This window comes from Plantibacter flavus, assembly GCF_051487245.1.
GTDB lineage: Bacteria > Actinomycetota > Actinomycetes > Actinomycetales > Microbacteriaceae > Plantibacter > Plantibacter flavus_B.
On the sequence record NZ_JAHVDH010000005.1, the window covers coordinates 1 to 56,314 of the forward strand.

Genomic DNA, 56,314 nt, shown 5'->3' on the forward strand with positions numbered 1-56,314 from the left:
TGCAAGATCAACCAACCAGAAAAGGAAGGCATCACCAGCACGAGGTTTTTGGCATTTGACATTGTGCACGCTGTTGAGTTCTCAAGGATCGGATGCTCCTGCCTTTGGCCATCACGACCGCCCTGCAGGGCAACTTCTCTAACTTACCATGTCTTCGGTTCTTGTCAAATCGAACCAGGAGCTGATCGAGCGGACAGAGTCCACCTGATCCTCACCGCCTCGATGACCCGAGATCTGGGAAGTTCCAACCTAGTCTTGAAGCGAGGCAATCTCAAGTGTGAGTCTTGCTCACGACGAGATGCTCAGCTTTTGGCTGGGTATCAGTCCCACTTGAGGCCGGGAAGCTCTTCCGCTTCCCGCACCTTTGGGGTGACGAGTGATTACTTTACGCAGGACGCCAGGTCGTGGCAAATCGCGCCCGCATCCCGGGCGTGTCGCCCGGAAACACGCGGATCATCGGTCTGACGGGTCACTGACGCTCAAGACGGCGGGCTCGGTGGAGCCGGCCGGGAGGACCGAAGCAAGGGCGACAGCGCTCCCGCCCCACGCTGCGAAACCGTACGCGTCGCCCGCCTCCGGAACCGACCAGCTGCGCTCCCCCGTCGTGGCGTCGATCCCGACCAGTTTCCCGTCGAGGGTGAGCAGGAGCGTCCGCTCGCTGTAACCGACGAGACTCCCCGCGGCGTCGCCCTCCTCGTACCGGACCTCTCCGGTCCGCGCGCTGATGCCCGTGTACCCGCCTGCACCATCGCCGAGCATGATCGTGTCGCCGACGGTGTACGTGCCGTCCCAGGTGCTGGTCAGTTGGCTGGTCCATTCGACGTCACCGGTCCGCGGGTCCAACCGACGCACGTGCTGCCCCGACTGGTCGGCGACGACGAGCAGTCCGCTCGCATCCAGCACGACGGGCAGCGCGGACGTCACTGTCCACCGCTCAGCGCCCGTCGAGCCGTCGACACCGCGGATCGTCGTGTCGTTGCCCGAGTAGTCGATCGCGACGAGGTCGCGGCCGAGCTGTTGGTAGTACCAGGTGAGCTCCCCCTCCCAGGGGATCTCCGCACCATCCTCGAGCGAATACACGCTGTCGTCGAAGAAGAGCTTGTCACCGGCCGTCGTCGCGCGCTCCCCCGCGTCGCCGCTCACCTCCCAGATCGGGTCGGTCAGATCCGTCGATCGATATCTCCCGACCGTCCCGGTCCCGTCGATGGTCGAGGAGATCAGGAGGTCGCCGTCGAGGCCGGGGACGAACGCAGCCGGCGCCGCGAAGTCGGCGAAACCGATGCCTTCGACGCTCGAGTGCTCGGAAGAGGTCGACACCACACGGCCGTCCCGCCGACTGACCGACACCATCAGGTCGCCCTGGCTGAGCACGATCGCCGCCGCATCGGGTGGCGACACCACGACGGGTGCGTCGAACCGGTCGAACTCGTCGGACAGCTCGGTGACCCGGCGCTCCCACAGCGTGTGACCGTTCGCGGTGTTCACGAGCGAGATCCTGGTCTCCCCCGGCGCATCCGACACGTCGGCTGCGGCCAGCGGACGATCAGTGGACCACACCAGCAGCGCCGTGCTCGGCCCGGCCGTGTAGCCGTTCAGGTAGATCTCGTCGCCGGCCGGCACTTCGCCGGACAACGGGTGTTCGAGCTCCCACGCCCCGATCACCGGTTTGGTCGGCAGATCGCGGAGGAGCGCGAGACCCTCGATGCGGGGCGGCACCGCGCTGGTGACGACCAGCACGATGGCGATCACCGCGGCGATGACCGCGAGCGCCGCCGCCCCGACGATCACCCAGAACCGTTTCCTCGGGCGTCTCGACATTCGCTGCGGCAGCGAATCCGGGTGCCACTGCGCCTGTGCCATGCCGACGGCAGCCCCTCCGACGATCGTCGGTCCGCCCTGCGGCGATGGAGTCTGCGCATCGGGGTCGGACGCTCCGTCGTTCGGGGCGGGGGCCGCGAAGGCCGGCGCGGCGATCGTGTCAGCTTCGCCCGTCGCGGACGTCAGTTCGGGCTGCTGGGCCGCAGTCGTTCCGGGTGGTTGCGCCGAGGTCAGGACGTCTGCGGTCACGGGCGCATCGTGGGCGGCCGTGCCGGCGTCGGTGCCGGTCGCGTCGATCGGATCGGCATCACCGGTCACCCCGCGCGCTGCGGGCGGCGCCGACGACTCGACACTGCCGACAGCGGTCTCAACCGGTGCAGCGTGGGCGTCCGAGGCGTCGTCCGCCGGAGCATCCTCCTGAGCACGGGCGGTGTCGACATCAGCTTGCGTCGGCGTGGATGCCGTCTGCAGGGGCATCATGCAGCCACACGACGGACACACGCCTTCGCGCGGATCGACGATCTCGGTGCCGCAGGCCTCGCAGAGCTGCACTCGGAGCATCCCCTTCAGGTTCGGAGGGCGGGCGACAGCGTCCGTCGCCCGCCGATCAGGCGGAGGACCCGCCGAGGTCGGTGGTGAGGACGGCACCGGCGAGCGTGCGCTTCCCGCGGCGAAGCACAGCGACTCCACCGGCGAGGAAGCGGCCGTCGAACGTCGATTCCGCGTCGTCGATCTTGACGTTGTTGACCGAGACACCGCCCTGCGCCACGGCACGACGAGCCTCACCGAGGCTCGCGCAGAGCTGCGTGTCGGCGAGCGCCTGGATCACGAGCGTGCCAGGGGCGACCTCGGTGTTCGGCAGCTCCCGCACCGCAGAGCGCAGGGTCTCGGCGTCGAGTGCTTCGAGATCCCCCTGACCGAAGAGCGCAGCCGACGCCGCGATGGCTGCCTCAGTCGCCTCCACGCCATGGACGAGCGAGGTGACCGCGTATGCCAGCGTCTTCTGCGCTTCACGCTTGAACGGCTCCGTCTCGGTCGCCGCAGCGAGGCGCTCGATCTCCTCGCGTTCGAAGAACGTGAAGACCTTCAATCGGGCGATGACATCGGCGTCGTCGGTGTTGACCCAGAACTGGTAGAAGGCGTACGGGCTCGTCATGCTGGCATCGAGCCAGACGGCGTTTCCTTCGCTCTTGCCGAACTTCGTGCCGTCCGAGTTCGTGATCAGTGGCGTCCCGATCGCGTGCACCGTCGCGCGCTCCACCCGGTGGATGAGGTCGGTGCCACTCGTGAGATTGCCCCACTGGTCGCTGCCGCCCGTCTGCAGGACGCATCCGTGCGTCCGGTAGAGCTCGAGGTAGTCCATGCCCTGGAGGATCTGGTAGCTGAACTCCGTGTAGCTGATACCGGCGTCGGAGTTCAGCCTGGCGCTGACGGCGTCCTTCTTCAGCATGGTGCCGACGCGGTAGTGCTTGCCGATTTCACGGAGGAAGTCGATCGCCGACAACGGGGCCGTCCAGTCGAGGTTGTTGACCATGCGTGCTGCGTTGTCGCCCTCGAAGCTCAGGAAGCGCTCGATCTGCGCCCGCAACGAGCCGACCCACTCGGCGACGGTGTCCGGGGTGTTGAGCGTGCGCTCCGCCGTCGGGCGCGGATCACCGATGAGGCCGGTCGACCCGCCGACGAGACCGAGCGGCTTGTGTCCGGCCAGCTGCAGTCGACGCATGACGAGGAGCTGCACGAGGTTTCCGAGATGCAGACTCGGTGCCGTCGGGTCGAAGCCGCAGTAGTACGTGATCGGTTCCCCACCGAGCAGCTCCTTGAGCTCATGCTGGTCGGTCGACACGTGGACGAGCCCGCGCCAGACGAGCTCCTCCCAGACGTCGGCGAAGGCTGGATCGTTGCGCTGGGCGGGAAGAGCGAGGTTCGACACGCCTGCAAGGCTATCAGCGACGGGTGCCGACACGGCTCGGCGACCAGGCTGCGAGGACGGAGGGACTTGCAGGAATATCTATCATATTCGTGAGTTGTGGAAATATCTGCATGTTCGAGGTACTGTCAGTGGGAGCTGCATGTCGAGAGGAGCACCGTGTACGTCCTGACCGTCGACCAGATCGCGAGCCGCTCGAACGTCGACCGTGCCGGCCACGCCGTCGACCTCCTCAACGCACGCTACCGCGACCGACTGCTCCTGGCGGCCGATCGCACGGCCGGCGACGAGTTCCAACTCGCGACCGACGATGCCGGCATCGCGTTGACGATCGCCCTCGACCTCCTCCGCGACAGCGGGTGGAGCGTCGGCCTCGGGCAGGGCGACGTTCGGACACCGCTCCCCACAAGCACCAGGGCAGCGACCGGCGCAGCGTTCTACGCCGCCCGCGACGCCGTGACCCGCGCGAAGAAGGCGCCCCTCCGATTCGCGCTCAGCGCCTCCGACGCACAGCGCGGCGCAGACCTCGAAGCGCTCATCGTCCTCCTCCTGCACCTCAGGGAGCGCCGGACGGCGGGCGGTTGGGAGGTCGCCGACCTCCTGCACGAGGGTCTGACCCAGGCCGAGGCAGCGACACGACTCGGTCTCACCGAGAGTTCGGTGAGTCGGCGGGTCGCCGTCGCCGGCATCCGCGCCGAGGCCGCCGCGACCGAAGCCATCGTGCGTCTCCTCACCGACCTCGACCGACCCGGACGCCACCACCGAGAGGACACGCGATGAACGTCTTCGCGACCACCGCCATCACCTGGCCGACCGTCACCGGGTTCCTCGGGAGCGCCCTCGTGTTCCTGCTCCTCGGTCGATTCCTCGCGAGCCGGCTCGCGGACAGCCTGATGGTCGCGCTCACCGCCCTCATGGCCGTGGCCGCCCTGGCGACGACGCTGCTCCCCGCCGTCCCACCCACCGGACCAGCCCTGCTGCTTCTCGGCACCTTCGTCCTGCTGCTCGCCGTCATCGGCGGAGGCCCCGTGGCGGCGCTCGTGCTGACCTTGGCCACGAAAGGCACAGTCCCTCAGGGTGTGCACGGCGGCATCATGATCGAACGAAAGCCGTCGACCACCTCGCCACAGGTCATCGGACGACCGATCGAGGTGCTCCGCGGCGGGACGACGATCGGCGTCCTCGAGCGACTCGCCCTCGTGGCCGCGCTGTTCGCCGGGTATCCCGAGGCCATCGCGGTCATCGTCGCCGTCAAGGGCGTCGGACGGTTCAGCGAGCTCGACTCGGCCGAGGCCCGGGAACGGTTCATCATCGGTTCACTCGCGAGCCTGCTGTGGGCCGCCGGTGTCGCGGCGATCCTGCTGCTCGCACGTGGCTGAAACGCCGAGCGACGACGTCCCGTCAGCGCCTCACTCGAGTGCGCGCGGTGACCGTCGATACGGCGAGACGGTCGGCTCGCCCGGGAGGGTGAACCGCCACGGGTAGGCGGCACCGCCGCCGATGCCACTCACGCCGGTGCGCGGACCACTCACGATCACTGCCGCGCGCTGCTCCGGGAGCACGAGGGAGAAGGGCGCGATCGAGAGGTCGTCCCCCGACTGCCCGAGAGCGATGCCGAGTGCGACGGTCAATCTGGCCGGGCCGCGCGCGAGATCCCGCGCACGCACCTGAGCACCACGACGCATCGCCGCGAGGTCCTGCCCGGCCACGACTTCGCCGGCGCGCAACAACACCGCCGAAGCCGTCCCGACCGGCGAGCACACGACATTGACGCACACGTGCATGCCGTAGGTGAAGTACGCGTACAGGTGCCCGGGAGGCCCGAACATCGGCGCCGTCCGCGGCGTCCGCCCACGATGCGCATGCGAGCCCGGATCCTCCCCGACACCGAGGTACGCCTCGACCTCGGTCAGGCGCACGGACACCGTGCCCTCCTCGGTCGTGTGCGACAACACCGCGCCCAGCAGCGCAGGAGCGACCTCGAGCGCTGAACCCGCCGTCATCGCACGGAGCATGCCAGCGCTGGTCATCCGGACTGCGAATCGCTACAGGGAGAGCGCGTGCGACAGCTCGCCGACACGCGTCACGAGCGTCGTGAGCTGGTCCTGCACCCGCTCGGGCGCCGTGCCACCGGCTCCGAGGCGACTGCCGATCGATCCGTCGACCGTCAGCACACTCCGGACGTCCGGCGTGAGGTGCGACGACACCCCGAGGAGCGCCGCGTCATCGGGTTCGTGGAGCGCGAGCCCGCGCTCCTCGCAGTACCGGACGAGCTCGCCGCTGATCTCGTGCGCGTCGCGGAACGCCACCCCCTGTTTGACCAACCACTCGGCGACGTCGGTCGCGAGCGAGAACCCCTCCGGCGCGAGTTCACGGAGCCGTGCGGTGTCGAAACGGAGCGTGGCCACCATGCCGGTGAACGCTGGCAACAGGACCTCGAGCTGGCCCACGGAGTCGAAGACCGGCTCCTTGTCCTCCTGGAGGTCGCGGTTGTAGGCGAGCGGCAGAGCCTTGAGCGTCGCGAGCAGACCGGTCAGGTTGCCGATCAGACGGCCGGACTTCCCGCGCGCGAGCTCGGCGATGTCGGGGTTCTTCTTCTGCGGCATGATGCTCGAACCCGTCGAGTACGCGTCGTCCAGCGTGACGAACCCGAACTCACGAGTGTTCCAGACGATGATCTCCTCGGCGAAACGGGAGAGGTTGATGCCGATGAGCGAGGTGATGAAGGCGAACTCTGCCACGACGTCGCGGCTCGCGGTCGCGTCGATCGAGTTCTCCGTCGGACGGTCGAGGCCGAGTTCGTGCGCGACGAGCACGGGATCCAGACCGAGCGAGCTGCCGGCGAGTGCACCCGAGCCGTACGGTGAGGCGCTCGCGCGAGCGAGCCAGTCACGGAGGCGTTCCAGGTCGCGGGTGAGCGGCCAGGCGTGCGCCAGGAGCTGGTGGGCGAGCAGGACCGGCTGTGCGTGCTGGAGGTGGGTCCGACCGGGCATCGCCGCACCCGGGTGCGCTTCGGCCTGGGACACGATCGCGTCGATCAGGTGCACGACGTCACGCGCGATCACCCGGCCGTGGTCGATGAGGTACAGACGGACGAGCGTCGCGATCTGGTCGTTCCGGCTGCGCCCGGCGCGCAGCTTGCCGCCCAGCTCCTTGCCGGCACGCTCCACGAGCCCTCGCTCGAGCGCCGAGTGGACGTCCTCATCGCTCTCGGCGGCGACGAACACCCCGCTCGCGACGTCCGCGTCGAGCACGTCGAGCGCTTCGAGCATCCCTGCCAGTTCCGTGTCGTCGAGGTACCCGGCGGAGGCCAGTGCCTTTGCGTGCGCCCGCGAACCGGCGATGTCGTACGCCGCGAGGACCCAGTCGAACTGCGTCGACTTACTCAACCGCGCGAGCTCCGGGGACGGTCCGCTCGCGAATCGACCACCCCAGAGGGCTCCGGATTCGCCGGCTCGGTTCTGCTGATCTGCCACGGTACTCTCCTGTGCTGCTGATGCCCGGCGCGATGCCGAGACTGTCGAACGGGATCGGCCGGAGCCGAGGGGTGTCTTCAGGCCGTGGCCCGCTCGGTGTCCTGCTGCTCGAGCAACCAGACGAGCAGGGCCTTCTGCGCGTGCAGACGGTTCTCCGCCTCGTCCCAGATGATGCTCTGGGCACCGTCGATGACCTCTGCCTCGACCTCGAAGCCACGATCGGCCGGCAGGCAGTGCATGAACACGGCATCGCTCGCGGCGAGCCCCATGAGGCGACGGTCCACCCGGTAGGCGCCGAAGATCGCGACGCGTGAGGCCTTCTCCGACTCCTTGCCCATCGACACCCAGGTGTCGGTGATCATGACGTCTGCGCCGTCGGCAGCGAGATCCGGATCCGCCGTGACGAGCACGGAACCACCCGTCGACGCTGCGATCCGCTCAGCATCGGCCACGACGGCGGCGGCTGGAGCGAACTCGGCCGGCGCCGCGATCCGCACGTGCATCCCGGCGGTCGCGCCGGCGAGCAGGTACGAGTGCGCCATGTTGCTCGCGCCGTCGCCGAAGAACGACAGCGTGAGCCCGGCGAGCTCGCCCTTGTGCTCCCGGATGGTGAGGAGGTCGGCGAGGAGCTGACACGGGTGGAAGTCATCGGACAGGGCGTTGACGACGGGCACGGTGGTGCCGTCGGAGATCTCCTCGAGTCCGGACTGCGCGTAGGTGCGCCAGACGATCGCGGCGACCTGGCGTTCGAGCACCCGCGCGGTGTCAGCGGCGGTCTCCTTGCCACCCAACTGGCTGTTCGCGGTGGAGATGATGAGCGGCGAACCGCCGAGGTCGGCGATGCCGACAGCGAAGGAGACGCGGGTGCGCGTGGAGGACTTGTCGAAGATCACCGCGACGGTCTGAGGACCGGCGAGCGGTTTGCGCGACCAGCGGTCGCGCTTCAGCTCGGCAGCGAGATCGAGGATCTGCGCCTGTTCAGCGGGAGAGAGGTCGTCGTCGCGAAGGAAGTGACGGGTCATGTGTGGTCCTGTTCGTGTGAGGTCGGCGGCCGGTCACGCCTGGACGGCGTCGAGCGCGGCCCGGAAGAGCGTGGAGAACTCCTCGATCTCGGCGTCGCCGATGATGAGGGGTGGAGCGATTCGGATGCTGGTGGCGTTCGGGGCGTTGATGATGAGCCCCCGTTCGAAGGCCGCCGTGGAGAGTTCGGCCGCGACGGGCGCGGTGAGCCCGATGCCGATGAGGAGACCGTGTCCTCGGACCTCCTCGACGAGGGGCGAGTCGAGCTCGGCGATGAGCGTGCGCAACTGCGCACCACGGACAGCGGCGTTCTCCACGAGGCCGGCACGCTCGATCTCCTCGAGCACGGCGTTCGCGGTCGCGGTCGCGAGCGGATTCCCACCGAACGTGCTGCCGTGCTGCCCGGGCCCGAAGAGGTCCGACGCCGCGCCGAACGTGATCAGGGCACCGATCGGCATCCCGCCACCGATCCCCTTCGCGACCGTGATCGCGTCCGGCACGATACCGGCCCGCTGGAACGCGAACCATTCGCCGGTACGACCGGCTCCCGTCTGGATCTCGTCGATGATGAGCAGGACGCCGTGTGCCTCGGTGAGCTCTCGAGCCCGCTCGAGGAAGCCGTCCGGGAGGTCGACGACGCCGGCCTCGCCCTTGATGGGTTCGAGGATGAGCGCCGCCACACGCTCGTCGATCGTCGCCTCGAGTGCCTCGATGGTGCTGTCGATGTGCTCGACGCCACCAGGCAGCGGGTGGAAGCCCTCCTGCAGCGCGGGCTTCCCAGTGAGTGCGAGCGCACCGAACGTCCGGCCGTGGAACGAGTTCTCGAGCGTGATGACGCGGGTGCGCGAGCCACCGCTGTTGTTGAGGCGAGCCAGCTTGAACGCCGCCTCGTTTGCCTCGGCACCCGAGTTCGCGAAGTAGACCCGGCCATCCACCTCGGCTCCGGCGAGCCGCTTCAACCGTGCCGCCAGCTCGAGTTGCGGCGGGCTGGAGAAGTAGTTCGACACATGCGCGATCGTGTTCGCCTGGCGGGTGATCGCGCCGACGAAAGCCGGGTGCGCGTGGCCGAGCGCGTTGACCGCGATACCCGCGAGGAAGTCGAGATAGCGGGTGCCTTCGGCGTCCCAGACATGGCAGCCCTCGCCGCGGGTGAGCATCGCGATCGGGGTATTGAACGTGCGCATCATGTCGCGTTCGACGCGCGACTTCCAGTCGGTCATGAGTCCTCCGGGACGACCTCGGTGCCGGAACCGTTCTGGGTGAACACCTCGAGCAGGATGGAGTGGGGCACGCGCCCGTCGATGATGGCCGCCTTCGCGACGCCGCCGTCGACGGCGTCGAGGCAGGCTGTCATCTTCGGGATCATGCCCGATTCGAGCGACGGCAGCATCGCGCGCAATTCGGTGGTGCTGATCTGCGAGACGAGCGAGTCGCGGTTCGGCCAGTCGCTGTACAGCCCGGCGACGTCGGTGAGGATGACGAGCTTGGCGGCGCCGAGCGCGACGGCGAGCGCAGCCGCTGCCGCATCGGCGTTCACGTTGAGCGTCTGACCCGGGTGGTCGAGGTCCGGCGCGATCGAGGAGACGACCGGGATGTGACCGGACTCGAGGTATGCCTCCACCGAGGCGGGGTCGACGCTCACGACGTCACCGACGAGGCCGATGTCGACCGTCTCTCCGTCGACCTCGATGCTCCGGCGGCGACCGCCGAACAGTCCGGCGTCCTCCCCCGAGAGGCCAGCGGCGAGCGGACCGTGCTCGTTGATACGGCCGACGAGCTCCGGGTTGACCTGGCCCGTGAGGACCATGCGCACGACGTTCATCGCCTCGGGTGTGGTGACCCGGTAGCCGCCGCGGAACTCGCTGTGGATGTCGAGGCGATCGAGCATCGCAGAGATCTGCGGGCCGCCGCCGTGCACGACGACGGGCTTCAAGCCGGCGTACCTGAGGTAGACCATGTCCTCGGCGAACGCCTGAGCGAGCTCCTCGCTCACCATCGCGTTGCCGCCGAACTTCACGACGATGATCTGATCGCGGAACGCCTTCAACCAGGGCAGCGACTCGATGAGGGTGGCGGCCTTGGTGGCCGCCTCCTCCGGGGAGTTGTCTCGATACTCGGTCATCGTCAGCTCGCGTAGGCGCTGTTCTCATGCACGTAGTCGTGCGTGAGGTCGTTGGTCCAGATGGTCGCGCCGGTGGATCCCGCGTGCAGGTCGATCAGCACGTGCACGGCGCGCGGCGTCAGGTCGACGAGCTCGCGTGGCTGGTCGGGCTCCCCGGCAGTGCACACCTGGACCCCGTTCATTGCGACGTCGATGCCGTAGGGGTCGAACGCGGCGTTCGTCGTGCCGACGGCGGCGAGCACTCGACCCCAGTTCGGGTCGTTGCCGAAGATCGCGGCCTTGAAGAGGTTGCTGCGTGAGACCGCACGGGCGACCTCGACCGCGTCGTCCTCTGACGCCGCTCCGACGACCTCGATCGCGACGTCGTGGGCGGCGCCCTCAGCGTCGGCCTGCAGCTGCAGGGTCAGGTCGCGGCACACCGCGGTGAGCGCCTCGGTGAACTCGCCGTGATCAGGGGTGACTCCGCTCGACCCGGACGCCAGGAGGGACACCGTGTCGTTGGTCGACATGCAGCCGTCGGAGTCGAGGCGGTCGAACGTGACCCGCGTCGCTGCTCGCAGGGCCGTGTCGAGCGCTGCGGGCTCGAGGACCGCGTCTGTCGTGATGACGACGAGCATGGTCGCGAGGCCCGGCGCCAGCATGCCAGCACCCTTCGCCATCCCCCCGACGGTCCACCCCGCAGCCGCACGCTGCACGGCCTGCTTCGGCTTGGTGTCCGTCGTCATGATCGCGGTCGCCGCTGCAAGACCCGCAGCCTCGCTGGAGCCGTCGTCCTGCACCCCGCGGGTGGCGTCCCAGACACCCGCGGTGAGCTTGTCGAGATCGAGCTGCTCACCGATGAGACCGGTGGAGCAGACCAGCACGTCGTTCGCAGAGATCGCAAGCCGCTCGGCGACGGCCTCAGCGGTCGCATGGGTCGTCTGGAAACCGCGCGTGCCGGTGTAGCAGTTGGCGCCGCCGGAGTTGAGCACGATGGCCGAGACGATGCCGTCCTGCATCACCTGCTCGCTCCAGAGGATCGGGTTCGCCTTGCACCGGTTGCTCGTGAAGACGGTCGCCGCGTGCTGGAGCGGTCCGACGTTGTGGACGACGGCGAGGTCGAGCCCGCCTGAGGCCTTGAGGCCACAGGCCACACCGGCCGCCTGGAATCCTGCTGCTGCTGTCACACTCACGGTGCCACTCCATTCATGCTGAGTCCGGTCGTCTCGGGGAGCCCGAGCGCGATGTTCGCCGATTGGACCGCCGCACCGGCGGTCCCCTTGACCAGGTTGTCGACGGCGGTCACGACGACCACCCGCCCTGCCGCCTCGTCGACCGCGAGGCCGATGAGCGCCGTGTTCGCGCCGAGGACGTCCGCCGTCCGCGGGAACGACCCCTCCGGGAGCAGCTGGACGAACGGCTCGTCGTCGTACGCCGCCACCCAGGCCGCCCGGACCTCGGCCGCCGTGGTACCGGGCACGATGCGTGCCGTGGAGGTGGCGAGGATGCCGCGGGACATGGGCACGATGACCGGAGTGAAGGAGATCGTCGCCCGATCAGCGCCAGCAGCCCTGAGGCTCTGGGTGATCTCCGGGATGTGTCGGTGCGTGCCGCCGACGGCGTAGGGGTTGGCGGTGCCGAGGATCTCGGCGGCGAGGAGGTTGACCTTGAGGCTCTTGCCGGCACCCGACGGGCCGACGGCGAGCACCGACACGAGGTCCAACGGCTCGATCACACCGGCGGCGATCCCCGGAGCGAGCGACAGTGCGACCGTGCTCGCGTTGCAGCCGGGTGCCGCGATCCGCTTCGCGCCGACGAGTGCGTCTCGGCCGCGACCCGTCCGCGTCTGCAGCTCAGGCACACCGTAGGCCCAGGCGCCGAAGTAGTCACCACCGTAGAACGCCGCCCAGTCGCCCTCGTCGACCAGCCGGTGATCAGCACCGCAGTCGACGACGAGCGTCTCTGGCGGCAGTGCGGCGGTGACGTCACCGGACTTCCCGTGCGGGAGGGCCAGGAACACGATGTCGTGACCGGCGAGCACTTCGGGCGTGGTCGCGCTGAGGGTGAGGTGCCGCAACGACCGCAGGTGTGGCTGGAGCTCGATGAGCGGCTGGCCGGCGTTCGCGTGGGCCGTCACCGTCCGGACGTCGAAGTGTGGGTGGTCGGCGAGCAGCCGCAGCAGCTCGCCTCCTGCGTAGCCGGACGCTCCGGCTACCGCTACAGAGAAGGACATGGCTCTACCTTATTGAGTGGACTCTCGATGGACACGAGGCGGCGACTCCGGGCTGGCCGCACCGTCCGTTGGACGGGTGCGTGCACGGGTCGCCTATCGTCGCTCTGCGGTAGCGCGTGCGGACACGGGACGGCGGAGGGCGCGGAGCGTGATCGCCCGCGAAGAACCCTGTGCCTGGAAACGTGCCATGTCGAGATCGTACTACGACTGGGAGGAAGCCGACGAATCCTCACCCAGCCCCGAACGCTGCGCGATGAGCGCCGCCTGGACGCGTGAGCGTGCCTCGAGCTTCACGAGGATCCGTGACACGTGCGTCCGGGCGGTCGCCTCCGAGAGCCCGAGGGCTTCGGCGATTCCGGCGTTGCTCAACCCGGCGCCGAGCTGCACGAGCACGTCGCGTTCCCGCGGCGTCAGCGACGAGAGCCCGGGATGGGGTGGTTCGGGTTCCGGGCTGGGAGTCGGTCGGGCCGCGGCGAGCCGGTCGAGCACCCGTCGCGTGACCTCGGGGGCGAGCACCGCCTCGCCATCGTGCACACGTCGGATCGCGTCGACGAGACCGGCCGCGGAGACCGTCTTCACGAGGAACGCACTCGCACCGGCGGCGAGGGCGTCGTCGACGTACCGGTCGATCGCGAAGGTGGTGAGCACGATCACCTGCGGAGGCGGGGTCGCCGCCGCGAGGATCGACGGGATCGCGTCGATGCCCGAAGCCCTCGGCATCTGCACGTCGAGCAGGACGACGTCGGGTCGGTGCGTGGCGGTCGCAGTGACCACCGTGGCACCGTCGGCGACCTCGCCGACGACGACGATGTCGACCGGCTCGTCGAGCAGCGCACGGAGCCCCGCGCGCACGGCGGCATGGTCGTCGGCGATGAGCACCCGGATCATGACGCCACCCGCTCGCCGGTCGGCGCATGCAGCACGGTCCGCCACGAGGCGCCGTCCGGCCCTGCGGTGAGATCCCCTCCGACGAGCCTGGCGCGTTCAGCGAGCCCGACGAGTCCCACCCCGCCGGACCCGGCGAGCGCCGTGGGACCCGTGGCGGGCGCGAGCGGATTGACGATCGACACGGAGAGGAGGCCTGCTCCCACGCTGACCACGACCTCGGTGCGTGCACCCGGTGCATGCTTTGCGACGTTCGTCAGCGCTTCGACGAGTGCACGCAACCCCACGACGGAGATCTGCGGCGGGACGACGGCGAGCGCTGCGTCATCGTCGGCCGACAGGACGACCTCGAGGCCGTTCGCCTCGGCGACGGCGACGGCTCGGTCGATCTCGTCGGCGGTGAGTCTCGTCGGGGCTTCGGTGACCCCTGCGGTGGCGGGATCCCCGCGGAGGACGTCGATCATGGTGCGCATGTCGGTGAGGGCGTCGAGGCTGCTCGACCGGACGAGCTCGAGGCTCCGACGGAGGGGCACCGGGTCGGTCATGTCCTGCCGTTCGAGAGCGGCGGTGGACTGCATGGCGATGGCCGAGAGGTGGCCGGCGATCACGTCGTGCAGTTCGCGACTGAGTTCGAGGCGTTCGCGGGTGACAGCATCCTGACGGAGCGCCATTGAGGCGTGTTCGACGGCGTCTGCGCGTTCGCGTTCACGCTGGGCCTCGAGCCGCGGGTACCGGACCATGCGACCGATCCAGATGGAGCTGGCGAGCAGCACCGGCACGGTGATGAGCGAGCCGAGGAACAGGCCTTCTGACAGGTGGTCGAGGGCTTCGACACCGGCGGTCGCCCAGGTCACGCCGAGCACTGCCACCGAGGCCAGCGAGACTGCCGTGCCGATGACCGCGACGACGTCGACGACTCGAGAGGCGGCGTAGAGTGCGGCGGCGTAGGCGAGGTCGGAGAGCACGATGAGGACCCCGAGGCCGCTCACGCCGGTGACGAGAACCTCGACCACGACGACGAGTGCCCCCACCGCGAGCATCGTCAGCGGCCGGCGTCGGCGTCCCAGGTGCGCCACGAGGATCGCCGCGAGGAAGGCGAACGACGCCCAGAGCGGCGGGACGGTCACCGTCGTTCGCCACGGGATCACGAACCCGATGAGCCCGAGGATGACGCCGACCACCGCACACAGGGTCGTGATCAGCGGGAGACGGTGACGACTCACCCAGCGGCGTGGACGGTCGAGAGCGGTCATGCACCCATCTCACCAGCTACCGACCTCCGGCGCGAGCGTCGGACGACGGACCGAGGCATACGCAGTTCCGCTGACCCTGGCGGCCTGAAGATCCGCGACCCGCCGGATGCGAGGGACGACGTCGGCGAGGAGCATCGAAGCATGGACACCTTCACCGAACTCTTCGGCACCAGCCCGCTCATCTGGGCGATCCTCGGCGCGGAGGCCGCATTCTGGATCCTCCTGTTCGGCGGACTCGCCGTCCGCTACCTGCTCCGGAACCGCCGACTCAGCACGATCATGCTCATCGGCGTGCCGGTCGTCGACCTCCTGCTCCTCACCTTCACGGCGGTCGACCTCGCGGGCGGCGTCGAACCGAACTTCAGCCACCTCATCGCGACGATCTACCTCGGTTTCACGATCGCGTTCGGGCACTCGTTGATCACGAAGACGGATGCCTGGTTCGCACACCGGTTCGCCGACGGACCAGCTCCCGCCAAGAAGCCGAAGTCAGGGCCGGCGTACGTCCGCGCAGCCTGGCTCGAATGGCGACGCGTCGCGCTCGCCGTGGGTATCGCTGTGGTCGGCCTGCTCGCGATGCAGGTCATGGTGGGCTGGGCCGTTCCGTCGTCCTTCGCCGAGGCCAACGAGGACGTGATCTGGAGCATGGCACTGCGCCTCCTCCTCATCGCCGGAATCTGGTTGGTCGCGGGTCCCGTGTACGCGACAGTGTTCAAGAGCACCCCTGCCACTGACACCACGCAGCGGGTATCTCCCGCGAGTGACACGCTTTCGAATCATCGTTAGAGGTGTTTTATCTCATATCCGAGATAGAGTGATGGCATGGTAGACACTTCGACCTTCACCCGGACCGACCCTGCGGCCCCTCTCCGCCAGGTCGGCGCCCTCATCAGAGGCGCCCGCCAAGGACGCAAGCTCACCCAGGCGCAACTCGCCGAACGGGTGGGCACCAGCCAGAGCGCGATCAACCGCATCGAGCAGGGCAGCCAGAACATCAGCATCGACCTCCTCAGCCGCATCAGCACGGCACTCGAGAGCGAGATCGTGACGTTCGGCGAGCAGAAGAAGAACTCGCACCTCCGGGTGCAGGGTGGCCGGCAACTCCACGGCAGCATCGAGGTCCGATCCAGCAAGAACGCGTCGGTCGCGCTCCTCTGCGCCGCGTTGATGAACCGCGGCCGGACGACGCTGCACGGCATCGCCCGCATCGTCGAGGTCGACCGCATCATCGACGTGTTGCGCAGCCTCGGGGTCTCCGTCGTCTGGTCATCCGACGGGCAGGACGTCGAGATCCACGTGCCCGCCGACCTCTCGCTCACGAGCATCGACGAAGACGCCGGGCGCCGTACTCGCAGCGTCCTCATGTTCCTCGGCCCGCTGCTCGGACGCTACAACAGCTTCTCCCTCCCCTACGCCGGTGGTTGCGACCTCGGCACCCGGACGGTCGAGCCCCATCTCATCGCACTTCGTCCCTTCGGCCTCTCGATCGAAGCGACCGCCGGTTGGTACCAGGCGACCGTCTCCCCCGACGTCCCGAAAGAGCTCAGCGTCGTCCTCACCGAGCGCGGCGACACGGTCACGGAGAACGCGATCATGGCCGCCGCCGTGCGCGACGGCGTGACGGTCATCCGCAACGCCAGCCCCAACTACATGGTCCAGGACCTGTGCTTCTACCTGGAACTGCTCGGCATCACCATCGAGGGCATCGGCAGCACCACCCTGCGGATCACCGGGCGGAGTGTCATCGACCAGGACGTGGACTACTGGCCGAGCGAGGACCCGGTCGAAGCCATGAGCCTCCTCACCGCCGGCATCGTCACTGATTCCGAGATCACCGTGACACGGGTGCCGATCGAGTTCATGGAGATCGAGCTCGCGACCCTCGGAGAGATGGGACTGCGCCACACCCGCTCAGCCGAGTACCCGGCGGCAAACGGCCGGACGAGGCTCGTCGACATCACCGTGCACCCGTCCAAGCTGCACGCACCCATCGACAAGATCCACCCGATGCCGTTCCCCGGCCTCAACATCGACAACCTGCCGTTCTTCGCCGTCATCGCGGCGTGTGCCGAGGGAGACACCCTCATCCACGACTGGGTGTACGAGGGCCGGGCCATCCATCTCACCGACCTCACCCGGCTCGGCGCGAACGTCCGGCTCCGCGATCCGCACCGGATCGACGTCTCCGGCCCGACCCACTGGTCGGGGGCGGAGGTCAGCTGCCCGCCGGCGCTCCGCCCGGCGGTCGTCATCCTCCTCGCGATGCTCGCGGCGAAGGGCACCAGCGAGCTGCGCAACGTCGACATCATCGCGCGCGGGTACGAGCAGCTCCAGGAACGGCTCATCTCGCTCGGCGCCTCCATCGAGACCTTCCGCGACTGACCGTCGCACACGACGACGGCCCTGCAGATCATCGATCCGCAGGGCCGTCGTCATGCGCCAGTGGTGCGCGCTCCGCTCAGTCGCGGACGCTCGCTCCGAACCGTTCGGCAGCGGCAGCGGCACCGGCGAGCTTCGCATCGCTCGCCTCGGCAGCGGTCAGCGTGCGGTCGGGGGCGCGGAAGCGCAGCGCGAACGTGAGGCTCTTGCTCCCCTCGGGGACGCCCTGACCGCGGTAGTCGTCGACGAGACGCACCTGCTCGAGCAACGTACCGGCACCAACCCGCACGGCGTCGAGCACGTCGCCCGCCGGTACGTCGACGGGGACGAGCAGCGAGAGGTCCTGGGTGGCGGCGGGGAAGGTCCCGATGCCGACGGCCTCGGGCACGGCGTCGCCCAGAGCGATCACCCGTTCGAGGTCGAGCTCGGCGACGGCGACCACCCGAGGGAGGTTCGCCGACTCCGCGACGGCCGGGTGCAGCTCTCCTGCGTAGCCGACGAGGACGTCATCGACGTGCAGCATCGCCGTCCGCCCCGGGTGGAGGGCCTGGTGACTCCCCTGCGACACGGTGATCTCGACCCCGGTCGCGACAGCGACCGCCTGGACCGCTTCGAGCGCGTCCGCGATGCCGGCGGTGACAGCAGGCTGCCCAGGCTGCTTCACGACACTGTTGCCGAGGGCGAGGAACGCGAGATGCTGCGGCTGGGCCGGAACGCCGGCCTCCAGCTCCTCGAGCTCGGCATCGCTCGGACGCACGGCACCCGCGGGGAGCACCGCCTGCCCGAACGCACCGTGACGCGAGGGGCGGAACACCGCGCCGACCTCGAAGACGGAGAGGTCGGTGAGTCCACGCGAGACGTTGCGGTGCGCGACCTCCAGGAGACCGGGGAGCAGCGAGGTGCGGAGGAATCCGGAACGCGCGTCGAGCGGGTTCGCGAGCTTGACGGCGGGGACGCCGCCCGCCTGCGGGGAACCGAACAGGTCGTTGTCCGCCGCCGAGACGAACGGGTAGGCGAGGACCTCTGTCGCACCCGTGTACGCGAGGGCGTCGGACGCCCCACGACGCAGACGCTGCGAACGGGTGAGCCCGCGGCCAGGAGGCGCCACCGGCAGGACGGACGGGATCCGGTCGTACCCGAGGATCCGGGCGACCTCCTCCGCGAGGTCCTCCTTGCCGGTGATGTCATGACGCCAGCTCGGCGGGGTGACGAGCAGACCGTTCTCCGACTCCGCGATCGTCGCGCCGATCTCGGCGAGTGCCGAACGGCTCTCGGCGTCGCCGAACTCCACACCGACGAGCCCGTTGATGTAGCCGGACGGCAGCAGGATCGGCTGGCGGTCCTCCGCTGCGGTGAACGTCGAGCCGAGCGTGTCGGGGGTGCCCCCGGCGAGATCGACGAGGAGCTGGGCGACCCGGCCTGCGGCGGCGACCGCGACCCGGGGGTCAACACCGCGCTCGAATCGCTTGGACGCCTCACTCGGGAGCTTGTGTCGACGGGCGCTCCGCGCGATCGACACCTGGTCGAAGTTGGCTGCTTCGATGAGCACGTTGCGCGTGGCGGCCGTGATCTCGGTGTCGAGGCCGCCCATGACGCCGGCGAGGCCGATCGGACCGGACTCGTCCGTGATCAGGAGGTCCTCACCGTGCAGCTTCCGCTCTTGACCGTCGAGGGTGACGAAGGTCTCGCCCTGCTCCGCACGCCGGACCACGATGCCGCCCGACAGCTTGTCGAGGTCGTAGCCGTGGAGCGGCTGACCGAGCTCGAGCATGACGTAGTTGGTGATGTCGACGACGAGCGAGATCGAACGGATGCCGGCGAGCTTCAGACGGGACACCATCCACGGCGGCGTCGGACGACTCGGATCGACGTCGCGGACGACCCGCGTCACGAAGACGCTCGAGCCGATGCGGCCGCGGATCGGGGCCTGGTCGTCCACCGCGACCGAGAAGCCGTCGAGGGCGCCCGTGTAAGCCTCGGGGACGTTGGAGGCGGGGTCGCGGAACGCAACGCCCGTCGCGTGCGAATACTCACGGGCGACTCCGCGGATCGAGAACGCGTATCCGCGGTCCGGCGTGACGTTCAGTTCGACCGCCACGTCGTCGAGGCCGAGGAGCGCGATCGCGTCCGTGCCGACCGGAGCCTCGACGCCGATCGTGGACAGTCGCAGGATGCCGTCGTGGTCGTCACCGAGGCCGAGCTCGCGTGCGGAGGCGATCATTCCGTCGGAGACGTGGCCGTAGGTCTTCCGTGCCGCGATGGGGAACGGACCGGGCAGCACCGCACCGGGCAGCGTGACCACGACGTGGTCGCCGACGAAGAAGTTGCCCGCACCGCACACGATGCCTCGGACGGCGTCGTCCGCGTCGCCCTCCGCCACGCGCACCTGGCACCATCGGATCGTCTTGCCGTTCGACTGGGGCTCCTCGACGAAGGAGAGCACCTCGCCGACCACGATGGGTCCGCTCAACTCGAAGGTGTGGACGTCCTCCTCCTCGAGGCCGACGCGGACGAGGGCCGCGTGGACGTCCTCGGGCGTCGTTCCCGGGGCGAGCTCGACGAACTCTCCCAGCCAGCTCAATGGAACACGCACGACTACACCACCATCCCGAACTGCTGGGAGAAGCGGACGTCGCCCTCCACCATCTCTCTCATGTCCTGCACGCCGTCGCGCAGCATCAGGCCGCGCTCGACGCCCATCCCGAAGGCGAACCCGGAGTAGACGTCCGGGTCGATCCCCGCCGAACGCAGGACGTTCGGGTTGATCATGCCGCAGCCGCCCCACTCGATCCAGCGCGGCCCATCCTTGAAGGTGGGGTGCCAGAAGTCGAGCTCGGCGCTCGGCTCGGTGAAGGGGAAGTAGCTGGGCCGCAGACGCACCTTCGCGTCTTCGCCGAACACGCTCTTCACGAAGTGGTCGAGCGTCCCACGCAGGTGCGCCATGGTGAGTCCCTTGTCGACGGCGAGGCCCTCGAACTGCATGAAGACAGGAGTGTGCGTCGCGTCGAGCTCATCGGTGCGGTAGACGCGGCCCGGAGCGAGGACGTAGATCGGCACGTCGCGCTCGAGCATGGAACGCACCTGCACTGGCGAGGTGTGCGTGCGCAACACCAGGTGGGATTCGAGCGGCTCCACGAAGAAGGTGTCCTGCATGGCCCGGGCCGGGTGGTCCGCATCGAAGTTGAGCGCGTCGAAGTTGAACCACTCGCTCTCCACCTCCGGGCCCTCCGCGATCTCCCAGCCCATGGCGACGAAGATGTCGGAGACCCGGTCCTGCAGGAGCGTCAACGGGTGGCGCGCACCTGGCGTGCGTCGCAGCGGGACCGCGGTCACGTCGACGGCCTCGGCTGCGAGCCGCGCCTCGGTCTCTGCCGCGAGGATCTCAGCCTCGCGAGCGGCGAATGCCTGATTCACCCGGCCGCGTGCCTGACCGACGAGTTTGCCGAGAGCGGCCTTCTGGTCGTTCGGCACGCTGCGGAGCGATCCGTTGAGCGCGGCGAGGGCACTCGCCTCGCCGGCGTGGGCTGATCGGACCGCTTTGAGAGCGACCGAGTCGGTGGCTGCGGCGATGGCTTCGAGAGCCGCTTCGACCGCGGCGTTCACCGCTGATTCGGAGATTGGGGATGCGTCGGACACGAGAGCCAAGTCTACCCAGGTGACCGCCGGTCTCGGGCGACCGCCTGCGAGGCGGACTCAGGGGCCGTTGGTCAGCTGCGTGCCCGACTGCACGCCGAGGATCTGCGTCGTCGTCACCTCGGGGAGGGCCTGCTCCTTCGGAGAACGCGGCGAACGACGGGTTCGCACCTCCACGATCTTCGCGATACCCGACAGGATCAGGCAGAGCACGATGTAGATCGAGCCCATCACGATGATAGAGGGGATGATCGGGCTGCCGTACAGCGCCTGCGACCCGAACTGCTTCGCCAGGTACAGCAGCTCCTGGTAGGTGATGAGGAAACCGAGCGCGGTGTCCTTCAGGGCCACCACCAGCTGGGCGATGATGACGGGCAGCATCGCGCGGATCGCCTGCGGGAACAGGATGAGCCGGAGCACGGCCGACTTGCGCAGTCCGATCGCGTACGCGGCCTCGCCCTGCCCCTTCGGCAGGGACTCGATCCCCGCGCGGAAGATCTCCGAGAAGACCGCGCCGTTGTAGAGCGTCAGCGCCACCGCGACCGCGACGAACGGCGTGACGAACGTGAGGCCGAGCGGCGGCAACCCGTAGTACATGAGCATCATGAGGATCAGCACCGGGACGGCACGGAAGAACTCGATGAAGATCGTGAACGGGACGCTGATGATCCGGTGGTCGGACAGCCGACCGACCGCGAGCACGAGACCGAGCACGACACTGCAGACGGCGGCGACCGCGAAGGCGGACAGCGTCGCGCCGGTCGCCTGCAGGATCTGCTCCCACACGCGAGGGAAGGTGAAGAGTTTCCACTTGGCGGCGGAGAACTGGCCGGTCTCGATGAAGCGGAAGACGATGAAGGCGAGGATGCCCGCGACGACGATGACGGTGGCGACACCGATCCACCGGTATCGGACGATGGCCTTCGGGCCCGGGGTGTCGAACAGGACGGAGCTCATCGCGCGATCCTCCACTTCTTCTCGAAGGCCCGTTGGGCGAGGGACAGCAAGGATACGAGGGCGACGAAGATGAGGGCGACCCAGAGGAGACCGACGAGCAACGGCTCACCGCGCTCCGACAGGGACGCACGGATCGCGCCCGCCTCGGCGACGGAGAAACCGGCCGCCACGGTGGTGTTCTTGAGCAGCGCGATCAACACGCTGAACAGCGGTGGCAGCACCGCGCGGAAGGCCTGCGGGAGGATGACGAGCGTCATCGTCTGACCGAACGGCAGACCGATCGCGCGTGCCGCCTCGGCCTGGCCGATCGGCACCGTGTTGACGCCGGAGCGCAGCACCTCCGCGACGTAGGTCGCGGTGTAGAGGCTCAAGCCGATGATCGCGAGCGTCGTGTAGCTGACCTCGGGCAGACCGAGCTTCGGGTAACCGAAGGCGAAGAAGAAGAGGATGAGTGTCAGCGGGGTGTTCCGCACCGTGTTCACGTAGACGGTGCCGAAGAGGCGCATCGCGGGAACCGGGGACACCCGCATGGCACCGACGATGGTGCCGAGGATGAGGGCGAAGAACGCCGACACCACGAAGAGGAGGAGGGTGTTGCGGAACCCCGTGACGAAGAGGTCGAGGTTGTCGAGCAGGACATTCATGTCGAGCACGCCTTTCCGGAGGGGACGCCCGAGGCGGACGCCTGGGCAGAGTCGACGGGACAGCTCCCCCGGGCGGCCGCTGTCGACGGCCGCCCGGGGCGCTGCTTAGTAGTCGTTGACTGCCGGCTGCGACACCTTCGTGCCGGAGAGGCCCAGGGTCGCGTCGTAGATCGCAGTCCAGGTGTCCCCACCGTCCGTGAACATCGTGTTGATGAAGTGGCGGAGCGCGTCGTCGCCCTTCTTCAGGCCGACGCCGTACAGCTCGGTGCTGAACGGTTCTCCGACGACCTTCAGCTCGTCGGGGAACTGTGCGGCATAGCCGATGAGGATGGCCTGGTCGGTCGTGACCGCATCCGCTTTACCGTCGTTCAAGGCTTCGACGCACTGCGAGTACGTGTCGAACTCCACCGTCTTGGTGTCGGGGAAGTTGTCCTTGATGTTCTGGATGGGCGTGGACCCGGTCGCCGAACACACCGTCTTGCCCGCGAGGTCGTCCTCGCTCTTGATGTCCGTGTTGTCGGAGGCGACGAGCAGACCCTGGCCGGTCTCGAAGTACGGGCCGGCGAAGTCGATCTGCTCCTTGCGCTTGTCCGTGATCGAGTAGGTGCCGACGTAGTAGTCGATGTCGCCGTTCACGATGGCCGACTCGCGGTTCGCGCTCGGGATCGCCTTGAACTCGATCTTGTCGGCGTCGAAGCCGAGCGACGCCGCGATCCAGGTCGCGATCTCGATGTCGAAGCCGGAACGCTCTCCGGTGGCCGCGTCGAGGTAGCCGAGACCCGGCTGGTCCTCCTTGACGCCGATACGGACCTTGTCCGCCTTCACCATCGCGTCGTAGGTGGGGCTGCCCTCGAGTGTGACGTCGGTCGCGACCTCGAAGAGCGCGCCGCTGTCAGCCGCTCCCTCGGTCGATCCGGTGCCGGCGTCTCCGCCGCTGCAACCGCTGAGCGCGAGCGCTGCTGCTGCGACTCCCGCGGTGATGAACATGAGCCTCTTGCGCATGTTTTCCTTCCTTCCTTGGTGCCCGGGACGGGCCGATCGGTTGGTCAGTGCCGGATTCGTGCGCGGGACGCGCGAACCCCGGTCAGTGGGTGAGGAGCTTGGACAGGAAGTCCTTCGCGCGCTCGGATTGGGGGTTCGTGAAGAACGACTCGGGGTCGGTGTCCTCGAGGATCTCGCCGTCGGCCATGAAGACGACGCGGTCCGCCGCCTTCCGCGCGAAGCCCATCTCGTGGGTGACGACGACCATGGTCATGCCTTCGCTGGCCAGCTGCACCATGACGTCGAGGACCTCGTTGATCATCTCGGGGTCGAGGGCCGAGGTGGGCTCGTCGAACAGCATCACCTTCGGCTTCATCGCGAGCGCTCGGGCGATGGCGACGCGCTGCTGCTGCCCGCCGGACAGCTGCGCAGGCAGCTTGTCCGCCTGGACACCGATGCCGACCCGCTCGAGGAGCACTTTCGCCGCGGCGTCGGCGTCACTCTTCTTCTGCTTCCGAACCTTGATCGGTCCGAGGGTGACGTTCTCACGAATGGTCTTGTGGGCGAACAGATTGAAGGATTGGAACACCATGCCGACGTCTGCGCGCAGCTCTGCGAGCTGCTTGCCTTCCTCGGGCAGCCGCTTGCCGTCGATCCGGATCTCACCAGAGGTGATGGTCTCGAGGCGGTTGATCGTCCTGCACAACGTCGACTTCCCGGAGCCGGACGGCCCGATGACGACGACGACCTCACCCTTGTTGACGGTGAGGTTGATGTTCTTGAGCGCGTGGAAGTCGCCGTAGTGCTTCTCGACGTTCTCGACGACGACGAGCGGCTCGCCGATGCCCGCCTGAATCGGATTGCTCGTCGTTTCAAAGGCCCCGGCGGGGCCGGTCTGCCCGGCTGCCGCGGGGACGGATGAATCAGAGTTCGGGGACGCTGTCGGCTCCATGTACCCAAACTAGGTGACACCGTGTTTCAAGCGCATGACGGAAGCGCTACGGTTACCGTTTCGTAACCTCGACGTGCGCGACCGGAAACACTCAGGCGTGCTGGGCGAAAGCGCTCTCGAACAGGCAGACCGACGCCGCCGTGGCGAGGTTCATGCTCTCCGCACGTCCGTAGATCGGAACCGTAAGAGCGCGGTCGACAAGCTCCAGGTGCTCGTCTTCGAGGCCTCGGGCCTCATTGCCGAACAGCCACACCGTCGGCTGGGCCAAGACGCCCTCCGAACGGGCGACGAGGAGGTCGTCGCCCTTGATGTCGGCGGCGAGGACCTGGAGGCCAGCCGCACGAGCACGGTCGAGTACCGCGGGGAGTTCCACGCCGACCGCGACGGGCAGGTGGAACAGCGAGCCGGTCGTGGAGCGAACCACCTTGGGGTTGTACAGGTCGACGGTGCGACCGCTGAGGACGACGGCGTCTGCGCCAGCAGCGTCTGCGGCGCGGATGATCGTGCCGAGGTTGCCCGGATCGCGGACCTCTTCGAGGATGACGACGAGCTTCGGCTCACCCGCGAAGATCTCCTTGATGGACGTGGGGAACTGCTGGGCCACGGCGATGAACCCCTGCGGGGTCACGGTGTCGGCCATCGACTCGAGGACCTGCTCGGTCACGAACTCGACCTCGAGTCCCGCGTCCGTCGCGGCAGAGCCGATCTCGGTGTACCGCTCGAGGGCCGTCGGCGTCGCGTACAGTTCGAGGATCAGATCCGGACGGAACTGGAGGGCTTCAGAGACGGCCTGGGGTCCTTCGAGGAGGAAGAGGCCGGTCTCCTGCCTCGCCGGTCGTTTGGCGAGTTTGGCGACGGAACGGACGCGCGGTGACCGCGGATTGTCAAGCACGATCCCATCCTACGGCTCACGGGTCCGGACGGACGAAACGGCCCGATCCCAGATGGGATCGGGCCGTTCGAGACACAGCGGGTTCCGGTTACGCGGAGACCTTCGGTGCGGAGGTGTCAGCAGGAAGCGCAGCCTTGGCCGACTTCACGAGCGCCGCGAAGGTGGCGGGTTCGTGCACGGCGAGCTCGGCGAGCATGCGGCGGTCGACCTCGATCCCGGCGAGACCGAGACCCTGGATGAAGCGGTTGTACGTCATGCCGTTGGCACGCGAGGCCGCGTTGATGCGCTGGATCCAGAGGCGACGGAAGTCACCCTTGCGCGCACGACGGTCGCGGTACGAGTAGACGAGGGAGTGAGTGACCTGCTCCTTGGCCTTGCGGTACAGACGCGAACGCTGACCGCGGTAACCCTCGGCGCGCTCGAGAATGACGCGACGCTTCTTGTGAGCGTTGACCGCCCTTTTGACTCTTGCCATGTTCCTAGTTCCTTACGGGTAAACGGTCTAGCGACCGAGCAGCTTCTTCATGACCTTGGCGTCGGCGGGGGCCAGCACCTGGTCCTGGTTCAGGCGACGGGTACGACGGCTGGACTTGCTCTCCAGGTTGTGTCGCATACCGGCCTGCTGCTTCATCAGCTTGCCGCTGCCGGTGACCTTGAATCGCTTCTTGGCTCCGGAGTGGGTCTTCTGCTTCGGCATGGGATTCCTCGTTTCTTATCGGTTCTCATCGGCGGATGGCTCCGCCGGAGCAGCCTCGGTGGGCGCGTCGGCGTCAGCCGGTCGTGCCTTCGACGCCGCACGTTGTGCGTTGGCTTCGGCTTTCGCCTCGGACTTGTTCTTGAGGGGACCGACGACCATCACCATGTTGCGACCGTCGACCATGGGAGTGGACTCGACGGTGCCCCATTCGGACACGTCCTCGGCGAACTTCTGGAGCAGACGGACGCCCTGCTCTGGACGGGACTGCTCGCGGCCGCGGAACTGGATCATGGCTTTCACCTTGTCGCCGGCCTTGAGGAAGCCCTCAGCGCGCTTGCGCTTGGTCTCGTAGTCGTGCTGGTCGATCTTGAGGCGGAACCGGACCTCTTTGAGGATCGTGTTCGCCTGGTTGCGCCGGGCCTCTTTGGCCTTCTGCGCAGCCTCGTACTTGAACTTGCCGTAGTCCATGATCTTCGCTACGGGCGGCTTGGAATTGGGTGCGACCTCGACGAGGTCGAGATCTGCTTCCTGCGCGAGGCGAAGGGCGACCTCGATTTTGACGACGCCGACCTGTTCTCCGCCGGGTCCGACGAGTCGGACCTCCGGAACGCGGATTCGGTCATTGGTACGGGGATCGCTGATGCGGAGCTCCTCTGACTGGGTGGGCTGCCACACGCGCAGATGGAATACCTGCGACGCGACGAAATCGGTTCACCACACACCCGTACCCTCCGCCACATGTGAGAACACCGTGTCGGAGTGCACCACGCCCTTGCTACCCGCAGCCGTGAGGCGTCGGGCGGAGCGTGACAACCCGGTAACCTTATGAAGCGGTCAAGCGCGGGTGGGAGAATCTCCTCTTTCGTACCGAGACATGTCTCGGAGCACCGCACGAGTCTAACAGAGGATCGACGTGAACAACACCACCAGCCCATACGACGACGACGAGCAGACGAACCAGGCCACGCGGGACATCGCCGAGGTCCCAGCGGTCGAGGTCATCACCACTGCAGCCGTGCACCTCATGAGTGCTGCGGCCGTCAAGTGCGGCCTCGCCGACGACCCGGACTCCCAGCTCGACCTCGACGAAGCTCGGAAACTGATCAACGCCCTCGCCGGCCTCATCACCGCCGGCGCGCCCGAGATCAGCGACATGCACGCCCGTTCCCTGCGAGACGGCCTCCGCTCACTGCAACTCGCCTTCCGTGAAGCCTCGACCATCGAGGACGAGATCGGCAAGGGACCCGGCGAGAAGTGGACCGGCCCCGTCACCTGAGCCGGATCGCCGCTGCGCTCCGCTCGAGGGTCAGTCGGCGGGGCGGAGCGAGACCGCGAGGGAGTCGACGCGCGTCGCGATGACCTCGTCGGCCGCCCAACGCTGAGCGAGTCGGCCGAGGACGGCGTCGAGTTCCTGCTGCGTGAGTCCCTCGAGGAGCCCCAGCTCCACCACCAGCTCCGAACCCGCGAGCTTCGCCTCGGGGTCCCCGGCGCGCAGACGGACCGTCACAACGGCGAGCTCGGAGGCGATCGACGCCTCGAACGCCCGGGCGACGTCGGGATCGGCGAAGCTCGGGGTCCACGGCTGGGCTTGCGCGATCGCCCACAGTGCCGGCCGCCGGACGGCGAATTCGGTCTCCGATGTGGGGTCCAGCACGACGACGTCGGTCTGTTCACTCGCTGCAGCGAGAGCGACCCTGACACCGTCCGCGGGGATCGGGCGAGCGGTGCGGTTCCACGCGGACATCGCCGTCACCGAGCTGAACACCGGGAGCACGGTCCGGCCGTCCGGGCCTGTGACGGTGACGATCGAGAGCTCTTGCGACTTGTCGATCACCTGGCCGCGCTCGTTCTCCCCCGCCTCACCGAGACGGGCGACGAGTGGGATGAGCAGCCGCGACCCGCGGAAGGCGTCCACGACCTCGGACTCGCCGACCTCGTGCGCACGGAATCGACGGAGTGATTCGATCAGGAGCTCGGGCGCACTCCCGTCGTCGCTCGAACTCGCATTCGGCTGGAAGCTGCGTCCCGCCCACGGCTGACCCGCTGAGTCCGTGCCACCGCCATGCCGATGGCCGTGCGCACCGGACCCGGCGTGGTCGTCAGCTGCCGGCGACATCCAGCGCCTCGGCCAGAGTGAACTCGCCGTTGTAGAGCGCCTTGCCGATGATGGCGCCTTCAAGGCCGAGCGGGACGAGCTCGCGCAGGGCGACGAGGTCGTCGAGGCTGGAGATGCCACCCGACGCGACCACGGGGCGGTCGGTGCGTTCCATCACCTGGCGGAGCAGGTCGAGGTTCGGGCCCTGCAGGGTGCCGTCCTTCGTGACGTCGGTGACGACGTACCGCGCGCAACCGGCCTCCTCGAGGCGGTCGAGGACCGTCCAGAGGTCGCCGGCATCCTGGGTCCAACCACGCGCCGCAAGGGTCGTGCCGCGCACGTCGAGACCGACGGCGATCGCATCGCCGTACTGCGCGATGACATTCGCCGCCCACTCGGGGTTCTCCAGAGCAGCCGTGCCGAGGTTCACGCGCTTCACCCCGGTCTCGAGCGCCTGCTCGAGCGAGGCGTCGTCACGGATACCGCCGGACAGTTCGATGTTGACGCCGCGCGTCTTCGCGATGACCTTCTTGATGACGGAACGGTTGTCGCCACGCCCGAACGCGGCATCGAGGTCGACGAGATGGATCCATTCGGCCCCCTGCCCCGCCCAGTCGATCGCGGCGTCGACCGGTTCTCCATAATTGGTCTCGGAGCCCGCCTCACCTCGGGTGAGACGCACCGCCTTCCCGTCGACGATGTCGATGGCGGGCAGCAGCACCAGGCCGGGCGTCGTGTTGAACTCGTTCATGGATCACAGTCTCTTCGGGAGCCGCAGGCTCGTCGGGTGCGGTCGCGGTGCGTGGCCCGCGGCACAAGCACCTGATCCTAGTCGGCTAGAGGGTGCCGAGCCAGTTGGTCAGCAGCCGGATGCCCGCGGTGCCGGATTTCTCCGGGTGGAACTGGGTCGCCGACAGCGGGCCGTTCTCGACCGCCGCGAGGAACGGTACCCCGTGCGTCGCCCAGGTGAGTCGCGGTGCCGGGAAGGGCGGCATGACCTCCAGCGTCCAGTCCTGGGCCGCATAGGAGTGGACGAAGTAGAAGCGCTCCTCCGCCAAGCCGTCGAACAGCACTGAGCCGGCGTCCGGCGTGACGGTGTTCCACCCCATGTGCGGCAGCACCGGGGCGTCGAGCTCGGTGACGACGCCCGGCCACTCGCCGAGCCCCTCGGCCTCGGAACCGCGCTCGACACCGCGCTCGAACAGCACCTGCATACCCACGCAGATCCCGAGGACGGGACGGCCTCCCGCGAGGCGACGATCGATCACCTCGTCGCCGTGCGAGGAGCGGAGCGCGCCGATGACCGCGTCGAACGCACCGACACCCGGCACGACGAGCCCGTCGGCGGCCTGAGCCGCCTTGCGATCGCCGGTCAGGACGACGTCGGCACCGGCGAGCTCGAGCGCCTTGACAGCCGAGTGGACGTTGCCGGAGCCGTAGTCGAGGACGACGACCGACGGACGTGCGGTCACAGTGAGCCCTTCGTGGAGGGGATGCCCTGCACGAGCGGGTCGAGCGCCTTCGCCTGACGGAACGCCCGGGCGAACGCCTTGAACTCGGCCTCGGCGATGTGGTGCGGGTCGCGCCCGCCGAGCACGGTCACGTGCACCGTGAGACCGGCGTTGAAGGTGATCGCCTCGAAGACGTGGCGCACCATCGAACCGGTGAAGTGCCCTCCGATGAGGTGGAACTCGAAGCCTGCAGGCTCACCGGAGTGCACGAGGTACGGGCGGCCGGAGATGTCGACGACGGCCTGGACGAGCGCCTCATCGAGCGGGACGAGTGCATCGCCGTACCGCGAGATGCCGGACTTGTCGCCGAGAGCCTGCTTGATCGCCAGCCCGAGCGCGATGCCGATGTCCTCCACCGTGTGGTGGACGTCGATCTCGACGTCGCCCTTGGCTCGAACGGTGAGGTCGGTCAGCGAGTGCTTCGCGAACGCCGTGAGCAGGTGGTCGTAGAACGGGACGGAGGTCTCGATGCTGCTCGTGCCGGTGCCGTCGAGGTTCAGCTCCAGCTCGATGCTGGACTCGCTGGTCTCGCGCCGGATGCTGGCCGTGCGCTGCTGGGTGGTCATGCCAACATCCTATCCAGCGAGCACCTGGCACCACGTCATAGAGGAGCGGTCGGTGCCGGCTGCGCCTATCGTTGAATGGTCATGACCTCTCCACTCAGCACCACGACGACCGCTGCTCTCGACCAGGCCGAGATCGCCGCGCTCCGCGCCCGATTCCCGATCCTCTCCAGAGAGATGAACGGGCACGCGCTCGTCTACCTCGACTCCGGCGCCACCGCTCAGCGTCCGCTCGAGGTCATCGAGGCCGAACGGGCCTATGCGAGCGAGAGCAACGCGGCGGTCCATCGCGGGGCGCACCTGCTCGCCGCAGAGGCGACCGAACTGTTCGAGGACGCCCGCACGACGGTCGCCGGGTTCATCGGCGCCGACGAACGCGAGCTGGTCTGGACGTCGGGGGCGACGGCAGCACTGAACCTCATCGCCGGCTCGTTCGGCAACGCCAGTGCTGGGCTCGGCGGAGGCGCCGCAGCGCCGTTCCGCCTCGGGCCCGGCGACGAGATCGTCGTCACGGAACTCGAACACCACGCGAACCTGATCCCCTGGCAGCAGTTGGCGGCGCGGACCGGGGCGACCCTCCGACACCTCCCGGTCGACGACGACGGCGTGCTCCTGCTGGACGCGGCCAGCGATGTCATCGGCGAGCGCACGAAGGTGCTCGCCTTCGCGCACGTCTCGAACGTGACGGGCGCCATCGCACCCGTCGCCGACCTGGTCGCCCTCGCGGCACGGTTCGGGGCACTCACCGTCCTGGACGCATGCCAGTCGGTACCCCACCTGCCGGTGGACGTCCGCACGCTCGGCGTCGACTTCCTGGTGTTCTCCGGCCATAAGATGCTCGGCCCGAACGGCATCGGCGCACTCTGGGGACGCCGCGCACTCCTCGACGCGATGCCCCCCTTCCTCACCGGCGGCTCCATGATCACGACGGTCACACTGGACGGCGCAGAGTTCCTCCCCGCACCGCAGCGGTTCGAGGCCGGGACACAGCCGGTCTCGCAGGCCATCGCGCTCGCCACCGCCGTCGGCTTCCTGGAGGACGTGGGCATGGACCGCATCCACGCCACGGAGGCCGCATACGGCGAACGCCTCGCGAACGGCCTCGCGAGCATCGACGGCGTGCGCCTCATCGGCCCCCGACCGGGCACACCGCGCGCGGGCCTCGCGAGCTTCGACCTCGACGGCGTGCACGCACACGACGTCGGGCAGTTCTTCGACGACCGCGGGATCGCGGTGCGCGTCGGTCACCACTGCGCGCAACCGCTGCACCGTCGACTCGGCCTGACCGCGTCGACGCGCGCGAGCAGCTACCTGTACACGAGCGACGCCGACATCGACGCGTTCCTCGAAGCCGCCGCCCTCGTGGGTCCGTTCTTCGGCGGTTCCCGATGAGCGGCCTGGAGAGCCTGTACCAGGAGCTCATCCTCGACCACGCCCGCGAACGGCACGGCTTCGGACTCCAGGCGTCGCCGGCAGCCGAGTCCCATCAGCTGAACCCGACCTGCGGCGACGAGGTCACCCTTCAACTGCATCTCGACGCCGACAGCGAGCGCATCCGTGCCGTCGCGTGGGAGGGTCACGGCTGCTCGATCTCGCAGGCGTCGACCTCGTGCCTGAGCGACCTCGCCGCCGGTCTGACGGTCGCAGAACTCCAGCAGCTCGCCGACGAGTTCCGCGAAGTGATCCGGTCGCGCGGCGCCCTCCAGTTCGATGAGGACCGGTTCGGCGACGCCGCCGCGTTCAGTGGTGTCTCGCGATACATCGCGCGGGTCAAGTGCGCGATGCTCCCCTGGGTCGCCGCCGAGGAGGCGATCACCCGCCTCCCGTGACCTGCGCCGGATGGGCGGTCAGGCGGGGCTGATCTCCGCCAGCGCTTCGAGGAAGACCGTGGTCTCCCGCTCGGTACCTGCTGTCACCCTGAGGTGGTTCGGGATGCCGACATCGCGGATGAGGACACCACGTTCGAACAGTGCCTGGAACGCCGCCTGCGGGTCGGCGACACCACCGAACAGGACGAAGTTGGCGCCACTGCGCTTCGGGCTGTAGCCGAGGCGCTCGAGCTCCACCACGAGACGGTCGCGCTGGCCTCGGATGTCGTCCACCATCGCGAGCATCTCCGGCGCGTGCCGCAGCGCCGCTGTGGCCGCCGCCTGCGTCAGCGCACTGAGGTGGTACGGCAGACGAACGAGCCGCAGGGCGTCGACGACCGCCGGGTCGGCAGCGAGGTAGCCGAGCCGGACTCCGGCGAAGGCGAACGCCTTGCTCATCGTCCGCGAGACGATGAGCCTCGGCCGGCCCTCGAGCAGTGTCAGCGCACTCGCCTCATCGTCGGGAGCGAACTCCGCATAGGCCTCGTCGACGACGACCATGCCACGTGAGGCGTCGTAGACCGCGGCGACCGTCTCGAGCGACAAGGGCGTCCCGGTCGGATTGTTCGGTGAGCAGAGGAACACGAGGTCCGGGTCGGCTTCGGCCACCTGACGCGCCGCCGTCTCGGGCGAGAGCTCGAAGTCGGCGTCTCGCGACGCCGGGATCCAGCGGGTGCCGACACCTCCGGCGAGGAGGGGGTACATCGAGTACGTCGGCGTGAAGCCGAGCAGGGACCGGCCGGGCCCACCGAACGCCTGGAGGATGTGCTGCAGGACCTCGTTCGACCCGTTGCCGGCCCAGATCTGTTCAGGGCCGATTCCGTGTCCCAGGTAGCCCGCGAGTGCCGCGCGCAACTCGGTGAACTCGCGGTCGGGGTACCGGTTGACCGAGAGGACCGCGGATGCGAGCGATGCGACGATGTCGTGCGCGACCGCCTCCGGAATCGGGTGGGTGTTCTCGTTGACGTTGAGTGCCACGGGAACGTGCGCCTGCGGTGCTCCGTAGGGCTTCAGGCCCTGCAGATCGTCGCGGATGGGGAGGTCGTCGAGTGCAGTCACCCCACAATCGTAGCCAGTCCCGCACGGACCGCCTCACTCCACCTGGCGTTCACGGCGCAGCTGCTCGTGGCGCGGGCTGTCCGGGTTCAACAGCGAGTGACGGCGCCCGTAGGCGAAGTAGACGATGAGGCCGATCACGAGCCAGACTCCGAAGCGCAGCCACGTCTCCCAGTGCAGTTGCAGGATCAAGAAGCCGGAGGCGAGGACGCCGAACGCGGGCACGACGGGCATCCAGGGCAGCCGGAAGCTCCGCGGCTCGTCTGGTTTGGTGTAGCGGAAGACGATGACGGAGACGCAGACCACGATGAAGGCCGCGAGGATACCGATGTTGGTGAGGTCGGCCACCTGCTTGATCGGCAGGATCCCCGCGAAGACCGCTGCGGCCGCTCCCGCGATCCACGTGACCCGTTGCGGCACACCGCGACGATCGGTCCGCGAGAACCACCGAGGCAGCAGACCGTCCCGGCTCATCGAGAACCAGACCCGCGTGACACCGAGCAGGAAGGTGAGCATGACCGTGAGGATCGACAGGACGGCGAAGACGGAGATGATCGTCGCGACGACCGGGAGACCGACGCTCTGGAACGCGGAGGCGAACCCGGCGGTGGGGTCGATGTCCGTGTAGTTCTGCATTCCCGTGAGCACGAGCGTCGCGGCCACGTACAGGAGCATCGCGATGATGAGCGAGAGGATGATCGCCTTCGGCATGTGCTTCTTGCCGTCTTTCGCCTCCTCGGCAGCCGTGCTCATGGCGTCGTAACCGAAGACCGCGAAGAAGACCGTCGCCGCACCGGCGAACACGGGACCGAAGCCGCTCGGCAGGAAGGGGTCGTAGTTCTCGCCGTTGATGAAGAACACGCCGAGCCCGATGATGAACAGGATGAGCAGGACCTTGATCCCGACGGCCACGAGTTCGAACCGTCCGAAGGCCTTCGTGCCGCGACTCAGGATGAACGTCACCACGAGGCAGACGAGGATGGCGGGCAGGTTGATCAGACCGCCACGGCCTTCGTCGGCCGTCGAGGTCATCCAATCCGGCATGGTGATGCCGATGCCCGAGAGGAAGGCGTCGAAGTAGCCGGAGATCCCGATGGCGACGACGGCGACGATGGCGATGTATTCCAGAAGCAGATCCCAGCCGATGAACCATCCGATGATCTCACCGAGTGCGACATAGCCGTACGTGTAAGCCGATCCGGCGCGCGGGATCATTCCGGCGAACTCGGCGTATGACAGCGCCGCAGCGGCCGAAGCCAGCCCCGCGATCAGGAAGGAGAACAGGACGGCCGGGCCGACCGCGGGCGACGTCTCGCTGCCGTGTGCGACGAGACCGGCGAGCGAGAAGATCCCGACGCCGATGATGCCGCCGACACCGATGGCCGTGAGCTGCCAGAGACCGAGACTCTTGAAGAGTTTGGATCCGGAGACCTCATCGTCGATCTCAGTGATCGGCTTCTTCCGCAGCAGCGAACGCCGCTGATCGTCTGTTCCCATGGTCGCCTCCGACGATTGCGTGAGGCCTCATCGCCTCACGGATCCGACAGTAGCCGAGACGGCACCGGATCGGGCGCGACGAATGTGGGTTACTCGGCCGCGTAGCGCTGCGGGATCGCCAGGCGCTGACCGGGTTCGACACCGGCGGTGCTCAACTGGTTGAGGTTCATGATCTCGGCGATAACGTCGCGCGGATCCGCGTCGGGGGCGATGGACTCGGCGAGCTGCCACAGCGACTCCCCCGGATCGACCGTGACGTAGGTGAAGGAGACCCCGCCCGACGCGTTGTTCGCCGCGGCACCGCCAGCGGACAGGCCGACGACCGCCACGGCGATGACGAGCGGAATGGCAGCGAGCGTCGTGAAGACGACGCGCCCACGACGAGTGAGACGAAGTCGGCCGCTCGGACGCGCGGATACCTCCACGGCCCGCTGTGCGCGGGTGGGAATCGTCGCGTGGGACCCGATCAGTGCTGCGCTCATGTCAACCCTCCAAGGTGTGCTCATCGTGGTGATGAGGATTCGTACCCGACCCTCGGCCGGGAGAGCCGGGTACGAAACTATGTTCCGAATATATCTTCGATTGTTCGAATTCTCAACCCTGTGTTCGTACCTGTAGCGATCGGGATCGGCGACACGCTCGAACAGATGTTTGTCTGGACGAGCCGGTGCGGATACAGTTTCGAGTGTTGGAAGCAGTACACCACCACCCACCGACATCGGTCTGGCGACAGCCGATCAGGGCAGGAGCGAAGATGGCAGCGAACACGACGGGCGACGGCGCCCGGGAGCGCCCGGTCGGCGGCACGAGGCGGCGCAAGAGCCTGAGCGACAAGCAGCTCGCCATCCTCGACGTCATCCAGCGCTCGGTCTCCCAGCGCGGCTACCCGCCGAGCATGCGCGAGATCGGCGACGCCGTCGGCCTCGCCTCACTGTCGAGCGTCACGCACCAGCTCGGCCAGCTCGAACTGAGCGGCTACCTCCGCCGCGACCCGAACCGTCCTCGGGCGATCGAGGTCCTCATCGACCTGCCGAGCGCTGTCGAGGGGAGCGACCCCGACACCGCTCCCCCGGTCGGCGACGCGGCCATGGTCCCGCTGGTCGGCCGGATCGCCGCCGGTATCCCGATCACCGCGGAGCAGCAGGTCGAGGAGATCTTCCCGCTCCCCCGCCAACTCGTCGGCAAGGGAAGCCTGTTCATGCTCAAGGTCGTCGGGGACTCGATGATCGACGCAGCCATCTGCGACGGCGACTGGGTCGTCGTCCGCGAGCAGAAGACCGCGGAGAACGGCGAGATCGTCGCAGCCATGCTCGACGAGGAGGCGACGGTCAAGGTCTTCCGGCAGCGCGACGGCCACACCTGGCTCCTGCCTCGGAACTCAGCGTTCGAGCCCATCCTCGGCGATCACGCAGAGGTGCTCGGCAAAGTCGTCGCCGTCCTGCGCGCCGTCTGAGCGGCCCTCCACCCGCAGCGAGGGCCGAGTCCACCGCGATCGCAACCCGACAGCACGTCGGCGATGGGAATCTGCGTCGTGCGTCATCGGAGGACACGTTCCCACGCTCGCCGCCTCGACCTACGCTGGAGGCATGGATGACCCGACGAGCGACGGAGCGTGCAGGCGTGCCCTGCGCACCGCGCTCGTGACGGCGCTCCTCGGTCTCGGGTGCGCCCTGACCGCCTGCGGCACCACGCCCGGCGGAACGGCTCCGCAACTCACGCTGGAGCTGCGGCAGAACCGGGACCAGTACGCCATCCACGCGGCGATCGTCCGCGTGACGAACCCTGGCGATGCGGACGTCGTCGTCTCCCGGGTCGCGCTCGGCGGCTCGGCGTTCGACGGCGGAACCGACCGAGAGCGGACGTCGACCATCCCGGCCGGTCAGACGAAGGATCTCGCGGTCGACCTCCCACCGGCCGACTGCGATACGGCGGAGGATGCGCTGCAGGCCGACGTCGTGCTCACCCTCAGCTCTGGGGCCACGGTCCGGTACACCGATCTCGCGGATCCGACGGCGGCACTCCCCCGGGTCCACGCTGCCGACTGCACAGAGGGCCGCGTCGCACAGATCGCCGTGGTGACTGCCGAACCCGTGGTGCGCCTCGAGGGCACGGGGCCGACGACGGTCGCGATCCTCACCCTCACGGTGACACCGACAGGCGGGCCGGGCACGCTCGAACTCGTCCGCCTGCGCTCGACCGTGATGCTCCAGCCGGCTCCTGGCTCCGATGGAACCGCTGCCGCCGAGGACTGGCCGCTCGACGTCCAGGTCGATGCGTCGTCCGACCCGCGGTCATTCGAACTCCGCGTCGTGCCGACCCGCTGCGATCCGCACGCCCTGGCTGAAGACAAGGTCGGGACACTGTTCCCCCTCGTCGTCCGGATCGACGGCGGCGCAGAGACGAGCCTCACGTTGCCGTTGCCGCCAGGAACCGCGGACGCCCTGAAGGACGCCGTCCGCGAGCGATGCGCGTGAGGCGAAGGTCGCCCGGGACTCAGGAGGTGAGAGCCGGCGGCTGCGCCACATCTGCGAACGGTACAAGGGCGGCCGCGAGCTCATCGCCGACGAGCGCATGGACGATCGTGCCCCGCTCGTCGTACGAGGTCGACAGCACCTTGCCGCGTTCGTGCAGGAGGGTGACGAGGTCGCCTCGGTCGAACGGGACGACCACGTGGACCTCGTGGCTCGGTGCCGGGATGAGCGCCTCGATCCGCTCCATGAGCTCGTCGATGCCCGCACCGGTCCGTGCCGAGACGAACACCGCGTCCGGCTCGAGGCCCCGGAGGACCAGCAGCTGACCGTCGTCCACGAGATCGGCCTTGTTGAAGACGACCAGTTCAGGGATGTGACGCGCGCCGACCTCGCCGATGACGTCTCGGACCGTGGCGATCTGCCCTGCGGGATCCGGGTGGGCCGCATCGACGACGTGCACGATGACGTCGCTGTCGGCGACCTCCTCGAGCGTCGAGCGGAACGCCTCGACGAGCTGGTGCGGCAGGTTGCGCACGAAACCGACCGTGTCGGCGAGGGTGTACTCCCGCCCGTCGGAGGTGACGTTCCGGCGAACCGTGGCATCGAGCGTCGCGAACAGGGAGTTCTCGACGAGTACTCCGGCCTTCGTGATCCGGTTGAGGAGGCTCGACTTGCCGGCGTTGGTGTACCCGGCGATCGCGACCGACGGCACGGTGTTCCGACGACGGTTCGCGCGCTTCGCTTCCCGCGCCGGCTTCATCGCGGTGATGGATTTGCGCAGCTTCGCCATCCGCGTGTGGATCCGACGCCGGTCGAGTTCGATCTTCGTCTCACCAGGGCCACGCGACCCCATGCCGGCGCCCGCGCCGCCGACCTGGCCACCGGCCTGACGGCTCATCGACTCACCCCAACCGCGGAGCCTCGGGAGCAGGTACTCGAGCTGCGCCAGTTCGACCTGGGCCTTGCCCTCGCGGCTCTTCGCGTGCTGGCTGAAGATGTCGAGGATGACCGCGGTACGGTCGATGACCTTGACCCCGACCGCATCCTCCAGGGCGCGACGCTGACTGGGGGCGAGCTCGGTGTCGGCGACGACCGTATCAGCCCCGAGCGCCTGGACGATCGACTTGAGCTCCTGGGCCTTGCCTCGACCCAGGTAGGTGCTGGGGTCGGGGTGCGGCTTGCGCTGCAGCAGACCGTCGAGCACGACGGCGCCGGCGGTCTCGGCCAGAGCGGCCAGCTCGCGCAGCGAGTTCTCGGCGTCGTGCAGTGCCCCCTGCGGATACACGCCGATGATCACGACGTTCTCCAAGCGGAGCTGCCGGTACTCGACCTCGGTGACGTCTTCGAGCTCGGTCGAGAGTCCGGCGACCCGGCGCAGTGCCTGGCGGTCCTCGCGGTCGAACTGTTCACCATCGTCAGACGTGCCCCCGGCGGTGGCGGCGGACTGCAGTGCGGCGGCCCCGCTCCCGAAGAGCGTGTAGCCGGACGACCGAGCGGCTGCGCTCGACAGCACGCGGGCGACCACGTCGTCGTCCGAGCTGGGGAGCGCGTCCGGCAGCCCGTCGAGGTCGATGTCGACGGCGTCGTCGGCTGCGTGATCCTGTGGCGTGTCCGCTGGTGGTCTACTCATCGCGTTAACCCTACTTCCTCCCGGTCCGGTACCGTTCCTGTATGTCGAATGAGCACTACTTCACCGCCGAACCCGGGAGCGAGTTGCAGCTCAAACCGATCACCGCCCGACTGGGCGGCGTCGAGCGCTCGCTCGTGTCGGCCGGCGGCATCTTCAGCCCGGGTCACCTCGACCAGGGCACCCAGGTCCTCCTCGCGAACACCCCGCCGCCGCCGCCGACGGGCGACCTGCTCGACATCGGCTGCGGCTGGGGGCCGATCGCGCTCTCCCTCGCTCTCGCCTCACCCGACGCGACGGTTTGGGCGGTCGACGTCAACCAGCGCGCACTCGAACTCACCCGGCTGAACGCCGCTCGACTCGGCCTCACGAACATCCGGGCCGTCCTGCCCGAGGACGTCCCCGACGAGGTCCGGTTCGCGACGATCTGGTCCAATCCACCGATCCGGGTCGGCAAGGACGAGCTGCACCGGCTGCTCATGCACTGGCTGCCGCGACTCGAGGACGAGGGCGACGCCTGGCTCGTGGTCCAGAAGAACCTCGGCTCCGACTCTTTGCAGCGATGGCTGCAGGAGCAACTGCCCGCGGCGTTCCACGTCGGTCGCGCTGCCATGGGCAAGGGTTTCCGCGTCCTCCACACGAGACGCCGCGAACACCGCTGACGCGCCGGGTGGTTCGAGGGCGTCCGTGGAATCGACGTCGACTCAGGCGAGGGTGATACTGCCCGAGTAGACGAGGGTGGCCGGTCCTGCGAGGACGACGTGTTCGCCGTCGGGCTCCTCCAGCATGCTCACTCCGAGCACACCCCCGGGTACTTCGACACGCCAGTCGTTCGGCGCAGCATCGCCCGCCCAGAATCGGAACGCGAGCGCCGCAGCAGCCGTGCCGGTCCCGCAGCTCAGGGTCTCCCCACTCCCGCGCTCGTGCACGCGCATGCGGATGTTCGCGACACCGTCGGCGAAGAGCGGATCACCGGGCACCACGAGCTCGACGTTCGCCCCGTGCGGCGGCTCGGGGTCGAGCTGCGGGATGTACTCGAGTTCTGCGCCGTCGAGTTCGGCTGCGTCGGCGACGGCGACCACGATGTGCGGGTTCCCGACATCGATGCCGATGCCTGGCCTGGCGACCGGGAGGCCCTTCACCCGGACGAGGGTCTCCCGCTCGTCGAGTGTCCAGCGTCCGAGGTCGACCGCATAGCCGAGGGCGTCGAATCCGACCTGACGCACGCCGGCACGCGTCCCGATGGGCAGGCGGTCACCCGGTGCGAGGGTCACGAGGCCCGTCTCCAGGAGGAAGTGGAGGAACACCCGGATGCCGTTGCCACACATCTCGGCGACGGAACCGTCGGCGTTGTGGTAATCCATGAACCACTCGGCGTCGGGGTCCTCCGCCAGGGCTGCCGCACCTGCGTCGACGTTCGCCGAGCGCACCGCCCGGATGACGCCGTCCGCGCCGATGCCGAAGTGACGGTCGCAGAGGGCCGCGATCTGCGCGGGCTCGAGCGGCTGCAGACCGTCGGGATCGGAGAACAGGACGAAATCGTTGCCCGTTCCGTGGCCCTTGGTGAAGGAGAGAGTCGACGCCATCAGCCCAGTCTACGGGCGCGCCGCGCGCACCAACGCGCACGCCTGAGCGCTCCCACCCTCGACCCAGCTGATGGCCGGGTACCGCTTGAACCAGCTGACCTGGCGGCGGGCGTACCGCCGGGTGAGTCGCTGGGTCTCGCCGATCGCCTCGGACTCCGAGGACGCACCGCGGAGCTGAGCGGTCGCCTGCGCGTAGCCGATGGCCCGACTCGCGGTCACGCCGCGTTCGAGGCCGTGCGCCAGCAACCGCTCCGTCTCTTCGACGATGCCGTCGCGCCACATCTGTTCGACCCGACGGTCGAGCCGCTCGACGAGTTCCGCGCGGGGCGTGGAGACGCCGATCACCTCGAGTGGACGCCACGGCTGCGGCGCCGCAGGCAGCGCGGCCCCGTGCCCCTGCTCTGCGAGGGCGTGCACCTCCAACGCGCGGATCACGCGGCGCGCGTTCGCAGCGTCGATCCGCGCGGCGGTCGCCGGGTCCAGGTGGCGGAGCCGTTCGACGAGCGCGGCGAGCCCTTCGGACTCGAGTTCAGCCTCGAGACGCTCGCGGAGCGCCTGATCCCTGCCGGGGAACCGGAAGTCGTGGATGACGCTCGACACGTAGAGTCCAGAGCCGCCGACGATGATCGGCGTGACGCCCCGCGTCAACAGGTCGTCGATGATCGCACGCGCCGTCGGCTGATACCAGGCGACCGAAGCCTCCTCGGTGACGTCCAGGACGTCGAACAGATGGTGGGGGATCCCCCGTCGTTCCGCGAGCGGAAGCTTGGCCGTGCCGATGTCCATCCCGCGGTAGAACTGCATTGCATCGGCGTTCACGACCTCCGCCGGGCGCCCGGAGGCGATCAGTGCCTCCGCGAGGTCCAGTGAGAGTGCCGACTTGCCCGTCCCGGTCGCGCCGACGACCGCGAAGAGCCTCGTCACCGTCGTTCGCCGTCGCTCGGATCGTAGATGGGCGACGTCGTGACCCCGGCACTCGGGGCACCGATCCGAATCATCGGGAGACCGAGTGAGACCCGACCCGGTTCACCTCCGGCCGGAGCGCCCGAAGGCACGCCGCAGGACTCCGCCTGCGCCCGGTCCCAAGCGTCGCCGGCTCGCGTGCGGCGGATGCGGAGCGGAGTTCCCGACGGTGCGTCGGCGATGAGGTGGAACGACGCCGCCTCTGTGATGACGACCGTCACCACATCGCCCGGGCGCGGGATGTCAGACCCCTCCGGCACCTCGAAGTGCACGAGGCGCGAGTCCTCGGCACGCCCGCTCAAACGGTGCGTGGACGCGTTCTTCTTGCCCTCGCCGACGGCGACGAGCACCTCCACCTCACGACCGATCTGACGTTCGTTCTCCTCATGGCTGATGCGGTCCTGCAGCGCGATGAGCCGCTCGTAGCGTTCCTGCACGATCGCCTTCGGAACCTGATCCGGCATCGTCGCCGCCGGCGTGCCCACGCGGATCGAATACTGGAAGGTGAACGCGCTCGCGAAGCGTGCGGCCTCGACCACACGCAGTGTCTCCTGGAAGTCCTCTTCGGTCTCACCGGGGAAGCCCACGATGATGTCCGTGGAGATCGCGGCGTGCGGGATCCGCGCGCGCACGCGGTCGAGGATGCCGAGGAACCGTTCGGAGCGGTAGGAGCGACGCATGGCCTTCAGAATGCGGTCCGAGCCCGATTGGAGCGGCATGTGCAGCTGAGGCATGACGTTGTGCGTCTCGGCCATCGCGTCGATCACGTCGTCGGTGAACGCAGCCGGGTGCGGGCTCGTGAAACGGACGCGTTCGAGTCCCTCGATCTCGCCCGCAGCGCGCAGCAGCTTGCCGAAAGCCTGGCGGTCGCCGAACTCGACCCCGTAGGAGTTCACGTTCTGGCCGAGCAGGGTCACCTCGATGGCACCGTCCTCGACGAGGGCCCGCAGCTCACCGAGGATCTCCCCCGGACGACGGTCCTTCTCCTTGCCCCGCAGCGACGGCACGATGCAGAAGGTGCAGGTGTTGTTGCAGCCGACCGAGATCGATACCCACCCGCTGTAGCTCGAGTCGCGCTTCGTCGGCAGGGTGGACGGGAAGGTGTCGAGCGACTCGAGGATCTCCAGCTGAGCCTCGTCGTTGTGCCGAGCACGCTCGAGCAGACTGGGCAGCGACCCCATGTTGTGCGTCCCGAACACGACGTCGACCCAGGGCGCCTTCTGGAGGATGACGTCTTTGTCCTTCTGCGCGAGACACCCCCCGACGGCGATCTGCATGCCCGCACGGTGCTTCTTGACCGATGCAAGGTGGCCGAGGTTCCCGTAGAGCTTGTTGTCGGCGTTCTCCCTGACAGCACAGGTGTTGATGACGACGATGTCTGCCTGGTCGCCGTCTGCCTTGACGTAACCGGCGGCCTCGAGCGAGCCGCTCAGACGTTCCGAATCGTGCACGTTCATCTGGCAGCCGTAGGTTCGGACCTCGTAGCTGCGGGCCCGACCTGACTCATCGATCGCTGCCGTCGAAGGGGTGATGACCGTTGGCCTCTCGGCGATGCTGCTCATAGGGACAGTCTACGCGCGGCGCTCTGGGCGACCCTTCGGCGGGCCACCAGGCTCACCGGAAGCTGACGCCCGACCGGCGCGAGCCCGCGAGTGCCCGCGAGCACACCTCCCGGATGATGGCGGAGCCGTACCCGCGTCGTGCGAGGTAGGCCGTCAGCCGTCGCTCGGCGGTCGCCTGGTCGAGTGAGCGCAGCTGTCCGGCACGCTTCTCGGCGACGACCATCGCCCGACGGAGTTCATCGTCGTCGTCGATCGCCTCGAGCGCCTCCGCGGCCACGGCTTGGTCGATCCTCCTGGCGGACAGTTCGCGAGCAATGACGGCCCGCGACTGCCCCTTCCGTGTGTGCAACGACTCCACCAGGTGACGGGCGAGTGCCGCATCGTCGAGGTATCCGCGCCGCTGAAGCTCCTCCACCACGTGTTCGACCTCGTGCGGCTCCGCATCGTGACCGCGGAGCAGTTCGGCGATCTCCCACTCCGAGCAGCCGCGGCGGGCGAGCCGTCGGACGGCGAGGAGGTCGAGCTCTGCCAATCGAACTTCAGGCGCGACCGCGTCCGGTGCCACCTCGTCGGGCTCGCCTCCGGCGTCCGTGGACGCGGTCCCTGGCTTCGGGGGTGCCGTCCAGGCGATCCGGGCACGAGCTGCGGCTTGGACGGCTGCAGCATCGGCCCCGGCCGCCCTGACCGAGCCGGAAACCGGCACGGCGTCATCGGGCGCCCGGTCCGCGACCGGCCGGAGCTGCGCGACCGGCCGGACCTCTGACACGTCCGCGGACGCGAGGAGCGGGGCGGCAGCGTCGGGGACGCCGGCAAACCAACCGTCGGCCTCTTCAGCCGGGACCGCGCTCTCGTGACGCGCGAAGAGCGAGGTCACCGGGGCAAGCGAATCCGACGACTCATCCGAAGGTTCGGCGGGAGGGAAGGAGACGACCACGATGACCTCGCTGTTCGATGGGTTGGCGCGGGATGGTGCTGGCGATTACGCCGAGCGACGGGCCGGAGCCTTGGCTGCGCCGGTGGACGACAGCTCGGGAGCACCACCTGAGGCGGCCTCGAGGGCAGCCGCCTCAGCGGCGGCGATCTCGGCGGCAGCCGCGTCGGCCGCCTTCTTCGTGGCGGCACCCTCGGCGCCGACACCGAGCTTGCCGAGGATCCGGCGCTCGATCTCAGCTGCGATGTCGGGGTTCTTCAGCAGGAAGTTCCGCGCGTTCTCCTTGCCCTGACCGAGCTGGTCGCCCTCATAGGTGTACCAGGCGCCCGACTTCTTGACGATCATGTGTTCGACACCGAAGTCGATGAGCGAGCCCTCGCGCGAGATACCGACGCCGTAGAGGATGTCGAACTCGGCCTGCCGGAACGGCGGAGCCATCTTGTTCTTGACGACCTTCACCCGTGTGCGGTTACCGACCGCCTCCGTACCGTCCTTGAGTGTCTCGATCCGACGGATGTCGAGTCGGACGGACGCGTAGAACTTGAGCGCCTTGCCACCGGCGGTGGTCTCGGGGCTGCCGAACATGACACCGATCTTCTCGCGCAACTGGTTGATGAAGATCATGGTGGTGTTGGTCTGGTTCAGTCCACCCGTCAGCTTGCGCAGCGCCTGCGACATGAGGCGGGCCTGCAGACCGACGTGCGAGTCACCCATGTCGCCCTCGATCTCGGCACGAGGCACGAGGGCCGCAACGGAGTCGATGACGATCAGGTCGATCGAGCCGGAGCGCACGAGCATGTCGGCGATCTCGAGCGCCTGCTCACCGGTGTCGGGCTGGGAGACCAGCAGGGAGTCGATGTCGACGCCGAGCTTCTTCGCGTACTCGGGGTCGAGGGCGTGCTCCGCATCGATGAAGGCCGCGATACCGCCGGCGCGCTGGGCGTTGGCGATCGCATGCAGCGTGAGCGTCGTCTTACCGGAGGATTCCGGACCGTAGATCTCGACGATACGGCCACGCGGGAGGCCTCCGATACCGAGCGCGACGTCGAGGGCGATCGAACCGGTGGGGACGACCTCGACCGGTGCGCGCTCATCGCTGCCGAGGCGCATCACCGAGCCCTTGCCGAACTGACGGTCGATCTGGGCGAGGGCGGTTTCGAGCGACTTCTCGCGTTCAGCTGGACTGGGCATGGTGTGCTTCTCTCTGCTCGGTGTCGGTTGCCTATAGGCTGTCGCCGCATGTCGCGGGCCCGGCTCCTGCTGAAGCTGGAGGCCCACACGGTGACAAGGCGTCGATCATTCGTGATGTCTCCGACGCTACGGGCCTCCACCGACATGCATCGGCGAGCGACCCGGATTGTGCAGAACGCGCTCACGAGTGATCCTGTGGAGGACACTAGCACCGATAGAACGGATGTTCGATACGAACGCTCCGGCGTGTCGAAGACCTCTTCGGTCGAGACGCGGCGCGGCGTCAGGAACCGGGCTGCAGCCGTCCCACCCCGTGGCGACGATCCTCCGGCACATCGGTCGCGGCGCACAGCGCCACCCAGACCTCTCGGGGGGAGACCCCGGAGCGGAGCGCCTCCTCGGCTGTCTGGGAACCGAACTCCGTGAGCCCCAGGTCACCCGTGAGTACCGCCCCGTACGCGGATCCGAATTCGTCGGCGACGGCCGTCCTGAACTCGCTCAGCTTCATTCCTGCACCTGTTCTTTCGCGATGGGAGCGCGGAAACGCCCCGGGAGAGGGATCCCGGGGCGTTGCATCGCAGTGTGGAGTCGGTCAGCGGGCGACGAGCTCGTCCAGCTCGTTGACCAGCTCGTCCGGAACGGTGTCCGGGATGTTCGGGGAGAGGCCTTCGATGACCGCGAGGCGGTCACCCACCTCTCGCATGATCACGGAGATCGGGGTGTCGAGGGCGTCTGCGACCGAAGCGAGGATCTCGCTCGAAGCTTCCTTCTGGCCGCGCTCGACCTCGCTGAGATAGCCGAGTGCGACGCTCGCCTTGCTGGCGACCTGCCGCAGCGTGCGGCCCTTCTGCAAACGGAAGTCCCTCAGGACGTCTCCGATTTCTTGACGTACGAGAACCACGTGACCCTCCCTCTGTGCTCTACGACGGTGTGCCGTACAGCGTTCTGCTTGTTCAACGCGGATTCACGTCGTACCAGCTGATCGCCGCCTCGTTCACGGATGGCCTACGTTACAACCATCGTGCCGAAACTCTAACCAGAATCACTGGACTTTTCTTGTGAATCACTGATCTGTAACGCGATGGAAACCGGGACTATTCCAGGCACACGGGCTGCATTCAGTCGAGGTTCCGCAGCTCCTCGAGGAGCGCATCGAGCGTCCGCTCGACCGTCTGGCGACGGATGCCCTGCCGGTCGCCCTCGAGCTCCAGCGGCACGACCCGGCCGCCCGAGCGCATCACGATCGCGACGAAGACCGTTCCGACCCGCTGTCCGTCCTGGGGGTCCGGTCCGGCGACACCGGTCGTCGCGATACCGACGTCGGCGGGCAGGCCGTCGATCGCGAGCACCCGGCGCACACCGTCGGCCATCTGCAGGGCGACCTCGGGGTGGACCGCTCCGCGCAGGGCGAGGAGTCCGGCGTCGACCTCGAGCACGGAGTGCTTGATCCGCGTGTCGTAGGCGACGACTCCCCCGCTGACCGCTGCCGACGCCCCTGGGACATCGACGAGGGTCGACGTCAGGAGGCCGCCGGTCAGCGATTCGGCGACGGCGACCGTGAGTCGTCTGGACACGAGCGCTGCGATCGCCTCGGCGGCTCGGGGATCGGGCTGTTCCGGCGAACGCTCGTTCATCGCGTCGCCGAACGATCGGCCCGCGCTCCCCGGACGGCGGTGATCACGTAGTCGATGCCGCTTGCGATCGTCAGCAGGACGGCGATCGTCATGAACGCCCCGTTGACCCAGTACACCCACGGTCCGAGGAGCACCCAGAAGGGCGCGAGGGCCAGTGAGATCGCGATGGCCTGGGCGAGTGTCTTGAGCTTGCCCATCCATGCCGCGGCGACGACGTGGTCGGAGATGACGATGAACCGGTGGACGGTGATGCCGACTTCCCGGACCAGGACCACGATGGTGACCCACCACGGGAGCTCGCCCAGGATCGAGAGGGCGACGAGGGCACCGCCGGTGAGGATCTTGTCGGCGAGGGGATCGAGGATCTTGCCGAGGTCGGTGACGAGTCCGCGACTGCGAGCGATGTGACCGTCGATGCCGTCACTCGCGATCGCCACGACGAACAGCAGCGCCGCCCACCAGCGCAGTGCGCCGTCGGCCCCGTCGTCTGCCAGGACCATCCACATGAACACCGGAGCGAGGACGATCCGCGCCACGGTGATCGCGTTCGGCAGGTTCCAGTTCGAGGTGCGCAGCCCACCGGCCGCGGCGTCCGGTACCGACATGTCCTACTCCCGCCCGGTGAGACTCCAGGCGTCTTCTTCAGAACCGCCCTCGACCTCAGGATAGTCCTGGAACTGCGCCTCGACCGGATCGCTGCCGTAGCGGTCCTCGGTGACGGACGGCGCGGCGTCGTGCTGAGCCGCAGGCGCGGCCTGGGCCGGCTGAGGCGGTTGCGGCGCGGAACCGTCGTCCTCACCACGGAGACGTGCAAGCACGCCCGGCAACTGCTCGGCCGTCACGAGGACGTCGCGAGCCTTCGAGCCCTCGGACGGGCCGACGATCTCCCGCGATTCCATGAGGTCCATGAGGCGCCCCGCCTTCGCGAAGCCGACGCGCAGCTTCCGCTGCAGCATGGAGGTCGACCCGAACTGCGTCGACACGACGAGCTCGGCGGCAGCGAGCAGCAGCTCGAGGTCGTCGCCGATGTCCGCGTCGATCTCCTTGCGCTCCGCGACCGCCTGAACGTCCTTGCGGTACTCGGGGCGCGCCTGGTTCGTGACGTGCTCGACGACCCGCTGGATCTCGCCCTCACCGACCCAGGCACCCTGGACGCGCAGGGACTTGTTCGCCCCCATCGGCAGGAAGAGCGCATCGCCCTGTCCGATGAGCTTGTCGGCGCCAGGCTGGTCGAGGATGACCCGGGAGTCCGTGACGCTCGTGACCGCGAACGCCAGACGCGACGGCACGTTCGCCTTGATGAGGCCGGTCACGACGTCGACCGACGGACGCTGCGTCGCGAGCACCAGGTGGATACCGGAGGCACGGGCGAGCTGGGTGATGCGGACGATCGAGTCCTCGACGTCACGCGGGGCGACCATCATGAGGTCGGCGAGCTCGTCGACGACGACGAGCAGGTACGGGTACGGCTTGAGGACACGTTCGCTGCCCTGCGGGAGCACGATCTCCTCGGCGATGACGGCCTTGTTGAAGTCGTCGATGTGCCGGTAGCCGAAACTCGCGAGGTCGTCGTACCGCATGTCCATCTCCTTCACGACCCACTGGAGCGCTTCCGCTGCCTTCTTGGGGTTCGTGATGATGGGCGTGATGAGGTGCGGGACACCGGCGTATGGCGCGAGCTCGACGCGCTTGGGGTCGATGAGGACCATGCGCACCTCGCTCGGCTTCGCGCGCATGAGCAAGGAGGTGATCATGGAGTTCACGAACACGGATTTACCGGAGCCGGTGGACCCTGCCACGAGGAGGTGGGGCATCTTCGCGAGGTTCGCGACGACGTATCCGCCGCCGACGTCTTTCCCGACACCGATGGTCATCGGGTGGTTGCTGTTCGTCGCCGCCGTCGAGCGCAGGATGTCGCCCAGGGTGACGATCTCGCGGTCGGTGTTCGGGATCTCGATACCGATGGCGCTCTTGCCGGGGATGGGCGACAGGATGCGGACCTCGTTCGAGGCGACCGCGTAGGAGAGGTTCTTGCTCAACGCCGTGACGCGTTCGACCTTGACGCCGGGACCGAGCTCGATCTCGTACTGCGTCACCGTCGGCCCACGAGAGAAACCGGTGACCTTGGCGTCGACGCCGAACTGGTCGAGCACGCTCGTGATGGCGGCCACGGCCTCGTCGTTCGCGGCGCTGTGGGTCTTCGCCGGTTCGCCAGCGGCCAGGGTCGAGGCGGACGGAAGCCGGTACGGGGTCTCCGCCTGCCCCTGGGCCAGAGGACGAGCAGAGAAGTCGATCTGGTCGGGCGCGCCGAGGAGCGCGGGATCGAGGTCGTCGATGACCTCGGTCGCGCCGGGGATGCTGTCGTCGTGGAGCCCGGTCTGCGGCTTGATCTCACCGGTGTTGAACCGCTTGACCGCGCTCTCGGCCGCCTCGAGGTCGCCCAGCAGCTCCGTGCCGAACGCATCGTGGACGGGAGCGGGCGCAGCGGCTGCCGCTGGACGGGCGACCGGCTCGAGCGGCGAGTCGAACCCGCCGGTCGGCTTCCCGAGGCCCAGGAGTTCGGTCATGTTGTCGCCCATGAGTGGATCCTCGAAACTCGGGTCCTCCTCGCGGCGACTCGTATTGCGGCGCCACCACGGCAGCGCGGCCGGTTCCTCCGGCTCGTCGTCGAGGTCGTCCAACCGCTTCGTCTTGGTGTCCTTGGCTTCGGCCCGCTCGGCTGCCTCGGCGGCGTCCTCGCCGAACATCCAGGCGGAGAACTGACGCACGCGGGCCCCGATGCGGTTCGGCGGAGTCTTCGTGACGATGAAGAGGCTCAGGAGGATGAGCAGGGAGACGACGACCGTCGCGCCGATCGTCGTGATGATCGCGGCGAGTGGCGCCCCGAGGATCCAGCCGAGCAGACCGCCGGCCTGCGCGAGCGCCGGGAGGCCCTGGCTCGGGTTCGGTTGCCCGCCGTGCAGGTGACAGAGCGCCGAGATGCTGATGAGCAGGAGCCCGAGTCCGATGCTGATCCGGCCGTTGTCGTCGACCGAGGCGGGATGCCGGAACAACCAGACGGCGAAGACGACCATGATGACCGGGAGCACGAAGGCGAGGCGACCGAACAGCCCGCCGAACGACCAGGCGTCGAAGGTCTGAGCGACCGGATCGGCTGCACCGAACCACTCGACGACCGCGCCGACCACCGCGAGCAGGAACAGGAGGAACGGGAAGCCGTCGCGACGGTCCTCCTTCGCGATCCGCTCAGGGCCGAGTGCTCGAACCGCGCCGCCGACACCGTGCGCGAGGCCGAGCCACATCGAGGTGAGCACACTGCGCTGCTCCTCGGCGGCCGGATAGGCGACGGTCTTCTGCTGCTTCGTGTTCGCAGAGCTCGCCTTGGCGTTCGCCTTGGTGGTGCTGGTGCGCGACGATGAGCCGCTGCGCGACGATGTGCTGCGCGAGCGGCTGGTCGAGTTGGGACTTCCGGCCATGCGTTCACGGTACTCGTCGCCACCGACGTTGCCCCGCAAGCTGGCGGGGTGTCCACGATCCGCAGGCGGGGTGTCGTCAGCGCAGGTTCCGCACCATCGTGTCGCGCGATCCGTGCTGTTCGAGGGTGGCGAAGCCCTCGGTGCGGTAGAGGGCCGTCGCATGGTTGGCACGCTCGACACTGAGGCTCAACCGTTGGTGACCACCGGCCCGTGCCTGCTCGACCGCGGCCCGCAACAACTGCCGTCCGACGCCTTGCGCTCGATGGAGGGCGCTCACCCCGAGGATCAGTTCGGGAACCCCTGCGGCGACGAAGCCGAACCCCTGCGCGTTGGCGGGGAACAGACGGTACCAGCATGCTCCGACGGGGGCACCGTCGGCGTCCAGCGCCAGGCAGCCACCGTCTCCGGGACGCAACCACCCCCGGACGTACCGCACGTGCTGCGGGTCGGCGAGCACGGCCGCTCTGGGCCGCGGTGCGCGGGCGTTCCAGTTCGCCGCCTCGACCATCATGTCGGTGAGGACGCGTACATCTCCGGCCGCGGCGTCGCGGATCGAGTAGACCGCCATGACCGGATGGTACGGCACCGGTGTTTCGGTGACGTTACGCCGGCGGGAGACTGACCGAAGCGATCAGTACCGGATCGCGTCGATCACCTTCACCCGCACGGCGACGAGCGCCGGGAGGAGACCGGCGATCGCGCCGACGGCGGTCGCGCTCACGAGCCCCAGGACGGCCGCGTCGATCGGGAACGGCGGAAAATCGCTCACGAGGCCCTGACCGATGAATTGCTCGACCATGGGACTCTTCACGACCGCGACCGCGAGCATGACGCCGATCACTCCAGCGATGAAGGTCGCCACGACGCTCTCCATCATCACCGCGAAGAAGACCCGCGGAGCCGTCGCTCCGAAGCTGCGTCGGATGCCGATCTCACGGATGCGCTGCCGCACGGTGACGAGCGAGAGGTTGATGAGTCCGAGCGCACCGAGCAGGAGGATGAGGCCGGCGACCGCGCCGACCACGATCTTCAGGGACAGCAACGGGTCCTCCCCCGATTGCCCGAAGTCGCTGCGGGAGACGTCGACGCCGTACGCGTCGCCGAGTTCGGCCCGCAGATCGGACTGGATCCGCTGGGTGAAGGCCTCGGCATCGGCGTCCGGCACCCAGAACTCGAACTGCGGGAGCTGTCCAGGCTGACCCATCGACTGATCGCCGCCTGCCGCTTGGCCGATGATCGCCGCTCCGGAGGGGAGGATCTGCAGCGCCGGCTCCGTGTCCCATTCGTTGCTCGCGTACACACCGATCACGACGGCGGTCACGTCGGACTCCCCGTGCACGGTCACCGTCGGGTGCGTCTCGAGGGGTGGCGAACCGAGCCGCTGCCAGAACGCAGGGTTGACCACGATGGCGGGCGCCAGGCGCTCCGCGTCGCCGTCCTGGAACCAGGAACCCTCATCGAGCCGGATCCGGTGCATCTCGCCGTAGGCGACGTCCACGATCGTGGACTGCACCGGCACGGTACCGTCGACGAACTGGACGTTCTGCTGCCCGAAGCCGGACTGCGAGACGTAGTCGATGCTGTAGCGCGCGGCGAGGTCGTGCACGGCGGCGATGTACGTCTGGGCATCCGGTTGCTCGGTGCCGGTGCCGTAGGCCGAGGCCATGAGCGTGGCGGGTCGGCCTCCGAACCGTTCCTGCGACTCGGTCTGAGCTTGCGCCGCGAGCGAGGACATGCCGACCATGCTCGTGAGCGCGCACACCGCGACGCCCACCCCGATGAGCGAGAGGATGACGCGGCCACGGTGGATGCGCAGTTCCTGCGCCGCTTCGACGACGGCGCCGACGATCGAGGTCAGGACCCTAGACATCAGCCGCCTCCAGTTCGTGGTCCGGGCTCAGGACACCGTGATCGAGCCGGTGGTGCGTCGTGGCGAGAGCCGCGATGGCGCGGTCGTGCGTGATCGTGACGAGCGCAGCGCCCGTCGACGTCGCGACCTCGTCGAGCAGGGACATCACGGACGTGCCGGTCTCGACGTCGAGAGCGCCGGTGGGTTCGTCGGCAAGGATCAGGCGTGGCCCGCGGACGAGCGAGCGCGCGATCGCCACACGCTGCTGCTCACCACCGGAGAGCTTCGTGGGCATCGCGTCGAGGCGGTCGCCGAGGCCGACCCGCTCGAGCATCGCCGCTGCGAGCTCACGACGGCGCCAGAACGACCGTCCACTGGCGTACAGCAACGGTGTCGTCACGTTCTCGAGCGCGGTCCGGCCCGGGAGGAGGTTGAACTGCTGGAACACGAAGCCGATCTGCGCGCCGCGGAGCCGGTCTCTGGCTCCCGAGCTCAGTCGTTCCGCCGGCCGCCCGTCGAACACGAGGGAGCCTGACGTCGGCTTGTCGAGCAGCCCGAGCAGGTTGAGGAGGGTCGACTTGCCGGAGCCGGAGCGCCCGACGATCGAGACACGATCACCCTCGTGGACCTCCAGATCGACGCCGTCGAGGATGGTGAGCGGCGGAGCGTCCGGGATCTGCACGACGCGCGTCACGCCCGTGAGTTGGAGCAGACTCACCCGACGAACCCTTCGCACACCGTGCTGCCGTCGGGCATGGTCGTGCAGCCGTCACCGGTCGGCGCAACGGCACCCGGGACGAACTGGAGGACCGAGTCGCCTTCGGCGAGGCCGTCGACGATCTGGACCTGCTGGCCGTCGTTCAGCCCGAGGGTCACCGGCCGCTCCTCCGATCCGTCGGCTCCGACGACCCACACCGTTCCGGTGCCGGCCGAGCCCTTGACGGCGGTGGTCGGCAGCACGAGCACGTTCTCAGCCGTTCCACCGGCGAGGTCGATCGTCGCCGCGAGACCGGCGAACACCCGCACGTCACCGGGGACGGCGCAGGTGACGGAGGTCCCGGCGGTGCCGGCGCCCTGGCCCGTGCCGGTGCCGGACTGCTCGTCGTCGTCGCCACCGCTGCTCGGCGTCGTGACGCGGACCGCCGGACACACGAACGGAGCCGGGCCACCGTTGATCGTGACCGTCGCCTCAGCGGGGATGGTGAGCAGCCGGTACTGCTTGTCGGCGCTCAGCGCACCGGTGATCGAGAACGTCGCCGGGGAGACCTGGGCGACCGAGTCACCGATCTGCACCGACTGCCCGTGGATGAGCTTCACGTTGCCGAGGGTGCCCGCCACCGGTGCGGTCACCTGGACGAAGCGTTCCTTGCCGTCTTCGTCGATGGTCTTCACATCGAGGATGGGATCGCCCGCCGCGAGCACGGCACCCTTGCCTGCGAAGACCTCGTCGACCGTGCCTGCGACGGTGGACTTCGCGGTGCTGGCCGGATCCGCGACGACCTGGCCCTCCACCGAGACCGTGTTCACAACGGTGCCGAGCGTCGCTTGGATCTCGGGTTCGACGAGGCTGCCGGTCGGCTGGGTCGGGCCTGCTTCCTCGGGTGCGTCGGGGAAGAACGCCACCTTGACGAGCGCCACCGCGATCGCGGCGAAGACGAGCAGCTTGAGAATGGGGAACACCCAGGTGCGGACAACGCCCACGCCGACCTCCGGAATCCACCGCGGTCATCTCGACGAGCGGTCATAGGAGATTCAAAGGTAGCAACGGACGAGGCGGCCGCACATCACTCTTGCGAATGATGTGCGGCCGCCTCGGTGGGTTCGATGCCGTCGGGAGGTCAGGCCTCGATGACGAGCGGCACGATCATCGGACGGCGACGGAACGAGGTGTTCACCCAGCGGCCGACCGTGCGACGGATGACCTGCGACAGCGCGTGCGGATCGCGGATCCCGTTGCCGGCGGCCTCGGCCAGCGCCTTCGCGACCTTCGGCTTGATGTCCGCGAAGACCTTGTCGTCCTCGGCGAACCCCTTCGCGTGGATCTCGGGGCCGGAGATGACGTTCCCGGTGTGCGAGTCGACGACGACGATGATCGAGATGAAGCCTTCCTCCGCGAGGATCCGGCGGTCCTTGAGGTCGGCGTCGGTGATCTCGCCGACCGTGGAACCGTCGACGTACACCAGGCCGACGTCGAGCTGACCGACGACCTTCGCGACGCCGTCCTTCAGGTCGATGACGATGCCGTCCTCGCCGATGAAGGTGTTCTCGACCGGGATGCCCGAGTCGACCGCGAGCTTCTGGTTCGCGACGAGGTGGCGGTACTCCCCGTGGACGGGGAGGACGTTCTTCGGCTTCAGGATGTTGTAGCAGTAGAGGAGCTCTCCCGCAGCGGCGTGACCGGAGACGTGCACCTTGGCGTTGCCCTTGTGCACGACGTTCGCGCCGAGCTTCGTGAGGCCGTCGATGACGCGGTAGACCGCGTTCTCGTTGCCTGGGATGAGGCTTGAGGCCAGGATGACCGTATCGCCAGGGCCCGGCTCGATCGCGTGGTCGAGGTTCGCCATGCGGCTGAGCACCGCCATCGGCTCGCCCTGCGAACCCGTCGACATGTAGACGATCTTGTCCTCGGGGAGGTCTTTCGCCTTCTTGTAGTCGATGAGCAGCCCCTCGGGCACGTTCAGGTAGCCGAGGTCGGCCGCGATGCCCATGTTGCGCACCATGGAGCGGCCGAGGAAGGCGACACGACGACCGTGCGCGTGTGCGGCGTCGAGCACCTGCTGCACCCGGTGCACGTGACTCGAGAAGCTCGCGACGATGACGCGCCGCTCGGACTTCGCGATGACCTGGTCGAGGACGGGGCCGATGGAGCGTTCGAGCGGGGTGAAGCCTGGGACGTCGGCGTTCGTGGAGTCGACGAGGAAGAGGTCGACGCCCTCCTCACCCAGACGGGCGAAGGCACGGAGGTCGGTGAGGCGGCCGTCGAGCGGCAGCTGGTCCATCTTGAAGTCGCCGGTCGCGAGGACCGTGCCGGCATCGGTGTCGATGAACACGGCGAGGGCGTCGGGGATGGAGTGGTTGACCGCGACGAACTCGAGGTCGAACGGACCCAGCTCCTCGATCTGGCCTTCCTTCACGGGAAGCGTGAACGGCACGATGCGGTGCTCCTTGAGCTTCGCCTCGATGAGCGCGAGCGTGAGCCCGGAGCCGATCAGCGGGATGTCCTTGCGGAGCTTCAGCAGGTACGGGACGGCGCCGATGTGGTCCTCGTGGCCGTGCGTCAGCACGACGCCGACGACGTCGTCGAGGCGGTCCTTGATGTAGGTGAAGTCGGGCAGGATCAGGTCGACGCCCGGCTGGTGCTCCTCGGGGAAGAGCACGCCGCAGTCGACGATCAGGATCTTGCCGTCGATCTCGAAGCAGGTCATGTTCCTGCCGATCTCGCCGAGGCCTCCGATCGGGATGACGCGGAGCGTCCCGGGCTGGAGTGCTGGCGGATCGATGACGGTATTGGGCATGGAGCCCCCCTTTGATTGTCTAGCGAGTCGTACCGGCGACCTTGGGCAGAGCGCCACCGGCGGCGGCGTTGCGGTCGGGCCGGAAGTTGCGGAAGTCGACGCCTGGGATGTCCTTCACCAGGTCGATCTCATCCTCGATCTGCGCGGCCTCCCACTCTTCCGGACCCACCAGCGGAAGACGTACCCGCGGGCTCTGGATCCGGCCGAGGCCGTGCAAGATGTATTTGGCGGCGACGGTGCCGGGAACGTGGGTCATGACGGCTCGCACGAGCGGCTCGAGCTGCTGGTGAGCGGCCGTCGCCCTGGTGAGGTCGCCGGCGTTCACGGCGTCCACCATGTGACGGTAGGGCGTCGGGGCGATGTTCGCCGTGACGCCGATGAGGCCGGTGCCGCCGATGGCCAGCGTCGGGAGCGCGTTGGCGTCGTCACCGGCGAAGTACATGAGGTCGGTCTGGTTGAGCACCCGGCTGACCTCGCTGAGGTCGCCCTTGGCATCCTTCACCGCGAGGATGTTCGGGTGCTTCGCGGCACGCAACAGCGTCTCGTACGTGATCGGGATGCCCGTGCGACCGGGGATGTCGTAGAGGATCACCGGGAGGTCCGTCGAGTCGGCGATCATCCGGAAGTGCGTGAGGACGCCGGCCTGCGTCGGCTTGTTGTAGTACGGCGTGACGATCATGTTGCCGTCGGCGCCCGCCTGCTCGCTCTTCTTGGCGAGCTCGATCGCGTGCGCGGTCTCATTGGAGCCACCACCCGTGATGATCTTCGCGCGGCCGGCCGCCACGGCCTTGCCGACCTCCACGAGCTTGATCTTCTCGGGGTCGGTGAGGGTCGAGGTCTCTCCGGTGGTTCCGGTGACGACGATGCCGTCCGCTCCTGCACTCACGACGTCGTCGATGTGCTGCTCGACGGCCTTCCAGTCCACCTCACCATCGGCGGTGAACGGCGTCACCAGGGCGACGAGGACTTGACCGAAGGGATTCTCTGCGCGCGACACGCTCCCAGGCTATCGGGTTTCGCCTCGCGCGGTCACCACCGCGCGAGGCGTCATGTCGCGTCACACTGCACCGT

The 56,314-nt window shown here is 68.2% G+C and carries 55 protein-coding genes; 10 read left to right on the forward strand and 45 right to left on the reverse strand.

Features of this window, described 5'->3' with window-relative positions; genetic code table 11:
• Positions 1–453: 453 nt before the first annotated feature.
• Positions 454–2,298 carry an outer membrane protein assembly factor BamB family protein gene (locus tag KXS11_RS12995; RefSeq protein WP_437386023.1) on the reverse strand — a complete coding sequence of 615 codons (1,845 nt, stop codon included), beginning with the start codon at positions 2,296–2,298 and terminating at the stop codon, positions 454–456.
• 127 nt (positions 2,299–2,425) lie between these two features.
• Positions 2,426–3,748 (reverse strand): tyrosine--tRNA ligase, encoded by a 1,323-nt coding sequence (tyrS, locus tag KXS11_RS13000; RefSeq protein ID WP_437386025.1) that lies wholly within the window; start codon positions 3,746–3,748, stop codon positions 2,426–2,428.
• Positions 3,749–3,904: 156 nt separating this feature from the next.
• Here tyrS and KXS11_RS13005 point away from each other — a divergent pair, with 156 nt between their 5' ends.
• Complete coding sequence (locus KXS11_RS13005; RefSeq protein ID WP_437386026.1) at positions 3,905–4,525, forward strand: DNA-binding protein; 621 nt, start codon at positions 3,905–3,907, stop codon at positions 4,523–4,525.
• Positions 4,522–5,124 carry a hypothetical protein gene (locus tag KXS11_RS13010; protein ID WP_437386027.1) on the forward strand — a complete coding sequence of 201 codons (603 nt, stop codon included), beginning with the start codon at positions 4,522–4,524 and terminating at the stop codon, positions 5,122–5,124. Before KXS11_RS13005 ends, KXS11_RS13010 begins: the two co-directional genes overlap by 4 nt.
• A 30-nt stretch (positions 5,125–5,154) precedes the next feature.
• Here KXS11_RS13010 and KXS11_RS13015 read toward each other — a convergent pair whose 3' ends face one another.
• The 9 genes from KXS11_RS13015 to KXS11_RS13055 form a co-directional block, all read right to left on the reverse strand.
• Entirely contained in the window at positions 5,155–5,775 is a 621-nt protein-coding gene (locus KXS11_RS13015; RefSeq protein WP_437386028.1) for a DNA-3-methyladenine glycosylase, read from the reverse strand.
• A gap of 15 nt (positions 5,776–5,790) precedes the next feature.
• Complete coding sequence (argH, locus tag KXS11_RS13020; RefSeq protein ID WP_437386029.1) at positions 5,791–7,221, reverse strand: argininosuccinate lyase; 1,431 nt, start codon at positions 7,219–7,221, stop codon at positions 5,791–5,793.
• 77 nt (positions 7,222–7,298) lie between these two features.
• Entirely contained in the window at positions 7,299–8,243 is a 945-nt protein-coding gene (gene argF, locus KXS11_RS13025) for an ornithine carbamoyltransferase (RefSeq protein WP_437386030.1), read from the reverse strand.
• Positions 8,244–8,276: 33 nt separating this feature from the next.
• Positions 8,277–9,461 carry an acetylornithine transaminase gene (locus tag KXS11_RS13030; protein ID WP_437386031.1) on the reverse strand — a complete coding sequence of 395 codons (1,185 nt, stop codon included), beginning with the start codon at positions 9,459–9,461 and terminating at the stop codon, positions 8,277–8,279.
• Positions 9,458–10,363 carry an acetylglutamate kinase gene (argB, locus tag KXS11_RS13035; protein ID WP_437386032.1) on the reverse strand — a complete coding sequence of 302 codons (906 nt, stop codon included), beginning with the start codon at positions 10,361–10,363 and terminating at the stop codon, positions 9,458–9,460. Before argB ends, KXS11_RS13030 begins: the two co-directional genes overlap by 4 nt.
• Before the next feature lie 2 nt (positions 10,364–10,365).
• Positions 10,366–11,535 (reverse strand): bifunctional glutamate N-acetyltransferase/amino-acid acetyltransferase ArgJ, encoded by a 1,170-nt coding sequence (gene argJ / locus KXS11_RS13040; RefSeq protein WP_437386033.1) that lies wholly within the window; start codon positions 11,533–11,535, stop codon positions 10,366–10,368.
• Positions 11,532–12,575, reverse strand: a complete 1,044-nt coding sequence (argC, locus tag KXS11_RS13045) for an N-acetyl-gamma-glutamyl-phosphate reductase (protein WP_437386034.1) — start codon at positions 12,573–12,575, stop codon at positions 11,532–11,534. Before argC ends, argJ begins: the two co-directional genes overlap by 4 nt.
• A 201-nt stretch (positions 12,576–12,776) precedes the next feature.
• Positions 12,777–13,463: a response regulator transcription factor gene (locus tag KXS11_RS13050; RefSeq protein WP_437386035.1), complete on the reverse strand. Its 687-nt coding sequence runs from the start codon at positions 13,461–13,463 to the stop codon at positions 12,777–12,779.
• The gene (locus KXS11_RS13055; RefSeq protein ID WP_437386036.1) at positions 13,460–14,713 is read right to left on the reverse strand and encodes a sensor histidine kinase; all 1,254 of its coding nucleotides are present in this window, start codon (positions 14,711–14,713) and stop codon (positions 13,460–13,462) included. The genes KXS11_RS13050 and KXS11_RS13055 overlap by 4 nt, the downstream gene beginning before the upstream one ends.
• Before the next feature lie 141 nt (positions 14,714–14,854).
• Here KXS11_RS13055 and KXS11_RS13060 point away from each other — a divergent pair, with 141 nt between their 5' ends.
• Both KXS11_RS13060 and KXS11_RS13065 read left to right on the forward strand, forming a co-directional pair.
• Complete coding sequence (locus KXS11_RS13060) at positions 14,855–15,499, forward strand: hypothetical protein (protein ID WP_437386037.1); 645 nt, start codon at positions 14,855–14,857, stop codon at positions 15,497–15,499.
• Positions 15,500–15,535: 36 nt separating this feature from the next.
• Positions 15,536–17,095 (forward strand): helix-turn-helix domain-containing protein, encoded by a 1,560-nt coding sequence (locus KXS11_RS13065; RefSeq protein ID WP_437386038.1) that lies wholly within the window; start codon positions 15,536–15,538, stop codon positions 17,093–17,095.
• Positions 17,096–17,171: 76 nt separating this feature from the next.
• Here the strand turns inward: KXS11_RS13065 and pheT are convergent, their stop codons facing one another.
• The 10 genes from pheT to infC form a co-directional block, all read right to left on the reverse strand.
• Positions 17,172–19,685 (reverse strand): phenylalanine--tRNA ligase subunit beta, encoded by a 2,514-nt coding sequence (gene pheT / locus KXS11_RS13070; RefSeq protein ID WP_437386039.1) that lies wholly within the window; start codon positions 19,683–19,685, stop codon positions 17,172–17,174.
• Positions 19,686–19,687: 2 nt separating this feature from the next.
• The gene (gene pheS, locus KXS11_RS13075; RefSeq protein ID WP_437386040.1) at positions 19,688–20,728 is read right to left on the reverse strand and encodes a phenylalanine--tRNA ligase subunit alpha; all 1,041 of its coding nucleotides are present in this window, start codon (positions 20,726–20,728) and stop codon (positions 19,688–19,690) included.
• 57 nt (positions 20,729–20,785) lie between these two features.
• On the reverse strand, positions 20,786–21,682 hold the full coding sequence (locus KXS11_RS13080) for an amino acid ABC transporter permease (RefSeq protein ID WP_437386041.1): 897 nt from the start codon (positions 21,680–21,682) through the stop codon (positions 20,786–20,788).
• Positions 21,679–22,326 carry an amino acid ABC transporter permease gene (locus KXS11_RS13085; RefSeq protein ID WP_437386042.1) on the reverse strand — a complete coding sequence of 216 codons (648 nt, stop codon included), beginning with the start codon at positions 22,324–22,326 and terminating at the stop codon, positions 21,679–21,681. Before KXS11_RS13085 ends, KXS11_RS13080 begins: the two co-directional genes overlap by 4 nt.
• Before the next feature lie 105 nt (positions 22,327–22,431).
• Positions 22,432–23,328 (reverse strand): glutamate ABC transporter substrate-binding protein, encoded by an 897-nt coding sequence (locus KXS11_RS13090; RefSeq protein ID WP_437386043.1) that lies wholly within the window; start codon positions 23,326–23,328, stop codon positions 22,432–22,434.
• A gap of 82 nt (positions 23,329–23,410) precedes the next feature.
• Positions 23,411–24,259: an amino acid ABC transporter ATP-binding protein gene (locus KXS11_RS13095; RefSeq protein WP_437386044.1), complete on the reverse strand. Its 849-nt coding sequence runs from the start codon at positions 24,257–24,259 to the stop codon at positions 23,411–23,413.
• A gap of 91 nt (positions 24,260–24,350) precedes the next feature.
• Entirely contained in the window at positions 24,351–25,151 is an 801-nt protein-coding gene (locus KXS11_RS13100) for a TrmH family RNA methyltransferase (protein WP_437386045.1), read from the reverse strand.
• Positions 25,152–25,239: 88 nt separating this feature from the next.
• The gene (rplT, locus tag KXS11_RS13105) at positions 25,240–25,626 is read right to left on the reverse strand and encodes a 50S ribosomal protein L20 (protein ID WP_437386046.1); all 387 of its coding nucleotides are present in this window, start codon (positions 25,624–25,626) and stop codon (positions 25,240–25,242) included.
• Between the two features lie 27 nt (positions 25,627–25,653).
• Entirely contained in the window at positions 25,654–25,848 is a 195-nt protein-coding gene (rpmI, locus tag KXS11_RS13110) for a 50S ribosomal protein L35 (RefSeq protein ID WP_056012069.1), read from the reverse strand.
• A gap of 15 nt (positions 25,849–25,863) precedes the next feature.
• Positions 25,864–26,523, reverse strand: a complete 660-nt coding sequence (gene infC, locus KXS11_RS13115) for a translation initiation factor IF-3 (protein WP_437386047.1) — start codon at positions 26,521–26,523, stop codon at positions 25,864–25,866.
• A gap of 238 nt (positions 26,524–26,761) precedes the next feature.
• On the opposite strand from infC, the gene KXS11_RS13120 reads away from it, so the two are divergent.
• On the forward strand, positions 26,762–27,124 hold the full coding sequence (locus KXS11_RS13120) for a DUF1844 domain-containing protein (protein ID WP_437386048.1): 363 nt from the start codon (positions 26,762–26,764) through the stop codon (positions 27,122–27,124).
• 30 nt (positions 27,125–27,154) lie between these two features.
• Here KXS11_RS13120 and KXS11_RS13125 read toward each other — a convergent pair whose 3' ends face one another.
• The 4 genes from KXS11_RS13125 to hisB all read right to left on the reverse strand — a co-directional run bounded on the left by KXS11_RS13125 (position 27,155) and on the right by hisB (position 30,020).
• Positions 27,155–27,964, reverse strand: coding sequence for an SseB family protein (locus KXS11_RS13125; protein ID WP_437386049.1), 810 nt, complete (start codon positions 27,962–27,964; stop codon positions 27,155–27,157).
• Positions 27,948–28,694, reverse strand: a complete 747-nt coding sequence (gene priA / locus KXS11_RS13130; protein ID WP_437386050.1) for a bifunctional 1-(5-phosphoribosyl)-5-((5-phosphoribosylamino)methylideneamino)imidazole-4-carboxamide isomerase/phosphoribosylanthranilate isomerase PriA — start codon at positions 28,692–28,694, stop codon at positions 27,948–27,950. The genes KXS11_RS13125 and priA overlap by 17 nt, the downstream gene beginning before the upstream one ends.
• An 85-nt stretch (positions 28,695–28,779) precedes the next feature.
• Positions 28,780–29,415 (reverse strand): imidazole glycerol phosphate synthase subunit HisH, encoded by a 636-nt coding sequence (hisH, locus tag KXS11_RS13135; protein ID WP_437386051.1) that lies wholly within the window; start codon positions 29,413–29,415, stop codon positions 28,780–28,782.
• On the reverse strand, positions 29,412–30,020 hold the full coding sequence (gene hisB, locus KXS11_RS13140; RefSeq protein WP_437386052.1) for an imidazoleglycerol-phosphate dehydratase HisB: 609 nt from the start codon (positions 30,018–30,020) through the stop codon (positions 29,412–29,414). The genes hisH and hisB overlap by 4 nt, the downstream gene beginning before the upstream one ends.
• Positions 30,021–30,101: 81 nt before the next feature.
• Here hisB and KXS11_RS13145 point away from each other — a divergent pair, with 81 nt between their 5' ends.
• Together KXS11_RS13145 and sufU are read left to right on the forward strand one after the other, a co-directional pair.
• Positions 30,102–31,409 carry a SufS family cysteine desulfurase gene (locus KXS11_RS13145; RefSeq protein WP_437386053.1) on the forward strand — a complete coding sequence of 436 codons (1,308 nt, stop codon included), beginning with the start codon at positions 30,102–30,104 and terminating at the stop codon, positions 31,407–31,409.
• Complete coding sequence (gene sufU / locus KXS11_RS13150) at positions 31,406–31,846, forward strand: Fe-S cluster assembly sulfur transfer protein SufU (RefSeq protein WP_437386054.1); 441 nt, start codon at positions 31,406–31,408, stop codon at positions 31,844–31,846. Before KXS11_RS13145 ends, sufU begins: the two co-directional genes overlap by 4 nt.
• 18 nt (positions 31,847–31,864) lie before the next feature.
• On the opposite strand, the gene KXS11_RS13155 is transcribed toward sufU, so the two are convergent.
• The 3 genes from KXS11_RS13155 to KXS11_RS13165 all read right to left on the reverse strand — a co-directional run bounded on the left by KXS11_RS13155 (position 31,865) and on the right by KXS11_RS13165 (position 34,920).
• Positions 31,865–32,944, reverse strand: a complete 1,080-nt coding sequence (locus KXS11_RS13155; protein ID WP_437386055.1) for a histidinol-phosphate transaminase — start codon at positions 32,942–32,944, stop codon at positions 31,865–31,867.
• A 33-nt stretch (positions 32,945–32,977) separates the two neighbouring features.
• On the reverse strand, positions 32,978–34,438 hold the full coding sequence (locus KXS11_RS13160) for an amino acid permease (protein ID WP_437386056.1): 1,461 nt from the start codon (positions 34,436–34,438) through the stop codon (positions 32,978–32,980).
• Positions 34,439–34,527: 89 nt separating this feature from the next.
• Positions 34,528–34,920 (reverse strand): LysM peptidoglycan-binding domain-containing protein, encoded by a 393-nt coding sequence (locus KXS11_RS13165; protein ID WP_437386057.1) that lies wholly within the window; start codon positions 34,918–34,920, stop codon positions 34,528–34,530.
• 272 nt (positions 34,921–35,192) lie between these two features.
• On the opposite strand from KXS11_RS13165, the gene lexA reads away from it, so the two are divergent.
• Together lexA and KXS11_RS13175 are read left to right on the forward strand one after the other, a co-directional pair.
• On the forward strand, positions 35,193–35,891 hold the full coding sequence (gene lexA, locus KXS11_RS13170) for a transcriptional repressor LexA (RefSeq protein ID WP_437386058.1): 699 nt from the start codon (positions 35,193–35,195) through the stop codon (positions 35,889–35,891).
• Positions 35,892–36,024: 133 nt separating this feature from the next.
• Complete coding sequence (locus KXS11_RS13175; protein ID WP_437386059.1) at positions 36,025–36,912, forward strand: hypothetical protein; 888 nt, start codon at positions 36,025–36,027, stop codon at positions 36,910–36,912.
• 19 nt (positions 36,913–36,931) lie between these two features.
• Here KXS11_RS13175 and hflX read toward each other — a convergent pair whose 3' ends face one another.
• On the reverse strand, positions 36,932–38,539 hold the full coding sequence (gene hflX / locus KXS11_RS13180) for a GTPase HflX (RefSeq protein WP_437386060.1): 1,608 nt from the start codon (positions 38,537–38,539) through the stop codon (positions 36,932–36,934).
• A gap of 41 nt (positions 38,540–38,580) precedes the next feature.
• Here hflX and KXS11_RS13185 point away from each other — a divergent pair, with 41 nt between their 5' ends.
• Complete coding sequence (locus KXS11_RS13185; RefSeq protein ID WP_437386061.1) at positions 38,581–39,198, forward strand: class I SAM-dependent methyltransferase; 618 nt, start codon at positions 38,581–38,583, stop codon at positions 39,196–39,198.
• A 42-nt stretch (positions 39,199–39,240) separates the two neighbouring features.
• Here the strand turns inward: KXS11_RS13185 and dapF are convergent, their stop codons facing one another.
• The 16 genes from dapF to dapA form a co-directional block, all read right to left on the reverse strand.
• On the reverse strand, positions 39,241–40,122 hold the full coding sequence (dapF, locus tag KXS11_RS13190; RefSeq protein WP_437386062.1) for a diaminopimelate epimerase: 882 nt from the start codon (positions 40,120–40,122) through the stop codon (positions 39,241–39,243).
• 9 nt (positions 40,123–40,131) lie between these two features.
• A complete protein-coding gene (gene miaA, locus KXS11_RS13195) occupies positions 40,132–41,046 on the reverse strand; it encodes a tRNA (adenosine(37)-N6)-dimethylallyltransferase MiaA (protein ID WP_437386063.1) in 915 nt (304 codons plus the stop codon).
• The gene (gene miaB / locus KXS11_RS13200) at positions 41,043–42,647 is read right to left on the reverse strand and encodes a tRNA (N6-isopentenyl adenosine(37)-C2)-methylthiotransferase MiaB (protein WP_437386064.1); all 1,605 of its coding nucleotides are present in this window, start codon (positions 42,645–42,647) and stop codon (positions 41,043–41,045) included. The genes miaA and miaB overlap by 4 nt, the downstream gene beginning before the upstream one ends.
• A 52-nt stretch (positions 42,648–42,699) precedes the next feature.
• Positions 42,700–43,521, reverse strand: coding sequence for a regulatory protein RecX (locus KXS11_RS13205; RefSeq protein WP_437386065.1), 822 nt, complete (start codon positions 43,519–43,521; stop codon positions 42,700–42,702).
• A 105-nt stretch (positions 43,522–43,626) separates the two neighbouring features.
• Complete coding sequence (recA, locus tag KXS11_RS13210) at positions 43,627–44,769, reverse strand: recombinase RecA (protein WP_437386066.1); 1,143 nt, start codon at positions 44,767–44,769, stop codon at positions 43,627–43,629.
• A 283-nt stretch (positions 44,770–45,052) separates the two neighbouring features.
• Complete coding sequence (locus KXS11_RS13215; RefSeq protein ID WP_437386067.1) at positions 45,053–45,277, reverse strand: DUF3046 domain-containing protein; 225 nt, start codon at positions 45,275–45,277, stop codon at positions 45,053–45,055.
• 84 nt (positions 45,278–45,361) lie between these two features.
• Positions 45,362–45,670, reverse strand: coding sequence for a helix-turn-helix domain-containing protein (locus KXS11_RS13220; RefSeq protein ID WP_437386068.1), 309 nt, complete (start codon positions 45,668–45,670; stop codon positions 45,362–45,364).
• A 217-nt stretch (positions 45,671–45,887) separates the two neighbouring features.
• Positions 45,888–46,403, reverse strand: a complete 516-nt coding sequence (locus KXS11_RS13225) for a CinA family protein (protein ID WP_437386069.1) — start codon at positions 46,401–46,403, stop codon at positions 45,888–45,890.
• The gene (gene pgsA, locus KXS11_RS13230; protein WP_437386070.1) at positions 46,400–47,008 is read right to left on the reverse strand and encodes a CDP-diacylglycerol--glycerol-3-phosphate 3-phosphatidyltransferase; all 609 of its coding nucleotides are present in this window, start codon (positions 47,006–47,008) and stop codon (positions 46,400–46,402) included. Before pgsA ends, KXS11_RS13225 begins: the two co-directional genes overlap by 4 nt.
• Positions 47,009–47,011: 3 nt before the next feature.
• Positions 47,012–49,879: a DNA translocase FtsK 4TM domain-containing protein gene (locus tag KXS11_RS13235; RefSeq protein WP_437386071.1), complete on the reverse strand. Its 2,868-nt coding sequence runs from the start codon at positions 49,877–49,879 to the stop codon at positions 47,012–47,014.
• A 76-nt stretch (positions 49,880–49,955) separates the two neighbouring features.
• The gene (locus tag KXS11_RS13240; protein ID WP_437386072.1) at positions 49,956–50,447 is read right to left on the reverse strand and encodes an N-acetyltransferase family protein; all 492 of its coding nucleotides are present in this window, start codon (positions 50,445–50,447) and stop codon (positions 49,956–49,958) included.
• A gap of 63 nt (positions 50,448–50,510) precedes the next feature.
• Positions 50,511–51,749, reverse strand: a complete 1,239-nt coding sequence (locus KXS11_RS13245; protein WP_437386073.1) for an ABC transporter permease — start codon at positions 51,747–51,749, stop codon at positions 50,511–50,513.
• Positions 51,742–52,446 (reverse strand): ABC transporter ATP-binding protein, encoded by a 705-nt coding sequence (locus KXS11_RS13250; protein WP_437386074.1) that lies wholly within the window; start codon positions 52,444–52,446, stop codon positions 51,742–51,744. The genes KXS11_RS13245 and KXS11_RS13250 overlap by 8 nt, the downstream gene beginning before the upstream one ends.
• Positions 52,443–53,429, reverse strand: a complete 987-nt coding sequence (locus tag KXS11_RS13255; RefSeq protein ID WP_437386075.1) for a hypothetical protein — start codon at positions 53,427–53,429, stop codon at positions 52,443–52,445. The genes KXS11_RS13250 and KXS11_RS13255 overlap by 4 nt, the downstream gene beginning before the upstream one ends.
• Positions 53,430–53,566: 137 nt before the next feature.
• A complete protein-coding gene (locus tag KXS11_RS13260; protein ID WP_437386076.1) occupies positions 53,567–55,243 on the reverse strand; it encodes a ribonuclease J in 1,677 nt (558 codons plus the stop codon).
• Between the two features lie 19 nt (positions 55,244–55,262).
• A complete protein-coding gene (gene dapA / locus KXS11_RS13265) occupies positions 55,263–56,240 on the reverse strand; it encodes a 4-hydroxy-tetrahydrodipicolinate synthase (protein ID WP_437386077.1) in 978 nt (325 codons plus the stop codon).
• Positions 56,241–56,314: the final 74 nt, after the last annotated feature.

Coding starts and splice junctions, on each gene's coding strand:
- KXS11_RS13050 (WP_437386035.1), bottom strand. CDS start 13,463: ATGATCCGGGTGCTCATCGCCGACGACCATGCCGCCGTGCGCGCGGGG.
- KXS11_RS13060 (WP_437386037.1), top strand. CDS start 14,855: ATGGACACCTTCACCGAACTCTTCGGCACCAGCCCGCTCATCTGGGCG.
- KXS11_RS13125 (WP_437386049.1), bottom strand. CDS start 27,964: ATGTCGCCGGCAGCTGACGACCACGCCGGGTCCGGTGCGCACGGCCAT.
- KXS11_RS13085 (WP_437386042.1), bottom strand. CDS start 22,326: ATGAATGTCCTGCTCGACAACCTCGACCTCTTCGTCACGGGGTTCCGC.
- KXS11_RS13185 (WP_437386061.1), top strand. CDS start 38,581: ATGTCGAATGAGCACTACTTCACCGCCGAACCCGGGAGCGAGTTGCAG.
- argF (WP_437386030.1), bottom strand. CDS start 8,243: ATGACCCGTCACTTCCTTCGCGACGACGACCTCTCTCCCGCTGAACAG.
- pgsA (WP_437386070.1), bottom strand. CDS start 47,008: ATGTCGGTACCGGACGCCGCGGCCGGTGGGCTGCGCACCTCGAACTGG.
- KXS11_RS13030 (WP_437386031.1), bottom strand. CDS start 9,461: ATGACCGACTGGAAGTCGCGCGTCGAACGCGACATGATGCGCACGTTC.
- KXS11_RS13080 (WP_437386041.1), bottom strand. CDS start 21,682: ATGAGCTCCGTCCTGTTCGACACCCCGGGCCCGAAGGCCATCGTCCGA.
- KXS11_RS13245 (WP_437386073.1), bottom strand. CDS start 51,749: ATGTCTAGGGTCCTGACCTCGATCGTCGGCGCCGTCGTCGAAGCGGCG.
- miaB (WP_437386064.1), bottom strand. CDS start 42,647: ATGAGCAGCATCGCCGAGAGGCCAACGGTCATCACCCCTTCGACGGCA.
- argB (WP_437386032.1), bottom strand. CDS start 10,363: ATGACCGAGTATCGAGACAACTCCCCGGAGGAGGCGGCCACCAAGGCC.
- KXS11_RS13225 (WP_437386069.1), bottom strand. CDS start 46,403: ATGAACGAGCGTTCGCCGGAACAGCCCGATCCCCGAGCCGCCGAGGCG.
- rpmI (WP_056012069.1), bottom strand. CDS start 25,848: ATGCCGAAGCAGAAGACCCACTCCGGAGCCAAGAAGCGATTCAAGGTC.
- lexA (WP_437386058.1), top strand. CDS start 35,193: ATGGCAGCGAACACGACGGGCGACGGCGCCCGGGAGCGCCCGGTCGGC.
- KXS11_RS12995 (WP_437386023.1), bottom strand. CDS start 2,298: ATGATGCCCCTGCAGACGGCATCCACGCCGACGCAAGCTGATGTCGAC.
- argC (WP_437386034.1), bottom strand. CDS start 12,575: ATGTCCTTCTCTGTAGCGGTAGCCGGAGCGTCCGGCTACGCAGGAGGC.
- KXS11_RS13175 (WP_437386059.1), top strand. CDS start 36,025: ATGGATGACCCGACGAGCGACGGAGCGTGCAGGCGTGCCCTGCGCACC.
- hisB (WP_437386052.1), bottom strand. CDS start 30,020: ATGACCACCCAGCAGCGCACGGCCAGCATCCGGCGCGAGACCAGCGAG.
- recA (WP_437386066.1), bottom strand. CDS start 44,769: ATGCCCAGTCCAGCTGAACGCGAGAAGTCGCTCGAAACCGCCCTCGCC.
- rplT (WP_437386046.1), bottom strand. CDS start 25,626: ATGGCAAGAGTCAAAAGGGCGGTCAACGCTCACAAGAAGCGTCGCGTC.
- KXS11_RS13095 (WP_437386044.1), bottom strand. CDS start 24,259: ATGGAGCCGACAGCGTCCCCGAACTCTGATTCATCCGTCCCCGCGGCA.
- KXS11_RS13145 (WP_437386053.1), top strand. CDS start 30,102: ATGACCTCTCCACTCAGCACCACGACGACCGCTGCTCTCGACCAGGCC.
- KXS11_RS13090 (WP_437386043.1), bottom strand. CDS start 23,328: ATGCGCAAGAGGCTCATGTTCATCACCGCGGGAGTCGCAGCAGCAGCG.
- KXS11_RS13010 (WP_437386027.1), top strand. CDS start 4,522: ATGAACGTCTTCGCGACCACCGCCATCACCTGGCCGACCGTCACCGGG.
- KXS11_RS13055 (WP_437386036.1), bottom strand. CDS start 14,713: ATGACCGCTCTCGACCGTCCACGCCGCTGGGTGAGTCGTCACCGTCTC.
- KXS11_RS13240 (WP_437386072.1), bottom strand. CDS start 50,447: ATGGCGGTCTACTCGATCCGCGACGCCGCGGCCGGAGATGTACGCGTC.
- KXS11_RS13215 (WP_437386067.1), bottom strand. CDS start 45,277: ATGAAGCTGAGCGAGTTCAGGACGGCCGTCGCCGACGAATTCGGATCC.
- KXS11_RS13160 (WP_437386056.1), bottom strand. CDS start 34,438: ATGGGAACAGACGATCAGCGGCGTTCGCTGCTGCGGAAGAAGCCGATC.
- KXS11_RS13165 (WP_437386057.1), bottom strand. CDS start 34,920: ATGAGCGCAGCACTGATCGGGTCCCACGCGACGATTCCCACCCGCGCA.
- KXS11_RS13015 (WP_437386028.1), bottom strand. CDS start 5,775: ATGACCAGCGCTGGCATGCTCCGTGCGATGACGGCGGGTTCAGCGCTC.
- hflX (WP_437386060.1), bottom strand. CDS start 38,539: ATGAGTAGACCACCAGCGGACACGCCACAGGATCACGCAGCCGACGAC.
- priA (WP_437386050.1), bottom strand. CDS start 28,694: ATGAACGAGTTCAACACGACGCCCGGCCTGGTGCTGCTGCCCGCCATC.
- dapF (WP_437386062.1), bottom strand. CDS start 40,122: ATGGCGTCGACTCTCTCCTTCACCAAGGGCCACGGAACGGGCAACGAT.
- KXS11_RS13065 (WP_437386038.1), top strand. CDS start 15,536: ATGGTAGACACTTCGACCTTCACCCGGACCGACCCTGCGGCCCCTCTC.
- KXS11_RS13235 (WP_437386071.1), bottom strand. CDS start 49,879: ATGGCCGGAAGTCCCAACTCGACCAGCCGCTCGCGCAGCACATCGTCG.
- sufU (WP_437386054.1), top strand. CDS start 31,406: ATGAGCGGCCTGGAGAGCCTGTACCAGGAGCTCATCCTCGACCACGCC.
- KXS11_RS13260 (WP_437386076.1), bottom strand. CDS start 55,243: ATGCCCAATACCGTCATCGATCCGCCAGCACTCCAGCCCGGGACGCTC.